Source organism: Bradyrhizobium sp. SOJA106 (assembly GCF_059448745.1).
Genome location: NZ_CM182549.1, coordinates 2,394,750 through 2,451,114 on the forward strand (window position 1 = coordinate 2,394,750; position 56,365 = coordinate 2,451,114).

Annotated in this window: 51 protein-coding genes (2 of these 51 only partly in view); 25 read left to right on the forward strand and 26 right to left on the reverse strand. The window is 65.5% G+C overall.

Going from position 1 to position 56,365, the window contains the following annotated elements; all coding sequences use genetic code 11:
• The 8 genes from AC5V87_RS10580 to AC5V87_RS10615 form a co-directional block, all read right to left on the reverse strand.
• Positions 1-425: the 5' portion of a hypothetical protein gene (locus AC5V87_RS10580; RefSeq protein ID WP_495370918.1), read on the reverse strand. Its footprint begins 244 nt before the window's first position; the window shows 425 of its 669 coding nt (coding positions 1-425); its start codon is at positions 423-425; its stop codon lies beyond the left edge, outside the window.
• A 62-nt stretch (positions 426-487) separates the two neighbouring features.
• Entirely contained in the window at positions 488-1,240 is a 753-nt protein-coding gene (locus AC5V87_RS10585) for a P-loop NTPase family protein (protein ID WP_456840169.1), read from the reverse strand.
• A 189-nt stretch (positions 1,241-1,429) separates the two neighbouring features.
• Positions 1,430-2,638: a M48 family metallopeptidase gene (locus AC5V87_RS10590; RefSeq protein WP_495370919.1), complete on the reverse strand. Its 1,209-nt coding sequence runs from the start codon at positions 2,636-2,638 to the stop codon at positions 1,430-1,432.
• Positions 2,639-2,775: 137 nt separating this feature from the next.
• Complete coding sequence (locus AC5V87_RS10595) at positions 2,776-3,336, reverse strand: LemA family protein (protein WP_456840167.1); 561 nt, start codon at positions 3,334-3,336, stop codon at positions 2,776-2,778.
• A 138-nt stretch (positions 3,337-3,474) separates the two neighbouring features.
• Positions 3,475-4,452 (reverse strand): small ribosomal subunit Rsm22 family protein, encoded by a 978-nt coding sequence (locus AC5V87_RS10600; protein WP_495370920.1) that lies wholly within the window; start codon positions 4,450-4,452, stop codon positions 3,475-3,477.
• A gap of 113 nt (positions 4,453-4,565) precedes the next feature.
• On the reverse strand, positions 4,566-8,030 hold the full coding sequence (gene smc / locus AC5V87_RS10605) for a chromosome segregation protein SMC (RefSeq protein WP_495370921.1): 3,465 nt from the start codon (positions 8,028-8,030) through the stop codon (positions 4,566-4,568).
• Between the two features lie 217 nt (positions 8,031-8,247).
• Positions 8,248-8,919, reverse strand: a complete 672-nt coding sequence (locus AC5V87_RS10610; protein WP_456840164.1) for a DsbA family protein — start codon at positions 8,917-8,919, stop codon at positions 8,248-8,250.
• A gap of 127 nt (positions 8,920-9,046) precedes the next feature.
• Complete coding sequence (locus AC5V87_RS10615) at positions 9,047-9,544, reverse strand: DUF721 domain-containing protein (protein ID WP_456840163.1); 498 nt, start codon at positions 9,542-9,544, stop codon at positions 9,047-9,049.
• A 199-nt stretch (positions 9,545-9,743) separates the two neighbouring features.
• On the opposite strand from AC5V87_RS10615, the gene mutY reads away from it, so the two are divergent.
• Together mutY and AC5V87_RS10625 are read left to right on the forward strand one after the other, a co-directional pair.
• Positions 9,744-10,844 (forward strand): A/G-specific adenine glycosylase, encoded by a 1,101-nt coding sequence (mutY, locus tag AC5V87_RS10620; RefSeq protein WP_495370922.1) that lies wholly within the window; start codon positions 9,744-9,746, stop codon positions 10,842-10,844.
• 69 nt (positions 10,845-10,913) lie between these two features.
• Positions 10,914-11,333, forward strand: coding sequence for a PaaI family thioesterase (locus AC5V87_RS10625; RefSeq protein WP_495370923.1), 420 nt, complete (start codon positions 10,914-10,916; stop codon positions 11,331-11,333).
• Between the two features lie 174 nt (positions 11,334-11,507).
• On the opposite strand, the gene AC5V87_RS10630 is transcribed toward AC5V87_RS10625, so the two are convergent.
• Positions 11,508-12,788 (reverse strand): flavin-dependent oxidoreductase, encoded by a 1,281-nt coding sequence (locus AC5V87_RS10630; RefSeq protein WP_495370924.1) that lies wholly within the window; start codon positions 12,786-12,788, stop codon positions 11,508-11,510.
• A 129-nt stretch (positions 12,789-12,917) separates the two neighbouring features.
• Here AC5V87_RS10630 and AC5V87_RS10635 point away from each other — a divergent pair, with 129 nt between their 5' ends.
• Entirely contained in the window at positions 12,918-13,538 is a 621-nt protein-coding gene (locus tag AC5V87_RS10635) for a glutathione S-transferase family protein (RefSeq protein ID WP_456840159.1), read from the forward strand.
• A 99-nt stretch (positions 13,539-13,637) separates the two neighbouring features.
• On the opposite strand, the gene AC5V87_RS10640 is transcribed toward AC5V87_RS10635, so the two are convergent.
• Entirely contained in the window at positions 13,638-14,561 is a 924-nt protein-coding gene (locus tag AC5V87_RS10640) for a LysR family transcriptional regulator (RefSeq protein ID WP_495370925.1), read from the reverse strand.
• 91 nt (positions 14,562-14,652) lie between these two features.
• On the opposite strand from AC5V87_RS10640, the gene AC5V87_RS10645 reads away from it, so the two are divergent.
• The 3 genes from AC5V87_RS10645 (at position 14,653) to AC5V87_RS10655 (ending at position 17,606) form a co-directional block, all read left to right on the forward strand.
• Entirely contained in the window at positions 14,653-15,096 is a 444-nt protein-coding gene (locus tag AC5V87_RS10645) for a nuclear transport factor 2 family protein (protein WP_495370926.1), read from the forward strand.
• 89 nt (positions 15,097-15,185) lie between these two features.
• The gene (locus tag AC5V87_RS10650; protein WP_456843408.1) at positions 15,186-15,317 is read left to right on the forward strand and encodes a YjiS-like domain-containing protein; all 132 of its coding nucleotides are present in this window, start codon (positions 15,186-15,188) and stop codon (positions 15,315-15,317) included.
• Positions 15,318-15,596: 279 nt separating this feature from the next.
• Positions 15,597-17,606 (forward strand): HAMP domain-containing methyl-accepting chemotaxis protein, encoded by a 2,010-nt coding sequence (locus tag AC5V87_RS10655; protein WP_495370927.1) that lies wholly within the window; start codon positions 15,597-15,599, stop codon positions 17,604-17,606.
• A 54-nt stretch (positions 17,607-17,660) separates the two neighbouring features.
• Here the strand turns inward: AC5V87_RS10655 and AC5V87_RS10660 are convergent, their stop codons facing one another.
• From AC5V87_RS10660 to AC5V87_RS10670, 3 genes are all read right to left on the reverse strand, one after another.
• Complete coding sequence (locus tag AC5V87_RS10660) at positions 17,661-18,341, reverse strand: glutathione S-transferase family protein (RefSeq protein ID WP_495370928.1); 681 nt, start codon at positions 18,339-18,341, stop codon at positions 17,661-17,663.
• A 115-nt stretch (positions 18,342-18,456) separates the two neighbouring features.
• Entirely contained in the window at positions 18,457-18,783 is a 327-nt protein-coding gene (locus tag AC5V87_RS10665) for a hypothetical protein (protein ID WP_495370929.1), read from the reverse strand.
• 168 nt (positions 18,784-18,951) lie between these two features.
• Positions 18,952-20,082 carry a site-specific DNA-methyltransferase gene (locus AC5V87_RS10670; protein ID WP_456840153.1) on the reverse strand — a complete coding sequence of 377 codons (1,131 nt, stop codon included), beginning with the start codon at positions 20,080-20,082 and terminating at the stop codon, positions 18,952-18,954.
• A 421-nt stretch (positions 20,083-20,503) separates the two neighbouring features.
• On the opposite strand from AC5V87_RS10670, the gene ypfJ reads away from it, so the two are divergent.
• Together ypfJ and moaB are read left to right on the forward strand one after the other, a co-directional pair.
• The gene (ypfJ, locus tag AC5V87_RS10675; RefSeq protein WP_495370930.1) at positions 20,504-21,445 is read left to right on the forward strand and encodes a KPN_02809 family neutral zinc metallopeptidase; all 942 of its coding nucleotides are present in this window, start codon (positions 20,504-20,506) and stop codon (positions 21,443-21,445) included.
• Positions 21,446-21,552: 107 nt separating this feature from the next.
• A complete protein-coding gene (gene moaB / locus AC5V87_RS10680) occupies positions 21,553-22,116 on the forward strand; it encodes a molybdenum cofactor biosynthesis protein B (protein ID WP_495370931.1) in 564 nt (187 codons plus the stop codon).
• 246 nt (positions 22,117-22,362) lie between these two features.
• Here the strand turns inward: moaB and AC5V87_RS10685 are convergent, their stop codons facing one another.
• Complete coding sequence (locus AC5V87_RS10685) at positions 22,363-23,292, reverse strand: bifunctional helix-turn-helix transcriptional regulator/GNAT family N-acetyltransferase (RefSeq protein ID WP_456840150.1); 930 nt, start codon at positions 23,290-23,292, stop codon at positions 22,363-22,365.
• A 63-nt stretch (positions 23,293-23,355) separates the two neighbouring features.
• Positions 23,356-23,931, reverse strand: a complete 576-nt coding sequence (locus AC5V87_RS10690; RefSeq protein WP_495370932.1) for a glycosyltransferase family protein — start codon at positions 23,929-23,931, stop codon at positions 23,356-23,358.
• A gap of 334 nt (positions 23,932-24,265) precedes the next feature.
• Between AC5V87_RS10690 and AC5V87_RS10695 the strand changes: the two genes are divergently transcribed.
• Positions 24,266-25,105, forward strand: a complete 840-nt coding sequence (locus AC5V87_RS10695) for an RMD1 family protein (protein ID WP_495370933.1) — start codon at positions 24,266-24,268, stop codon at positions 25,103-25,105.
• 127 nt (positions 25,106-25,232) lie between these two features.
• Here AC5V87_RS10695 and AC5V87_RS10700 read toward each other — a convergent pair whose 3' ends face one another.
• Both AC5V87_RS10700 and AC5V87_RS10705 read right to left on the reverse strand, forming a co-directional pair.
• Positions 25,233-26,417, reverse strand: coding sequence for an acetate/propionate family kinase (locus AC5V87_RS10700; protein WP_495370934.1), 1,185 nt, complete (start codon positions 26,415-26,417; stop codon positions 25,233-25,235).
• An 8-nt stretch (positions 26,418-26,425) separates the two neighbouring features.
• The gene (locus AC5V87_RS10705) at positions 26,426-28,840 is read right to left on the reverse strand and encodes a phosphoketolase family protein (protein WP_495371878.1); all 2,415 of its coding nucleotides are present in this window, start codon (positions 28,838-28,840) and stop codon (positions 26,426-26,428) included.
• Between the two features lie 208 nt (positions 28,841-29,048).
• On the opposite strand from AC5V87_RS10705, the gene AC5V87_RS10710 reads away from it, so the two are divergent.
• From AC5V87_RS10710 to AC5V87_RS10725, 4 genes are all read left to right on the forward strand, one after another.
• Positions 29,049-30,215, forward strand: a complete 1,167-nt coding sequence (locus AC5V87_RS10710; protein ID WP_495370935.1) for a PA0069 family radical SAM protein — start codon at positions 29,049-29,051, stop codon at positions 30,213-30,215.
• A 20-nt stretch (positions 30,216-30,235) separates the two neighbouring features.
• On the forward strand, positions 30,236-30,691 hold the full coding sequence (locus AC5V87_RS10715; protein ID WP_495370936.1) for a VOC family protein: 456 nt from the start codon (positions 30,236-30,238) through the stop codon (positions 30,689-30,691).
• A gap of 75 nt (positions 30,692-30,766) precedes the next feature.
• Positions 30,767-31,627 (forward strand): ribonuclease HII, encoded by an 861-nt coding sequence (rnhB, locus tag AC5V87_RS10720; protein ID WP_456840144.1) that lies wholly within the window; start codon positions 30,767-30,769, stop codon positions 31,625-31,627.
• A gap of 218 nt (positions 31,628-31,845) precedes the next feature.
• A complete protein-coding gene (locus AC5V87_RS10725; protein ID WP_495370937.1) occupies positions 31,846-33,354 on the forward strand; it encodes a glycosyltransferase family 39 protein in 1,509 nt (502 codons plus the stop codon).
• A gap of 181 nt (positions 33,355-33,535) precedes the next feature.
• On the opposite strand, the gene AC5V87_RS10730 is transcribed toward AC5V87_RS10725, so the two are convergent.
• Complete coding sequence (locus AC5V87_RS10730; RefSeq protein ID WP_495370938.1) at positions 33,536-34,342, reverse strand: uracil-DNA glycosylase; 807 nt, start codon at positions 34,340-34,342, stop codon at positions 33,536-33,538.
• A gap of 136 nt (positions 34,343-34,478) precedes the next feature.
• On the opposite strand from AC5V87_RS10730, the gene AC5V87_RS10735 reads away from it, so the two are divergent.
• The 3 genes from AC5V87_RS10735 to AC5V87_RS10745 all read left to right on the forward strand — a co-directional run bounded on the left by AC5V87_RS10735 (position 34,479) and on the right by AC5V87_RS10745 (position 39,211).
• The gene (locus AC5V87_RS10735) at positions 34,479-36,140 is read left to right on the forward strand and encodes an electron transfer flavoprotein-ubiquinone oxidoreductase (protein ID WP_456840141.1); all 1,662 of its coding nucleotides are present in this window, start codon (positions 34,479-34,481) and stop codon (positions 36,138-36,140) included.
• 305 nt (positions 36,141-36,445) lie between these two features.
• Complete coding sequence (locus AC5V87_RS10740; RefSeq protein WP_456840140.1) at positions 36,446-38,242, forward strand: tetratricopeptide repeat protein; 1,797 nt, start codon at positions 36,446-36,448, stop codon at positions 38,240-38,242.
• 84 nt (positions 38,243-38,326) lie between these two features.
• Entirely contained in the window at positions 38,327-39,211 is an 885-nt protein-coding gene (locus AC5V87_RS10745) for a 4-(cytidine 5'-diphospho)-2-C-methyl-D-erythritol kinase (RefSeq protein ID WP_495370939.1), read from the forward strand.
• A 126-nt stretch (positions 39,212-39,337) separates the two neighbouring features.
• On the opposite strand, the gene AC5V87_RS10750 is transcribed toward AC5V87_RS10745, so the two are convergent.
• The 5 genes from AC5V87_RS10750 to AC5V87_RS10770 all read right to left on the reverse strand — a co-directional run bounded on the left by AC5V87_RS10750 (position 39,338) and on the right by AC5V87_RS10770 (position 44,079).
• Positions 39,338-40,216, reverse strand: a complete 879-nt coding sequence (locus tag AC5V87_RS10750) for an alpha/beta fold hydrolase (RefSeq protein WP_495370940.1) — start codon at positions 40,214-40,216, stop codon at positions 39,338-39,340.
• Positions 40,209-40,841 (reverse strand): LysE family translocator, encoded by a 633-nt coding sequence (locus AC5V87_RS10755; protein ID WP_495370941.1) that lies wholly within the window; start codon positions 40,839-40,841, stop codon positions 40,209-40,211. The genes AC5V87_RS10750 and AC5V87_RS10755 overlap by 8 nt, the downstream gene beginning before the upstream one ends.
• 44 nt (positions 40,842-40,885) lie before the next feature.
• The gene (fabF, locus tag AC5V87_RS10760) at positions 40,886-42,148 is read right to left on the reverse strand and encodes a beta-ketoacyl-ACP synthase II (protein ID WP_495370942.1); all 1,263 of its coding nucleotides are present in this window, start codon (positions 42,146-42,148) and stop codon (positions 40,886-40,888) included.
• Between the two features lies 1 nt (position 42,149).
• Positions 42,150-42,665, reverse strand: a complete 516-nt coding sequence (locus AC5V87_RS10765) for a winged helix-turn-helix transcriptional regulator (RefSeq protein WP_456840135.1) — start codon at positions 42,663-42,665, stop codon at positions 42,150-42,152.
• Positions 42,666-43,071: 406 nt separating this feature from the next.
• Positions 43,072-44,079: a polyprenyl synthetase family protein gene (locus AC5V87_RS10770; RefSeq protein ID WP_456840134.1), complete on the reverse strand. Its 1,008-nt coding sequence runs from the start codon at positions 44,077-44,079 to the stop codon at positions 43,072-43,074.
• 133 nt (positions 44,080-44,212) lie between these two features.
• Here AC5V87_RS10770 and AC5V87_RS10775 point away from each other — a divergent pair, with 133 nt between their 5' ends.
• The 6 genes from AC5V87_RS10775 (at position 44,213) to glyS (ending at position 49,861) form a co-directional block, all read left to right on the forward strand.
• The gene (locus AC5V87_RS10775; RefSeq protein WP_456840133.1) at positions 44,213-44,440 is read left to right on the forward strand and encodes a putative signal transducing protein; all 228 of its coding nucleotides are present in this window, start codon (positions 44,213-44,215) and stop codon (positions 44,438-44,440) included.
• Positions 44,433-45,200, forward strand: coding sequence for a tRNA1(Val) (adenine(37)-N6)-methyltransferase (locus tag AC5V87_RS10780; protein WP_495370943.1), 768 nt, complete (start codon positions 44,433-44,435; stop codon positions 45,198-45,200). Before AC5V87_RS10775 ends, AC5V87_RS10780 begins: the two co-directional genes overlap by 8 nt.
• Positions 45,201-45,416: 216 nt before the next feature.
• A complete protein-coding gene (locus AC5V87_RS10785) occupies positions 45,417-46,325 on the forward strand; it encodes a S49 family peptidase (protein ID WP_456840131.1) in 909 nt (302 codons plus the stop codon).
• A 115-nt stretch (positions 46,326-46,440) separates the two neighbouring features.
• On the forward strand, positions 46,441-46,632 hold the full coding sequence (locus tag AC5V87_RS10790) for a hypothetical protein (protein ID WP_028178670.1): 192 nt from the start codon (positions 46,441-46,443) through the stop codon (positions 46,630-46,632).
• A gap of 191 nt (positions 46,633-46,823) precedes the next feature.
• Positions 46,824-47,762 carry a glycine--tRNA ligase subunit alpha gene (locus AC5V87_RS10795; protein WP_495370944.1) on the forward strand — a complete coding sequence of 313 codons (939 nt, stop codon included), beginning with the start codon at positions 46,824-46,826 and terminating at the stop codon, positions 47,760-47,762.
• Entirely contained in the window at positions 47,762-49,861 is a 2,100-nt protein-coding gene (gene glyS, locus AC5V87_RS10800; protein WP_495370945.1) for a glycine--tRNA ligase subunit beta, read from the forward strand. The genes AC5V87_RS10795 and glyS overlap by 1 nt, the downstream gene beginning before the upstream one ends.
• A gap of 274 nt (positions 49,862-50,135) precedes the next feature.
• Here glyS and AC5V87_RS10805 read toward each other — a convergent pair whose 3' ends face one another.
• A complete protein-coding gene (locus AC5V87_RS10805) occupies positions 50,136-50,489 on the reverse strand; it encodes a DUF1236 domain-containing protein (RefSeq protein ID WP_495370946.1) in 354 nt (117 codons plus the stop codon).
• Between the two features lie 225 nt (positions 50,490-50,714).
• Here AC5V87_RS10805 and AC5V87_RS10810 point away from each other — a divergent pair, with 225 nt between their 5' ends.
• Together AC5V87_RS10810 and ppdK are read left to right on the forward strand one after the other, a co-directional pair.
• Entirely contained in the window at positions 50,715-50,870 is a 156-nt protein-coding gene (locus AC5V87_RS10810; RefSeq protein WP_074077234.1) for a DUF3096 domain-containing protein, read from the forward strand.
• A 96-nt stretch (positions 50,871-50,966) separates the two neighbouring features.
• A complete protein-coding gene (gene ppdK / locus AC5V87_RS10815) occupies positions 50,967-53,921 on the forward strand; it encodes a pyruvate, phosphate dikinase (protein WP_495370947.1) in 2,955 nt (984 codons plus the stop codon).
• Positions 53,922-54,103: 182 nt separating this feature from the next.
• On the opposite strand, the gene AC5V87_RS10820 is transcribed toward ppdK, so the two are convergent.
• Positions 54,104-54,256 (reverse strand): hypothetical protein, encoded by a 153-nt coding sequence (locus tag AC5V87_RS10820; RefSeq protein WP_495370948.1) that lies wholly within the window; start codon positions 54,254-54,256, stop codon positions 54,104-54,106.
• A gap of 259 nt (positions 54,257-54,515) precedes the next feature.
• Between AC5V87_RS10820 and AC5V87_RS10825 the strand changes: the two genes are divergently transcribed.
• A complete protein-coding gene (locus AC5V87_RS10825; RefSeq protein WP_495370949.1) occupies positions 54,516-55,982 on the forward strand; it encodes a cell wall hydrolase in 1,467 nt (488 codons plus the stop codon).
• Between the two features lie 120 nt (positions 55,983-56,102).
• Here AC5V87_RS10825 and nadC read toward each other — a convergent pair whose 3' ends face one another.
• A protein-coding gene (nadC, locus tag AC5V87_RS10830; protein WP_495370950.1) for a carboxylating nicotinate-nucleotide diphosphorylase crosses the window boundary here: on the reverse strand, positions 56,103-56,365 show its end. The gene runs 613 nt beyond the window's last position; 263 of the gene's 876 nt are visible here — the last part of the coding sequence; the start codon falls outside the window, past its right edge; the stop codon is at positions 56,103-56,105.

Sequence of the window (56,365 nt, forward strand, 5' to 3'; positions counted from 1 at the left end):
AGGTTCATCCGGGGGATCTGTCCGCGCAGCATCGCGTGGGCGCGGGCCGAGACGCGGTCGGTGTCGGCCACGAACATGATCTGCGGTGCGACATGGCGGCGTGCCGCTTCCTTGAGCAGGCCGATCTCCTCCGTCATCTTGAAGAACTCGTCGAAGGCGTGGAAGCCGAGGTCGATCACCTTGGCGAGACCGTCATCGACGATGACGCGGTCCATCAGCTGCATCTTGCCGTAGGTGTCGATCACGTCGGCGGTCTCCGTGATCTTCGGCAGATAGTCGAGCAGCGACGGCTCCTTCAGGTTGACGTCGAAGGCCGCCACATTGCCGTTCTTCAGCAGCAGGAATTCGCTCAGGAGCCGCGCCAGCAGGGTCTTGCCGACCTGCGGGCGGGGCGAGCAGATGATGTAGACGGGTGTCGCGGACATTGCGGATGATTATTTGAGCGAACTTGCCGCCCAATCCAGCCGTATCCGCCCGAGGTTCGCAACTATTTTTCGCTGTTGCGGGTCACCGGCTTCGAACCGACGATGTCGGTCAGGCGGATGCGGTCGTACTCGCTCCAGACGTTGGCCAGCCAGTGCCGGACATAGCCGCGCAGCACGAACGAATAGTTCGCCGCCTCGTCGCTGATGCCCTTGTTGGCGACGAATTTCAGGAACGGAACGGAGGACACCTCGACCTGCTCATAGGCCATTTCGTTGAGCTTGGGGATGGTCAGCTCGGTGGCGTCCTTGATGCGGTGGAAGTAGGAATTGTAGGTCGCCTGGTCCCACTGGAAGAACTGGGTGTCGTTGATGAAGTTCTTCACCAGGAAGTATTTCGCGCCGGTCATGAAGCCGGCGGTCTCGGCGATCTCCTCCAGCGAGGCGATCGAGGGGCCCAGGATATGGAACACCGCGAAGGTGATCTGGCCGGCCTTGGCGGCGTCGAGGAAGCCGATGTCGCGCAGCGAGGCCAGCGCCGGCGAGAGCAGGCCGGCGCGCACGTCGATGACGGTGACCGACGGGCTGACCGCGTTGAGCGTGTCAAAGATCTTCATCTGGTCGGCCGTCGTCGTCATGTCGACGATCTCGGTGATATCAGGGTGAAAGCGCTTCAGGGTTCCGCGCGGCGACTCCGTGTCGAACGCGCGCGTCGGCACGTTGTTGGCTGAGAAATAATCGAGCAGGGTGCGCGATACCGTGGTCTTGCCGACCCCGCCCTTGTCCGCGCCCACCACAACCACTGCCGGCTTTGCCATTGCTGTCCCCTAACGCGCGCCCCCGATCGCGAGGTCGCAATCGGCCGGGCCCCAAATCGATGTCCCGAGTCTGCTGTTGGGCGCGAACATGGCAGAAACAAGGGAGAATTCAAATCCTCGGCACGCTCATGCGGCTATTCGCGGGGGTTTTTCCTGATCGTTGCGAAACCGCCGCATGCGGTGCCTGCTTCAACGGCGGCCCCAGGGACCGATGGGATTGCAAGCCGCGGTTCCGGAGGGGCTGGACGCGGGGACGGGCGGCGGACTGGCCGGATCGGCTGCATCGCCCCACGGTCCCTGCGACAGTGGCGGCGGGGTGGTCTGCGCATCAGACTGCGGCTCGGGCTGATCCGTCGCTTCAGCCGGGTCGGGCAACGGGCCGGGATCGTGGCCGCCGGCAAACTTGACCAGCGCGTCGATGCGCGACTGCACCGAGGGATGGGTCGCGAACAAATCGGCAAAGCCCTCGCGCGGATTGTCGACGCAAAGCTCCATCACCGCCGAGGTCGCGCCCGGCAGCTCGCCGCGGCCCTCGATCTTGCGCAGTGCCGAGATCATGGCATCAGGATCCTTGGTCAGTTCGACCGAACCGGCGTCGGCGAGAAATTCACGCGAGCGCGACAGCGCCAGCTTCACCACCTGCGACATCAGCCAGGCCACCACGATCAGCACGACCGCGATGATGATGACGATCACCGCGCCGCCGCCGGAGCTCTTGCTGTCGCTCGACGAGGAGGACGACCGCGACGACGAGGAGGAGCCCGACGACCACGAGCCGCCACTGGTGTTCCAGCTGAAATTCGTGAACACGCGGAAGAACAATTCGCCGAAGAAGCCGACCACGCCGGCGATGATGACGGCAACCACCATCAGCTGCACGTCGCCGTTCTTGATGTGGGTCAGCTCGTGCCCCAGCACCGCCTCGATCTCCTTGTCATTCAGCGCATCGAGGAGACCGGTGGTGACGGTGACCGAATATTGCCGCGGGTTGAGGCCGGTCGCGAACGCGTTCAGCGCCGGGCTTTCCATGATCTTCAGCTTCGGCATGGTGATGCCGCGCGAGATGCAGAGGTTTTCGAGCAGGTTATAGAGCCGCGGCTCCTCCTGCCGGGTGATGTCGTGGCCGCCGGTCACCGCGTCGATCATCGACTGGTGGAAGAAATAGGCGATCACGACCCAGGCCACTGTGACGACCGTCGCAATCGGCGCGGCGACGATCAGATCATGCAAGGCGCGGCTCAGGTAGAAGGCGGCGGTCCGGTTGCTGTCGATGAGGACTTCGGCGACCAACGCACCGGCATAGACCAGCACATAGACCAAAGCGAACAGGCCGGCGAGCAGCAGCATCGAACGAAACTTGTTCGAGGCGATATGCGTGTAGAGACCATACGCGGCCATGGCTGCTTCCGTTTAACCTTTGTCATTCCGGTGCAGGCCACAGGCCTGAACCCGGAATCCAGAGGTTGGTGATCTCGAAGAGATTCCGGGTTCGATGCTGCGCATCGCCCCGGAATGACACCGTTGGTGAGCAGCAATCAGAACTTCACCTGAGGCGTCGCTTCGACTTCGGTGCGGCTGCCGCCGAGATCGAAGAAGTCCTTTCTAGTGAAGCCGAACATGCCGGCGAACAGCGCGGCGGGCATCTGCTGGATGCCGGTGTTGTACTCCTGGACCGCGTTGTTGAAGAAGCGGCGGCTCGCCGCGATCTTGTTCTCGAGGTCGGAGAGCTCGGATGCGAGTTGCTGGAAATTGGCGTTGGCCTTGAGGTCGGGATAGGCCTCCGACAGCGCGATCAGGCGGCCGAGCGCGCCGGAGAGCTGGTTCTCGGCCGCGGACACCTGTGCCGGACCCTGCGCCGACATCGCCGAATTGCGCGCCTTGATGACGTCGTCGAGCGTGCCGCGCTCGTGCGAGGCATAGCCCTTCACGGTCTCGACGAGGTTCGGAATCAGGTCGTGACGCTGCTTGAGCTGCACGTCGATATCGGCAAAGGCCTGGCCGACGCGCTGGCTCAGCGCCACCAGGCGGTTGTAGGCGCTGAAGGCCAAGAATACGAGGACGACGATGACGCCGAGAACGATCCAGCCGGTCGACATGGAGGACTCCTGAAGGGCATTGAGGCGGGCGTTAGGGTAGACCAAACTGGCACAGGGCGAGAGCCCCGGCGCAGAGGGCAAGTAAGACTTGGTCGAACCGGGAACCATCCAAGTTCAAGGCGAAAGCCTTGAATGAGGTTAACTTTCGGCAATAACGGCATCGCCCCAGCGCCAGCGCCGGGCACCTGCATAGGCGGCTTTATCGCGGCGGGCGACCTTTGCCAGTTCGACGCCGCCCTCGGTACAGAGCTTGGCCGCGATCTCGGCCTTGCCGATATCGGGCGGTGCCAGCACGCGTGAGGCACGCGTTGTTGGCGGCGTACGGGTCAGGGCGACGTAGATGAAGCGTTCGTCCTCGAACGGGACCTCGGCGCCCTTGATCTGCCGGTGCGCCTGCGAGCGCGGCAGGCGCTGGCTGAAATGGCACCAGTCGGGTGCTGTGAGCGGGCAGGGTTTTTCGTGCGGGCAGGGCGCAACGACGTAGGCGCCAGCCGCGATCAGCTGCTGGCGCAGCGCGAGGATGCGGGCGTAGCCCGCGGGCGTGCCGGGCTCGATCACGACCAGCGCGCGGCGCGCTTTGGCCCACATTGCCTCCGCGAGTATGCGCTGGTCGCCTTCGCTGAGCTCGCCGACGATGTAGCTGGCGATGACGAGATCGGCTTGCGAGAGCTCGCCGAGGTTGCCGCCGGCATCGCCCGGCAGATAGCGGCACTCCGAAAGGCGCGAGCTGTCCCGTGCCAATTCGAGCGCAAGCCGGCTCAGCGTGGTGTTGGCGTCGAGCAGGGTGAAATCCTGCAGCGATGGAAACGCCTCAGCGGCGGCCCAGGTCGCGGTGCCTGGACCTGCGCCGACATCGAGCAGTGTCTCCGGGGCGAGATCAGGAGCGATTTCGGTCAGCGCATTCAGGCTCGCGGTCACGGCCGCGTAGGTCGCCGGCATGCGCGCCAGCGCATAAGCCAGCGCATCGGCCTCCGACTTGATCCTGCCGGAGCCGCCGCCGGCGCGATAGGTGCTCGAGATTTTCTGCGCCCGCTGGGCAGCGTCGGCGCGGGAGAAGCCCTGAAGCTTGCCGTCGAGGGCGGCTTTCAATTCGGCGGGGAGCGTGGAGGCGATCATAACAACCTCGCGTCATTCCGGGGCGCGTGAAGCGCGAACCCGGAATCTAGAGATTGTAGCGCGAGATTCCGGGTTCGATGCTGCGCATCGCCCCGGAATGACGGCCAATCCTCTCAAGCCACGTTCTGGTCGAGAATATCCACCGCCTCTTGCAGGCTCACCGAGACCAGCTGCGAGACGCCGCGCTCGGCCATGGTGACGCCGAACAGGCGGTTCATCCGCGCCATCGTGATCGGATTGTGCGTGATGATGATGAAGCGAGTGTCGGTCGAGCCGGTCATCTCGTGCAAGAGGTTGCAGTAGCGCTCGACGTTGTGGTCGTCGAGCGGCGCGTCGACTTCGTCCAGCACGCAGATCGGCGAGGGGTTGGTCAGGAACACCGCGAAGATCAGCGCCATCGCGGTCAGCGCCTGCTCGCCGCCCGAGAGCAGTGACAGCGTCTGCGGCTTCTTGCCCGGCGGTTTTGCGATGATCTCGAGACCGGCCTCGAGCGGGTCGTCGCTCTCGATCAGGTGCAGGGCGGCCTCGCCACCGCCGAACAGCTCGACGAACAGCCGCTTGAAATGGTTGTTGACGACCTCGAACGAGGTCAGCAGCCGCTCGCGCGCTTCCTTGTTGAGGCTCTGGATGCCCTGACGCAGCCGCTTGATGGCCTCGACCAGGTCGTCGCGCTCGGTGACGAGGCCCGTGTGCTGGGTCTCGACCTCGCGCAGCTCTTCCTCGGCGCGCAAATTGACTGCGCCGAGGCGCTCGCGGTCTCGGCGCATCTTTTCGAGGTCTTCCTCGATGTCGTGCAGCGGCGGCAGCTCTGCGCCGGGCTCGATCTCGGCAAGGCCCGCGACCGCCTGCGGCTCGACCTCGAGCATGTCGCGGATCTCGCGCTCGATGTCCTCGAGCCGGCGCCGCGCGCCTTCCATGCGCTCCTCGGCGCGCGCGGTGGCCTCGCGGGCGCTGGAGAGCGCCTCGAGCGTCAGCTTGGCGACGCGGTCGGTCTCGGCCATCGCGGTCTCCGCGGTCGCCAGCGCGTCGGCGGCCATGCGGCGGTCGTTCTCGGCGTATTCGATCTCGGTGATCAGTGCGCTGCGCTTCTCAGCGAACACTTGCGGCGCGTTCTCGAGCTCGCTGCGCTCGATCGTGAGCTCGGCGATGCGGGCCTGGATGGTGTCGATATGGGAGGCCGCGCTCTCCTTGCGGTTCTGCCACTCGGTGCGTTCGGCGAGGATCGCCTGCACGCGGCGGTCGGCGAGCTCGGCCTCGCGCGCCAGCGCCTGTGCTTCGGCGCGGACCTGGGCGGCCATGCGGCGATGGGCCTCGATGTCGCTGCGGACGGCGGCGAGGCGGGTCTCGGTGTCCTCGCTCGACGGCAGCTCGCTAATGCCGGCCTCGGCATATTCGTAGGCGGCTTCGGCCTCGGCGCGGTCTGCCGCGAGGCGGCTGTGCGCTTCCGACAGCGTCGCCTTGCGCGCGGCGTGGCGGCTGATCTCGCGCTCCGCGCTCGCATGGCGCTCGCGCGCGGTGTTGAGCTCGCGCTGCGCGGCGCGCCAGGCTTCGCGGCTGGCAGCTTCGGTGCTGGCGGCCATCTGCAATTCGGACTCGGCATTCTCAAGCGCCTGGCGCTTGATCTGCGCGTCGATGCGGGCCTGCTCCAGCTCGTTCTCGATGTCGACGAGGCGGGCGCGCTCGGCGAGACGCCGCGCCGCGCCGGTCGGGGCGTGCGCCGCGGCGACGAAGCCGTCCCAGCGCCAGACGTCGCCCTCCGGTGAGACCAGCCGCTGGCCGGTCTTGAGCTGCGAGACCAGCTCAGCGCCGCGCTCGCGCGGCACCACGCCGATCTGCGCCAGGCGGCGCGCCAGCTCGGCCGGCGCCTGCACGTGGTTGGCGAGCGGGGTGACGCCCTCGGGCAGCTCCGGATCGCCCTCGGTGACGCCGGCATTGGTCCAGCGCATTGGCGCCGACGGGTCGACCGGTGCGTCGAGATCGTCGCCGAGCGCGGCGCCGATCGCCTTTTCAAAACCCTTGTCGACGGTGATGCCGTCGATGATCGGCGGCCACAGGTTCTTGGTCTCGCCATTGACGATTTTAGAGATCGTACGCGCTTCGGTCTCCAGGCGCTGCACGCGCTTGTCGGCTTCGTTCAGCGGCGAGCGCGAGGATTCCAGCGTCTGGCGTGCGGCGAGGTGCGCGGCTTCGCTCGCCTGCGCTGCGGCTTCGGAGGCTGCCAGCGTCTGCTCGGCGGTCTCGACCAGAGCAGTCAGCTCGTCGAGATCGCCGAAGCCGCCGGTCTCCTGCGCAAGCTTCTGCTCTTCGGCGGTGACGTTCGCGATCTCCTGGTCGAGCCGGGCGAGCTTGTCGCGATGGGTACGGACATTGGCTTCCAGTTGATTGCGCTTGGCGGTGAGGTCGGCGAGCGCGGTGGTGAGCTCGGCGAATTGCCGCTCGGTCTCGGTCAGCACAGCCTCGGCCTCGGCGACGCGCTCGTCGACGCCGGACCGCTTCTCGACGCGCGACTTGATCTCTTCCTTCAGCTCGGCGTCTTCGGTGTCGAGCCGCTGTAGCGCGACGTCGGCATCCATGGTTTGTTGTTGAGCACGGGAAATGTCGCCCTCGAATTGCGCAAGCCGGCGCTCGAGCTCGGCGACGCGCTCCTTGGCGCGCTCTTCCTCGCGGTCGAGCTGCTCGCGGGCATTGGTGAGGCGCTGCAGCCCGGCCGCGGCGCGCGCTTCGGCATCGCGCAGCGCCGGCATTTCGGCGGCGCGGATCGCCTGGATGCGGGCGGCTTCGGCCTGGTGCTGCGTGCGCTCGGCCATCTCGCGCACGGCGAGGTCGTGGGTCTGGCCGGACTCGTTGACGTCGGCGTGGGCGCCGATCCAGCGCAGGTGGAACAGCGTGGCCTCGGCCTTGCGGACCTTGGCCGCGACCTCGCGATAGCGCACGGCCTGGCGGGCCTGCTTCTTCAGGCCTTCCATCTGGCCGGAGAGCTGGCCGATCACGTCCTCGACGCGGGTGAGGTTGGTTTCGGCGGCCTTCAGCCGCAGCTCGGCCTCGTGCCGGCGGGCGTGCAGGCCGGCGACGCCGGCGGCGTCTTCCAGCACGCGGCGGCGCTGCTCGGGCTTGGCCTGGATGATCTCGCCGATCTTGCCCTGGTGGACGAGGGCTGGCGAGCGCGCGCCGGTGGCGGCGTCGGCGAACAGGATCTGCACGTCGCGGGCGCGCACGTCGCGGCCGTTGATGCGATAGACCGAACCGGCCTCACGCTCGATGCGGCGGGAGATCTCCAGAATCTGGCTGTCGTTCATCGCCGCCGGCGCGGTGCGATCGGCATTGTCGATCGTCATCGTCACTTCGGCGTGGTTGCGCGCGGGACGGTTGCCGGAGCCGGCGAAGATCACCGCGTCCATGTCGGCGGCGCGCAAGCTCTTGTACGAGGTCTCACCCATCGCCCAGCGCAGCGCTTCGACGAGATTCGACTTGCCGCAACCGTTGGGGCCGACCACGCCGGTCAGGCCGGGCTCGATGACGAAGTCCGTGGGCTCAACGAAGGACTTGAAGCCGTGAAGGCGCAGGCGGGTGATTTTCATAAGCACGCATCTCTGTTGGCAGGCGCGAATCCCCCTGCCGGGACAGTACCATGGAAGGCAATGTCGCTGTCTGGGCGAGTCGCGCGAGGCGGCTCGTGCGGCTGGACAATGGCCGCCGGGCGCCGCGAGGGCAACCGGCGAAAGCCGCTTTTCCCAAGGGATTTATGGCGGGCATGATACGGCTTTCGAGATGAGAATCAGGATCTTGACGAGCGAATCAGCTCTTGAGCAGCGCGTTGATCTTCTTGGCGAACTCCTCGAACGAGGCCTCGCCCTTGATCTTCTCGCCGTTGATGAAGAAGGTCGGCGTCGAATCCACCTTCAAGATGTCGCTGGCGTATTTCTGGTCGGCGGCGATCTTGTCGAGCAGCGCCTGATCCTTCAGGCAGGCCTCGACCTGCTGCTGGGTCAGGCCGGCCTGCTTGCCGATCCGCGTCAGGGTCTCGGTGGTGTTCTTCATCACCCAGTCGCTCTGCTGGCGGAACAGCATGTCGGTGACCGCGAAGTATTTCGGCGCGTCGCCATTGGCGATGCAGCGCGACAGCATCGAGCCGGCCGCGGCCTTGATGTCGAGCGGGAACTCGCGGAAGATGTAACGGATCTTGCCGGTGTCGATGTATTCCGACTTGATCTTGGGGAACACCTGCTCGTTGAAGGCCGCGCAATGCGGGCAAGTCATCGAGGCGAATTCGGTGATGGTGACCGGGGCGTCCTTCGGGCCGAGCGCCATGTCGGGCAGCGACACCGGCTTGGCGACGTCGGCGGCGGTCTGCGCCTTTGCTTCAGGGATCATTGCCTCGGAGATGAACCGCAGCGGCGAGAGGCCGGCGACCGCGGCAAGCCCGGTCAGCGACAGCATCGTGGTGAAGGCGCGGCGGGTGATGATCACGGTCGGCTCCCGAATTGGCGAGGTGTTGCCCGAGGTTCCCGTTCGGGCGGCCTGTCGCTAGCTTGAAACCTCGTTCGAGGCAATGGCGAGGGACAAGGACCGGTCCAGAATAGCCAGGGAATGAGGCTCAATTTCGCTTGATGGCGGCCCCGAGCCGCGCCAGCGCCGTCTTCAACTCTTCATCTTCGATGCCCACGAGGCTTTCCGCCACCTTGGCGACGCTCTTGGGGTCCGGCGGGCCAGGTCGCTTCCGGACCTGGGGACGGGACAGGGGGGCCTGGCGGAAGGCCAGCTTGCCGACAGCGCTCCAGCCGAAGAAGCGGTTGACCCGCTCCAGGATGACGTCGGCGGAGTGCTGGATCTCCAGCGCCATCGGGCCCTCGACCCGCAGCACCAGCGTCGCCGGCTCCTGCGGCTGGCCCTCGACCGGCCGCGGCCACTGCATCTTGAGGGGTTCGGCATGGGCCGCGATCTCGGGCCCGGCAATCTGCGCCCACCGCGTCACCAGCTCGCGCGCCGCAAAACCTTGCTTGGCATAGGCCTCGGCAAAGACGTCGTTGAGCAGGATCCCGAGTGGCTTCGCGCTGATAGGACCGGGTTTGAAGATGGGGCCGGATTTGGACATGGGCGCCTTATAGCACTTCGGCGGGTGGACCACAGGCCCGCGGCTCGTCACGGCCGGGCATAGCCGTCCGAAGGACGGCGTCGCTTCGCTCGTCTATGTCCCGGCCATCCACGTTCTTCCTTCGAAGAAAGACGTGGATGCCCGCGACGAGCGCGGGCATGACGTAGAGAGGCCGGTGCATTTGCCGTTACAGTGAGGCATGAGTTCCAGATCCGTCCGCAAGCCGAAGCCGAAACCTTCCCTGCCGGAGACCACATCGCGTCCGTTCGCGCTCCTCCAATGGTATGACCGCCATCGCCGCCGGTTGCCCTGGCGCGCCGCGCCGGGCGAGGCGTCGGACCCTTATCGCGTCTGGCTGTCGGAGATCATGCTGCAGCAGACCACGGTGAAGGCGGTCGGGCCCTACTTCGAGAAATTCGTCGCGCGCTGGCCTGACGTCACGGCGCTGGGGAGCGCTTCGCAGGACGAGGTGCTGCGGATGTGGGCCGGGCTCGGTTATTATTCGCGCGCACGAAATCTCTACGCCTGTGCGGTTGCCGTGACGCAGGAACATGGCGGTGTGTTTCCGGACACGGAGGAGCGGCTGCGGACACTGCCGGGCATTGGCCCTTATACAGCAGCGGCGATTGCGGCAATCGCGTTCGGCCGCCGTACCATGCCGGTCGACGGCAATATCGAGCGCGTGGTGTCACGGCTGTTCGCGGTCGAGGAGGAGCTGCCGCAGGCGAAGCCCCTGATCCAGCAATTGGCCGCGACGCTGCTGGCGGATTCTCGCGCCGGCGACAGCGCGCAGGCGCTGATGGATCTCGGCGCCTCGATTTGCACGCCGAAGAAGCCGGCCTGCTCGCTGTGCCCGTTGAACGAGGATTGCACCGCGCGTGCGCAGGGCACGCAGGAGACCTTCCCGCGCAAGGCGCCGAAGAAGAGCGGGACGTTGCGGCGTGGCGCGGCCTTCGTCGTCACGCGCGGCGACGACCTGCTGGTTCGCTCAAGGCCCGAAAAGGGCCTGCTCGGCGGCATGACGGAAGTGCCGGGCTCGGACTGGCTCGCCGGCCAGGAGGATGCGACGGCGAAGCAGCAGGCGCCCGATTTGAATGGGCTGTCGCGCTGGCAGCGCAAGGTGGGCGTCGTCACCCACGTCTTCACGCATTTTCCGCTGGAGCTGGTGGTCTACACGGCGAAGGCCGAGGCTCGCACGCGCGCGCCTGAAGGCATGCGCTGGGTGCCGATCGCGACCCTCGCGAACGAGGCGCTGCCCAACATCATGCGCAAGGTGATCGCGCACGCATTGGACCTCTAGCCGGCTATCCTGCTGCCAGCATGGTGTCAGCAGGGCTCGGTTACCTGTCGGCAGCAACGGAGGTGCCGCATGGTCAAGACCGCGCTCGACAATTTTCCGAGGCCGCCCTGCGCCGAGCTGTTGGGATGGCGCCTGCTCGACGCCCGCCCCGAAGAGGGCTGGATCAAGCTCTCCTTCGGCGGCAAGCCGGAGTTCTGCAACCCCGCAGGCTTCATCCAGGGCGGCATGCTCTCTTCCATGCTCGACGACACCATGGGTCCGGCGGTGCTGGTGATGAGCGAGGGCCGGCTCTACACCATCACCATCAGCATGACGGTGAACTTTTTGGCGCCGGCAAAGCCCGGGCCGATCATCGGCGAAGCCAAGGTGACGCAGCTCGGGAAGACGATCGCGTTCGTCGAGGGCAAGCTGACGGCGGAGGACGGCACGGTGCTGGCGACGGCGAGTGCCAGCGAGAGGTTGTTGGAGGCGGCGAGGGTGATGAAGTAAGGCGGGCGCTTTCCGCTTCGCGTGTTAGCGTTCGCGCGCCCAAGCTTCTGCATCGTCATGGCCGGGCTTGTCCCGGCCATCCACGCCTTGCCAAGCGGAACGAAGAACGTGGATGCCCGGGAACAAGCCCGGACATGACGAACCCTGGAAAGCCGCGCTATCAGGGAATGACCCTTACACCTCTGCGCGCGCGTCCTTGCTCACGATCGGCGGCTTGGCGTTGAGCGCCTCCACCTGGAATCCCGCGACGCGCTTGTAGTTCGCAGCGATGTCTTCCAGCTCCTGCTGCGACAGCACGTCGGTGACCACCTTGTAGCCATCGGGCGCGCGCTCCTCGACCAGTTGCATCACCTGCTCGGGTCCGTTCTTGCGGTTGAGCAGGACGAGGTCGGTGGTTGCCGGCCTGCGCTCGGCCTCGTAGGCGAGCAGCGCGGCCTGCGTCGGGCCGTGCGCCAGGATCTCGCGGGTGATGACGCGGGCATCGAGGATCGCCTGCGAGGCGCCATTGGAGCCGATCGGATACATCGGATGCGCGGCATCGCCCATCAGCGTGACCTTGCCGAATGTCCATTGCGACACTGGATCGCGGTCGACCAGCGGATATTCGTAAGCGTGCGGCGGGCAGTTCCTGATGAGACCGGGCACGTCGAGCCAATCGAACTGCCAGCTCTCGAACCAGGGCAAAAACTCATCGAGCCGCGCGGTGCGGTTATAGTCCTCGCGCCGCCACTGATAGGTCGGCGGCATGTGCCGCTCGGCCACCCAGTTGATCAGATGGTTGCCTGATTCGTCCGGCTCCTTGGAGATCGGATAGCAGACGAATTTCAGGATTTCGTGGCCGGCCATGATCATGGTGCGGCCGGTGAGGAAGGCCTTCGATGGCGTGACGCCGCGCCAGAGGATGCGGCCGTTCCAGATTGGCGGTCCCTCCTGCGGATAGAGCTTTTCGCGCGCGGCGGAATGGATGCCGTCGGCGGCGATCAGGATCGCGCCATCATAACTGCCGGCGGCCTTGCCGGTCGCCCGGTCGATGAAGTCGGCGCGCACGCCGTTGGCCGTCTCAGTCCAGCCGGTCAGATGATGGCTGGTCAGGATGTTCTCGCGGCCGAGCCGCTCGACCGCGATATCGAGCAGGATTTGCTGGAGCGTGCCGCGGTGGATCGAGAATTGCGGCCATTTGTAGCCGGCTTCCAACCCGCGCGGCTCGCTCCAGATCGGCTTGCCGTGCTTTGAGAAATAGGCGAGCTCGCGGGTCCGCACACCGCTGGCATCCAACTTGTCCATCAGCCCGAGCTCGATCAGCTCGCGGACCGCATGCGGCAGCACGTTGATGCCGACGCCCAGCGGCTTCAGTTCCGCGACGCTCTCGAGCACTTTTACGGGAACGCCGATTTGATGCAGGCTGAGCGCAAGCGTCAGCCCGCCGATGCCGCCACCGGCGATGAGTACCGTCATGACAAATCCCCCTCCGATCCTCGGCGTCTTGGCACAGGCGGGCGGCGGTGGGCAACTGCGAACAGGATATCGTGCTATGGACCTGGGCTCCGGCAGCCGTTAATTTCCAATTTTCCCATGAGGTCCGACATGCTCAAGCTCTACTACGCCACCGGCACCTGTGCGCTCGCCACCTATATGACCCTGGAGGAGGCCGGCGCCGACTACACGGCCGAACGGCTGAGCTTCAAGGACAACCAGCAGAACAGCCCGGACTATCTCGCGATCAACCCGAAGGGCCGCGTGCCGGCGCTGGTGACCGATCGCGGCGTCCTCACCGAGACGCCGGCGATGCTGGCCTATATCGCGCAAATCTTCCCGAAGGCGAAGCTCGCGCCGCTCGACGACCCCTTCGACTTCGCGCAAGTGCAGTCGTTCAACTCCTATCTCTGCTCGACCGTGCACATCAACCACGCCCACAAGATGCGCGGTGCGCGCTGGGCGACCGAGGAGAGCTCGTTCGCCGACATGAAGGCGATGGTGCCGAAGACCATGGCCGCCTGCTTCAAGCTCATCGAGCAGAAGATGTTCAAAGGCCCCTGGGTGATGGGCGATCAGTTCACGATCTGCGATCCCTATCTCCACACGCTCTCGCACTGGCTCGAAGGGGACAGCGTCGACATCAACGCGACTCCGAAGATCGCGGATCACTTCAAGCGCATGTCCAATCGCCCGGCGATCCGCAAGGTTATGGACGCGCAGAAGGCGTAGGAGCACTGCTCCGCTGGGGTGGGCAAAGGCGCAACGCGCCGTGCCCACGATCTTTTCTCCGGCAGTGACAGAAGGTGGGCACGCTTCGCTTTGCCCACCCTACGAGAGCTTGCGCTTGGCTTGCTCCAGCTCCCGACCGGTCTGGAGCATCAGGCGCCGCAGCCAGATCGAGCCCGGATCCATCTGCGCGCGGGTCGGATAGAACATGAACTGCTCGTCGATCCCGGGGTCGAGCGGCGGCGTCACCGTGACGAGGCCGAGCTGCCTGGACAGCGCCGCGATCAATCGGCGCGGCACGAAGGCGACGAGGTCCGTTCGCGCCGCGACGTGCAGCGCTTCGAGATAGCCCGATACCACCAGCGCAATGTGCCGCTCGATGCCGTGGCTGTGCAGCCAGGTGTCGATCAGATCCTCAGCATTGCCGCGGATGATGACGCCGACATGGCGCGCGGCCAGGAACGTCTCACGTCGCTTCAGCTTCGCTCCAACCGGATGCCCGCGCCGCACCGCCAGCGCATCGCTATCGGTGTAGAGCAGCTGGCGGTGAAATCCTTTGAAGGCGTTGCCGATCGAGATCACGAGGTCGATGGTGCGGGCAAATTCGGCGTGGAAGATCGCGGGCCCCCGCCACGGCACGACGTCGATGCGGACGTTGGGCGCAAGGCGCGTCACCTTCTCCATCAAGGGCGGCATTAGCAGCTCGACCGCGAGATCCGGCATCATCAGGCGGAATTGCCGCTCGCTGCGCGCGGCATCGAAGTCCTCAGGCAGGAACAGCCCGCGGACCTGGTCGAGCGCCTGCGCCAGGGGCGCGCGCAGCGCCTGTGCCCGCGGCGTCAGCTCCATCCGCGCGCCGGTGCGCACCAGCAGCGGATCGCCGAAAATGTCGCGCAGGCGCTGCAGCGCGTGACTCGCCGCCGGCTGCGACAGGCCAATCCTCATCGCGGCGCGGCTGACATTGGCCTCGCGCAGCAGCGCGTCGAGCGCAGTCAGGAGATTGAGGTCAAGGGAGTTCAAATTCATGAGGTGAATAGATATCATATCTGATATCGATTTGAAGAATTTCGATCGGCAAACGATGATCTCCGTGGTTCTTACCAAAGGAGATGCCGCCATGAGCGCGAGCGCCAACAAGAAACTGATGCAGGATATTTTCGCCGCCGCCGCCAATCCCGATCCGGCCGCGCGCGATCGCGCCCTGTTCACCGCAAGCCTTGCCGACGATGCCAGATGGGTCGTGACCGGCCAGTATTCCTGGTCGCGCACCTTCAACGGCAAGGAGGCGATCCTCAACGACCTGCACGGCTATGTGCGCACCCGCCTGCGCGATCGCACACGCACCGTGGCTCACCGCTTCATCGCCGATGGCGACATCGTCGTGGTGGAAGCCAAGGGCGACAACGTCACGCCCGAGGGCGTGCGCTACGACAACGATTATTGTCTGGTGTTTCAGATCGAGGACGGCAAGATCAAGGAGATCCGGGAATACTGCGACTCCGCCCTGACCGAGAAGGCGCTTGGCCCGTTTCCGCAAACGGGTGTGAGGGCCGCGAGCTGACCGGATTGAACGACACCGCGTCGGCCGGCCGGTCCCATTCGTCACGGCCGCCGATCGTCGTGCGAGCATGGCGGACGCTGGTGGACGTCATGCGGGTTCGGCGGGAGCAGTCGCGCGCCCGTTGCCAGCTCGCTGCCATGACCGAACGGGAGCTTCAGGACTGCGGCATGACCCGGTCGGAGATTGCGTATGAGCTGAAGAATCCCATTCGGCGGAAGTAAAACGGCAGAGCGGACATCGGCGCGTCCTTCATCTTCGCAACCCGAGATGGTGAGCGCGCCGATTCATGCATAGCTGGCTATAAAATCAGCAAATTTTGCGCGCTTCGCCGCAGGTCTGCGCGAAATATTGGAAGGTTCAATTAACGAGTGTCCCCCATTGTGTCGCGGTGCAGCGTGAGTCGCCTTCACAGCGCGACGCGCGGCTGCCAGGGTGGCCGTGACGATTGCCGGATTCGTTCGGTCCGCTCGAATTCACATGCATCTGGGTGGACAGTGGGAATGCCGAAGTTTCGTTTGCGGATCAGGGGACGCCTGTACGCAGGCTTCATGGCCCTGGTGGCGGTCGGTCTCGTGATGGCGGTGGTTGCCATCTGGAATTTGAGGTCCGTGCAGGAGCAGGTCGCGAAGGCCTCGGCATTTTCGGACAGCACGGCGCGGGTCCTGGAGATCTCGACCCATCTCCAGGCGATCCAGCGGGCCAATCTGCGCTACATCTACGACGCCAATGAATCCACGATGAGGGAGGCGTCCGAGCGGGAGGCCGCGGCGACCGAGCTGCTGCAAGTCGGCGCGAAGGGGACGGCCTCCGAGGAGCGGCGGAAGCTCTACAACGATCTGATCGCCGACATCGCCAGGATGCGAAGCCTGCGCGACAATCTCGGCGATGCCGTCAACGAGGCGCGCACGGGCAAGGCGACGCTGCTGCCGAGCGGCGACGAGCTGACCGTCAAGATGGGCAAGCTGGTCGACGTCGCACGCGCGGCGGTCGACGAAGACACCGCGGCGCTGGTTGCGGATCTCGAATCGAGGCTGCTCGTCGTGCAAATCGCAAACTGGCGTTTTCTGGCTCTGCGCGACACCAAGGGGCCGGCCAACTTCAGGACCAATGTGGACAGAGCGATGCAGCGGCTATCGGCGCTCGAAAAGAGCCCGCAGGCGAGCGAGCTGCGCACCACGCTCGCGCCGGTGAAGACCTCGCTCGGAATCTATAAATCCGCGTTCGAGACCACGTCGGCGGCGATGCTCCAGGCCGACGAGATCTACCATAAGAACCTCGCGCCGCTGATCGTCGACAGCATCGCCAAGCTCAGGGCCGCGGAAACCACCCTGAAGAAGGACTACAAGGAATCCCGCACCCAGGCCGAAGCTGTCATCGACGGCACGACGACGGTGCAGGAGATTGCGGGCGGCATCGCCGTCCTGTTCGGCCTGATCGTGGCCTTCCTGACTGCCCGCAGCCTCGTCGGTCCCCTGACCTCGATGACCCGTGCGATGGGGCTATTGGCCGGCGGCAATCTCGACGTCGAGATTCCCGGACGCGGCAAGGCCGATGAGATCGGCGACATGGCCAAGGCGATCCAGGTGTTCAAGGACAACATGGTCGAAACCGAACGCCTGCGCGCCGAGCAGGTCGAGGCCGAGGCGCGGCAGGCCGAAAGCCGCAAGAAAGACATGGTCCGGCTGGCCGACCAATTCGAGCAGGCGGTCGGCGAGATCGTCGACACCGTCTCGTCGGCATCGAGCGAGCTGGAGGCCTCGGCCGGGACGCTCACCACGACCGCCTCGCGTGCCCAGGACCTGTCGACGGAAGTCGCCTCCGCCTCGCAGGAAGCCACGGCCAACGTGCAGGCCGTCGCCTCGGCGACGGAAGAGCTGTCCTCCTCGGTGAGCGAGATCGCCCGCCAGGTGCAGGAATCCGCCCGCATCGCCACCGAGGCGGTCGGCCAGGCGAGCCGGACCAATGCGCGCGTCGGCGAGCTGTCCAAGGCCGCCGCCCGCATCGGCGATGTGGTGGAGCTGATCAGCACCATCGCCGGCCAGACCAATCTGCTCGCGCTCAACGCCACCATCGAGGCGGCGCGCGCCGGCGATGCCGGCCGCGGCTTTGCCGTGGTCGCTTCCGAGGTCAAGGCGCTCGCCCAGCAGACCGCGAAGGCGACCGACGAGATCGCCCAGCAGGTCTCCGGCATCCAGTCCGCGACCGAGGAATCGGTTGACTCGATCCGCGAGATCAGCGGCACCATCGAGCGGCTGTCGGAGATCGCCTCGACTGTGGCCGCGGCCGTGGAGCAGCAGGGCGCGGCGACGCGGGAAATTTCCCGCAACGTCCAGCAGGCCGCTCATGGCACCCAGCGTGTCTCGACCAATATCGGCGACGTCCAGCGCGGCGCCTCCGAGACCGGCTCGGCCTCATCGCAGGTGCTGTCGGCGGCACGCTCGCTGTCGTCGGACAGCAGCCGCCTGAAGCAGGAAGTCGCGCGGTTCCTGAGCTCGGTCCACGCCGCCTGAAAAAGCAAAAGGCCACGCGCATGCGCGTGGCCTTCAAACGGCGGCAGGACGCGATCAGGCCACCTTGGTCGCCATGTGCCTGAACATGTTGCGGCGCGCCTCGTCGTCCATCTCGGCCTTGAAGGTGAACTTGTCCTTCAGCGCGATCGCGCGCGCCGCCGCCGGCCGCGCCGAGATCTCGTCGACGAGCCGCTTCACGTTCGGGTAGCGCGCGAAGGCGCCATCGCCGAGCTTGAACGGCACCATCCGCGCCCAGCCCCACAGCGCCATGTCGACGATCGAATAGGCATCGCCGACCATGTAGCTGCGGCCCTTGAGGTGACCGTCCAGGATCGTGTAGTGGCGATCGGTCTCGTACTGGTAGCGGTTATGGGCGTAGTCGTGGTTCTGGTCCTTCGGCGCGAAATGCTTGAAGTGCACCGCCTGACCCGAATACGGTCCGACGCCGGTCGCCACGAACATCAGCCACGACAGCAATTCGGCGCGATTGGCGGGCAGAAACTTTCCGGTCTTCTCGGCCAGATAGAGCAGGATGGCGTTGGAATCGAACACGATCGTGCCATTGTCGTCGATCGCCGGCACCTTGGCGTTCGGATTGATCTTCAGATAGTCCGGCGTGAACTGCTCGCCCTTGCGGGTGTCGACCGCGACGGGCTCGAAAGGCAGTCCGGATTCCTCGAGGAAGAGCGCGACCTTGGTCGGGTTCGGCGATCCGTTGAAATAGAATTTGAGCATTGAGCATCTCCCCAGTGTGTTGCCGAGAGCGAACGCGTGGCGACCTCTCTTGCCAAACCCGGGGCCGGACGCGCAACCGGCGAGTTTGCCGGGCGGTATCTGCGCGCCACGCAGATCAGCCGGCATAACAAAGCCCGATCGCCGCAGTAACGACCATCGCCGCGCCGATCGCCTCCAGGCGCAGTCCAAGCTTGGCGGCCAGATGCATGTCGGACGCCCGCGCCGCGCGCTCCGTTTGCCGGGCATAGCCGTGCACGATGACGTCGTGGTTGAAATTGTCGTGCGCCTCGTTGCTGCTGGCGAGGCCGACGCAGACCACGAGCACGCCGAACAGCGCGAGGCCGAAGAAGCCGAGCAGTGCGATCAGGAACATCGGAAACATGCCGAGCAGGAAGATCGGCAGCAGCGGCACCAGCAGCAAAGTCTCGGACTGTCGTCGCATGAGGGCCAACCGTCAGGACGGGGCTGATCCCGCAAGTTTAGTCCTGGCTGTTGCCTCATTCAAGGCGCCGTAGGGTGGGCAAAGCGAAGCGTGCCCACGTTCTGCATCTACGGAGAAGGATTCGTAGGCACGGCGCTTCGCAAGCCCCGGAATGACGATGGAGGGACCTTACTCCGCCGCCATCCCCGCACGGATCTCCGCCCGCAGCTCGTCGATCAGCTTCAGGCCCTTCTTGGTCTCGACGTGCCAGAAGGTCCAGCCGTTGCAGGCCTGCGCGCCTTGCGCGACCGCGCCGATGCGGTGGATCGAGCCGACCTTGTCGCCGAGCATGATGGCGCCGTCGGCGCGCACCAGGGCGCCGAGCTTCTTCTTGGCGTCGAACAGTTTCGTGCCGGGCATGATCATGCCGCGCTCGATCAACTCGGCGAACGCGACGCGCGGGGCTTCGCGCGCGGTCATGAACGGGGCGAGGCTCTCTTCCGGCAGCGGCTCGACCTTGGCGATGCGCGCTTCCGCGGCCTTCGCATAGGTCTTGTCGCGCTCGAAGCCGATATAGGAGCGGCCGAGGCGCTTGGCGACGGCGCCGGTGGTGCCGGTGCCGTTGAAGGGATCGATCACGAGATCGCCGGGCTTCGACGACGACAGCAGCACGCGCGCGAGCAGGCCTTCCGGCTTCTGCGTCGGATGCACCTTCTTGCCGTCGGCGCCCTTGAGGCGCTCTTCGCCGGTGCAGAGCGGGATCAGCCAGTCCGAGCGTGCCTGCACGTCCTCGTTGGCGGCCTTCAGCGCTTCGTAGTTGAACGTGTAGCCCTTGGCTTTTTCGTCGCGCGCGGCCCAGATCATCGTTTCGTGCGCATTGGTGAAGCGGCGGCCGCGGAAATTCGGCATCGGGTTGGTCTTGCGCCAGACGATGTCGTTCAGGAGCCAGAAGCCGAGGTCCTGCATGATCGCGCCGACGCGGAAGATGTTGTGATAGGAGCCGATCACCCAAATCGTCGCCGACGGCTTCATCGCGCGGCGCGCGGCCAAGAGCCAGGCGCGGGTGAAATCGTCATAGGCGGAAAACGAATCGAACTTGTCCCACGCGTCGTTGACGGCATCGACATGGGATTCGTCGGGACGCTTGAGATCGCCCTTGAGCTGAAGATTGTACGGCGGATCTGCGAACACCAGATCGACGCTGCCGGCCTGAAGCTTCGACATCTCGGCGACGCAGTCGCCGACGATGATGCGATGCGAGGCGGACTCAAAATTTGTGCGGGGCGCCCTTGCAGACGCCCCGCGACGCGACTCTACCATGACTCAAGAACTCTGACTCAGGCGACGCTGTCGGCGACGCGGGACCAAACAACCGACTGGTCGTTACATTGCAGCGGCAAAGTAAAAAACGACTTAACCCGCTGCTTTTCTGAGCAGGCCTCGCATTAGTGGCCTCATGCGTTGTGGTGCGCGCAATCGCTGTGTTTTACAGTATATTTCGCATTCATCTGCGGCGCAGCGGCCGCCGCGGCTGCAAATTTCTCTCGGAAAAAATTGCACGCGGACAGGAAAAAATTGCTGGTGCGGACGTGCTGTCGCACTAGGCAATTTTTGCCGACCGGGATATTGATTAACGCACTGGAAATTTTACCTGTGTGGCGCGTTGAGCTTTTGCGTTTCTGTGCGCCGACGAAACTGAATCAGGGACCCCCAAATCAGGGACCGCCAAGGGACAGCCGCCATGCGTTACGATGACTTCCGCCGCAGCGACGACATCGAGGATCGTCGCGACGAAGGTGGTGGCTTTGGCGGCGGTGGAGGCGGCGGGTTCGGCCTGCCGATGGGCGGCGGCGGTCTCGGCATCGGCACCATCATCGTGCTCGGCCTGATCGGCTATGCCTTCGGCATCGATCCGCGCATCCTGATCGGCGGCGCCGAGATCCTCTCCGGCGGCGGCCAGGCGCCGAGCTACCAGACCGATCGGCAGTCGACCTCCGCCAAGCGCGGCGCGCCGACCGACGAGGTCGGCAGCATGATATCCGGCATCCTCGGCGAGATCGACGATCGTTGGAGCGAGATTTTCCAGGCCAGCGGCCAGTCCTATACCGGTCCGAAGGTCGTGCTGTTCCGCAACGCCACCAATGGCGGCCGCTGCGGCATGGCGCAGTCGGCGATGGGGCCGTTCTACTGCCCGCCGGACCGCACCATCTTCCTCGACACCAGCTTCTTCCGCGAGGTCGAGACGCGCTTCCGCGGCTGCTCCGGCAAGTCGGCGTGCAATTTCACCACGGCCTACATCATCGCGCATGAAGCCGGCCATCACATCCAGAACCTGCTCGGCATCATCCCGCGCGTGACGCGGCTGCAGCAGCAGGCCGGCAGCAAGGCCGAGGCCAACGCGCTCCAGGTCAAGGTCGAGTTGCAGGCGGATTGCCTCTCCGGCGTCTGGGTCAATCGCGAGGCCAAGAAGCGTCCGAACTTCCTCGAGCCCGGCGACATCGACGCCGCGCTGACCACGGCGAGCGCGATCGGCGACGACACGCTGCAGCGCCAGGCCACTGGCCGCGTCGTGCCCGACTCCTTCACTCACGGCTCTGCGGCGCAACGCAAGCAGTGGTTCATGACCGGCTATCAGCAGGGCACGGTCCAGGCCTGCAACACGTTCGGCAGCGGGGCGTTGTAGTTCGTCATTCCGGGGCGCGCGCAGCGCGAACCCGGAATCCAGAAGTTGCGGCGCGAGGTTCCGGGTTCTCGCTTTGCGAGCCCCGGAACGACGAGTGAGGGTGAAGAATGGCCTCGATCGATGAATCCAAACAGTTCATCCCGCTCAACATCGCGGTGCTCACCGTCTCCGATACGCGCGCGCTGGCCGACGACAAATCCGGCCAGACGCTCGCCGACCGCCTGACCGCAGCCGGTCACCATCTCGCCGCGCGCGAGATCGTCACCGACGACGTCGAGGCGATCCGCGCCGTCGTCCGCCGCTGGATCGCGGACGCCGGCATCGACGTCGTCATCACCACCGGCGGCACCGGCTTTACCGGACGCGACGTCACGCCGGAGGCGATCGAGCCGCTGTTCGAGAAGCGCATGGACGGCTTCTCGATCGCCTTCCACATGCTGAGCCACGCCAAGATCGGCACGTCGACGATTCAGAGCCGTGCCACCGCGGGCGTTGCGGGCGCGACCTACATCTTCTGCCTGCCGGGCTCGCCCGGCGCCTGCCGCGACGGCTGGGACGGCATCCTCGCAAGCCAGCTCGACTACCGCACGCGCCCCTGCAATTTCGTCGAGATCATGCCGCGGCTGGACGAGCATCTGCGCAGGCCAAAGGCGCAGGGCGCGACAGTGTAGTCTGTTCTTTCTTCCCTTCCCCCCTTGTGGGGAAGGTGGCACAGGCGGCCTGCGGCTGCCGTTCTTAAGAACGCCGAAGCGAAGCTTCGGCTATGGCGCCGGATGAGGGGTATCTATCAGCACGGAATGCGAGGAGACATGCCCCTCACCCTAGTGAGGTTGTGTCTACTTGCGTCGCTGCCCTCTCCCGCAAGGGGAGAGGGCACCACAATGCGCATCGCTCCATAATCTACGCAGCATCGCGCTTTACAGATCCATCTCCCAGGTCTCGCCAATCAAATCCTGCCCGAAGCTGTGATGCGGCTCCGTGGCGACGAGCTTGAAACCGGCACTCTGATAGATGCCGCGCGCGGCGACCAGGATGCTTTGCGTCCACAGCGTCATCCTGCTGTAGCCGCGCTCGCGTGCGCCCTGGATACATTGCTCGACCAGCGCGCGGCCGACGCCGAGGCCGCGCGCCTTCTTCTCCACCTGCAACAGGCGCAGCTTGGCGATCTCGTTGGTGGCCTTGACCAGGAAGACCGAGCCGACCGGCTCGCCGCCGACCTCGGCGATCCAGCAGTGCTCGCGCGCGGCGTCGTAATTCCTGATGAACTGGGCGCAGATCTCGGCGACCAGCGCCTCATAGCTGATGTCCCAGCCGTAGTCCGCGGCATAGGCGGCGCCTTGGCTGGAGATGACCCAGCCCATGTCGCCGACGCGATGGCTGCGCAGCATGAACGAAGCGGGCTGGCTTCGGCGTTGCTCCAGCACGGCCTCGATGGTCGCCATGGCCTGCGTGAGCCGCGTTGCATCGCTGGCCGACAGCTGAGCCAGCATGGCGGCGACCTCGTTTTGCGAGCCGAGGTTCAACTGGGCAAAGGCCTGGCGGCCCTTGGCGGTGAGGCTAAGCTGATATTGCCTGCGATCTGCGGGCAGGGGCGTTCGCGTGATCAGTCCCTTCTCGTCAAAGCTCTGCACGATGCGGCTGAGATAGCCGGGATCGAGACCGAGCTCGTTGCCGATCTCCTTTGCCGAAAGATCGTCGCGATGTGCGAGCTCGTAGAGCACGCGCGCCTCGCTGAGGGAGAACGGGCTCTTTCCAAGATGCTGGTCGAGCACGCCGAGCTTGCGGGTGTAAAAGCGGTTGAAGGCGCGGACTGCCGCGATCTGGTGGTCGGTACCGTTGAATGACATCGGGACACCTCAATAATTGCCATTGTCAAATAATTATTTGACTTTGGCAAGTATTGGGCGGCCTCAGCCGACCATGACGATCCGGCTGCGCAGCATGGTCCGGGACGAGCGCCCGAGCCGGCGGAGCAGCCGCGCCTCGGAACGGCGGGCTTGGGGCGGATAGCCGCCGACCCGATCGTAATGGTCACGCGCGATCAAAAGTCCCTGATCGCCCAGCGGGCCGACGAGCTTGCGCGCGACGGCGCGGAGCAGGTCGCGCACACCGGTATCTGCGTAAGGTGAGCGGGTATAGCGGAACACCGCTGCGCGATCCCGTCCGCTGGTCGAGACGGCCTGGATGAACTGGGTGGTCTCCTCGATCCAGCCGGTTTCCAGCACGGCGCCGGCGGGCAGGAACATCAGCCAAGGCGAACGGGCCTGATGCGCGCCGGCGGCGAGCGCGGCGCCATGAGAAGATCCCTCGAAGGCAATGAAACGGCAGCCCGCGACGTCGGCAACCCGCTCAATGACGCCGTTGCGGGTGCCGTCGACCAGCAGGACTTCGCGGATGATGCCGGCGGCGGCACCGGGCACCAGCGCGGCCAGAGTTGCGACCGCCGTCTGTTCGACGCCTTCGGTCGGAATGATGACGCTCAGCATGATTGTGGCTTCGATGTCCGCAATTCGGGAGAAGCGTAGCTTGTTATGACTTTGTCATAAACATGCGGCGTTACCGAGTGCAACTTTTTGGCGGTGCTCCGGGATGCGATGGTAAACCGCGCCCGCCCATCGCAGCCAAATGTGTCGCGCGCAGGGGGACAATATTGCCGAATGTTTCGGCGAATTTCGGGCTTCGTGAGCTTCAAACGGGGCTGTCTTCGCCGATATGATCGAGGTGAAGACGCTACTGGTCCGCAAGCCTGCATCGGCGGTCTGACATGGACCTTACGACCGGAAAACTCGCAACCGCCGGTGCCGAGAGTGAGATAGTCGAGTGACCGCCGATCAACTTCCCATTGGCACCACGCCAGCACCGCCGAAACCGGACGCCGCGCCGACCTTGCGGATCCGCGCCGTGATGCTCGGCGAACGCATCAATGCCTCCGGCCTCGAGATCGGCACGCTCGTCTCCTCGACGCCGGCCGCGTTCCGCGTCCATGGCGGCCTTGCCGTGATCTTCCGCTACGGCGTCGTCGTGCTGATCGGGCTGCTTCCCTCGGAAGAGAAGGTGCTGATCGACGGCCTCAAGTCCCGCGTGATCGGCGAGTTCAGCCCCTATGAGGAAGAGACCGCGCAGGCCCAGCTCTGCAAGGACGAAAACGCCGAGGTGATCCAGCCGGGCGGGCCGATCTGCCTTGCCAGGTTCTCCGACGACCGGCTGCTCCTGATTGCGGATGCGCTCGCCAAGAGCACCTCGCTGGCGCGTGATGAGCGGCGCGTGGCCGCCGTCTTCGATGTGATCGAGCCCTTCGCGCGCAAGCTCGCCGAGCAGGGCCGCACGCCGCCGCGCCGCAAGGGCATGCTGCAACTGATCGGCAATGCGCTCCTGGTCCAGCAGCGCGTCGCCGGCCGTGTCGCTGTGGCCGAAAAGCCGGACGTGCTCTGGGAAAAGCCCGAGCTCGACCGGCTCTATGCCCGTCTCGAGGACGAGTATGAATTGAAGGAGCGCCTCGACACGCTCGAGCGCAAGCTCACCGCGGTGTCGGAAACCGCCAACGCGCTGACCGACATCATCGACACCCAGCGCTCCCTCCGCCTCGAGGTCGCGGTGGTGGTGCTGATCGTGATCGAGGTCGCGATCGGGTGCTTTCAGATTCTTGCGGGTATTCACTGAGCTTTGTTGTGCCCCCCTGTCTCCGCGCGTCCAGTATCGTAGGGTGGACAAAGGCGCACTTGCGCCGTCCCACAACCTCGAATTGGTGGGGCACGCTTCGCTTTGCCCACCCTATGATACTACGATGCTAAGCCTTCGCTCGCAGCACCGCCGCGCAGTGCCGCGCGATCGTCAGTTCCTCATTCGTCGGAATGACGAACACATCGACGGCGCTGTCGCCGCTGCTGATCCGCTCGCGTCTCGCGTCATTCGCCGCCGCATCAATGCGCACGCCAAGCCACGCAAGGCGCTCGCCGATCGCGCTGCGGATCTCGCTCGCATGCTCGCCGATGCCGCCGGTGAAAACCAGACACTCCAGCCCGCCGAGCGTGGCCGCCATCATTGCGACCTGCTGCGCCGCGCGAAGCGTGAAGAGATCGACCGCCTCCCGCGCAGCGGCCTCGCCGCTTGCGAGCAGCGTGCGCATATCGGCGGAGAGGCCGGAGACGCCGAGCAGGCCGGACTGGCGATAGAGCAGATGCTGGACGTCTTCGGCGGACATCTTCTCGTGCTGGTGCAGATAGAGCAGCATGCCGGGATCGATCGTGCCGCAGCGCGTGCCCATCACGAGGCCGTCGAGCGGCGTCAGCCCCATCGTGGTGTCGACACTGCGACCGTCGCGCAATGCGCAGAGGCTGGCACCATTGCCGAGATGCGCGATGACCGTGCGCTTCGCCGTGAGCTCTGGTGCGATCCCGGCGAGGCGGCCGGCGACATATTCGAACGAGAGACCGTGAAACCCGTAGCGGCGGATGCCGCGTGCCTCGAAGCGCCGTGGGATCGCGAAACGGCTCGCCGGCGGCGCCATGCTGTGATGGAAGGCGGTGTCGAAACAGGCGATCTGCGTGAGGGCAGGCTTGATTGCCGCGATGGTTCGGATCGGCTCCAGGCATCGCGGCTGATGCAGCGGCGCCAGCGGGGTCAACGCCTCCAGCCTTGCTTGGACATCATCGGTCAGTTCGACTGGGCCTGAATAATCCGGCCCGCCATGAACGATGCGATGACCGACGGCGCGCAGGCGATGGTCGCCAATACGATCTTCGACGAAGCCGATTACGTCGGCGAACAGACGGCCGCTGTCCGCATCCGCCACGTCCCTTTGCGTCTCGAACAGATCTTCGCCGGCAGGGTTCTTCACGACGAGCCGGGGCTTTGCCTCATGCTCGTCGAGCAGGCCCTTGCAGAGCAGGGTGGGCTCGGCCGCGGAAATATCGAACAGGCCGAACTTGATGCTCGACGAGCCCGAGTTGAGGACGAGGACCGCATCGGACATGGCGGGCATCAATCGCCGGCTTCCGCCGGCGTGTTGCCGCCGGCGCTGTTGGGCCAGACCCAGTCGCGCACCTCAGGCATGTCCTCGCCGTGCTCGCGCACGTAACGCGAATGCTCGATCAGCCTGTCGCGGAACTGCTGCTTCACCTGCGCGGCCTTGGTCGCCAGGCCCGGCACGCGTTCGATCGCCTCGATCGCGAGGTGATAGCGGTCGAGCCCGTTGAGCACGACCATGTCGAAGGGCGTGGTCGTGGTGCCTTCCTCGGCAAAGCCGCGCACATGCATGCCGGCATGGTTGGTGCGGTTATAGGTCAGGCGATGGATCAGGTAGGGATAGCCGTGATAGGCGAAGATCACGGGCTTGTCGCGCGTGAACAGGCTGTCGAAGTCGCGGCCGGAGAGGCCGTGCGGGTGCTGCTCGCTCGGTTGCAGCGTCATCAGGTCGACGACGTTGACGACGCGGATCTTCAGGTCAGGCAACGCCTTGCGCAGCAGGTCGACGGCGGCGAGCGTCTCCAGCGTCGGCACGTCGCCGGCGCAGGCCATCACCACGTCGGGCTCGCTGTCGGCATCCTCGTTGCCGGCCCAGGTCCAGATGCCGATGCCGGCATCGCAATGCGTCGCCGCCTCCTGCACCGATAGCCATTGCGGCGCCGGCTGCTTGCCGGCGACGATCACGTTGATGCGATTGTAAGTGCGCAGGCAGTGATCGGCGATCCACAGCAGCGTGTTGGCGTCGGGCGGGAGATAGATGCGGACGATATCGGCCTTCTTGTTGGCGACGAGATCGACGAAACCGGGGTCCTGATGGCTGAAGCCGTTGTGGTCCTGGCGCCAGACATGCGAGGTCAGGAGATAATTGAGCGAGGCGATCGGGCGCCGCCATGGCAGATGCCGCGTCACCTTCAGCCATTTGGCGTGCTGGTTGAACATGGAATCCACGATGTGGATGAACGCCTCGTAGCAGGAGAAGAAGCCGTGGCGGCCGGTGAGCAGATAGCCTTCGAGCCAGCCCTGGCAGAGATGCTCGCTCAGCACCTCCATCACGCGTCCGTCTTGCGCCAGATGCACGTCGTAATGTTCGGTCGGCTCCATCCAGACGCGCTCGGTGGCCTCGAACACGGCGTCCAGCCGGTTGGACGCGGTCTCGTCCGGCCCCATGATGCGAAAGTTACGAGTCTCGGTGTTGAGCTTGATGACGTCGCGCAGGAATTTGCCCAGCTCGCGCGTCGCTTCGGCGATGACGCCGCCGGGCTGCGGCACATCCAGCGCATAACTGCGGAAGTCCGGCAGCTTCAGCTCCTTCTTGAGCAGCCCACCATTGGCATGCGGATTGGCGCCCATGCGCCTGTTCCCATCGGGTGCCAGCGCCTGAAGCTCGGGCATGAGCGTACCGTTCGCGTCGAACAGCTTGTCCGGCTCGTAGCTGCGCATCCAGTCTTCGAGCAGTTTCAGATGCGCCGGGTTCTCGCGGCAGCTCGCAACCGGCACCTGATGCGCGCGCCAGAAATCCTCGACCTTCTTGCCATCGACCTCCTTCGGGCCGGTCCAGCCCTTCGGACTGCGCAGCACGATCATCGGCCAGCGCGGCCGCTCGATGGTCTTGCGTCCGTCGCGGGCGTGCTGCTGGATCGAGCGGATGCTGGCGAGCGCGACGTCGAGGGCGTCCGCCATGGCCTGGTGCATCAATTTGGGATCGTCGCCCTCGACGAACAGCGGCTCGTGACCAAGCCCGCGGAAGAGGTCACGGATCTCGCTGTCGGGCATCCGCCCGAGCACGGTCGGACCCGCGATCTTGTAGCCGTTGAGGTGCAGGATCGGCAGCACCGCGCCGTCATGGGCCGGGTTCAGGAACTTGTTGGAATGCCAGGACGCCGCGAGCGGGCCGGTCTCGGCCTCGCCGTCGCCGACCACGCAGGCGACGATCAGATCGGGATTGTCGAATGCCGCGCCATAGGCATGCACCAGCGCATAGCCAAGCTCGCCGCCTTCGTGGATGGAGCCGGGCGTCTCCGGCGCCGCATGGCTCGGAATGCCGCCGGGGAAGGAGAACTGTCTGAAAAGTTTTCGCAATCCGTCCGCATCGCGGGCGATGTCGGGGTAGATCTCGCTGTAGCTCCCTTCGAGATAGGTGTTGGCGACCATGCCCGGGCCGCCATGGCCGGGCCCGCAGACATAGATCACGCTGAGGTCAAGCGTGCGGATGACGCGGTTGAGATGGGCGTAGATGAAGTTCAGCCCGGGCGTCGTGCCCCAATGGCCGAGCAAACGCGGCTTGATGTGTTCGGGCCGCAGCGGCTCACGCAGCAGCGGATTGTCCAGCAGGTAGATTTGCCCGACGGAGAGATAGTTGGCGGCGCGCCAATAGCGATCGAGCAGACCGAGGTCGCTGCTCGCCGCACGCGATTGTTGTTGATTTGTCATGTTCATGCCGACCTTCACCGGGGATGGTCACCAACATTGTTCCGCGACGATCGATCCCTTGCCGAAATCAAACGGGATCGCCCCGCAAGCGTGTTGCGTGAGGTCAAAGCCGCGCGCGAGAAATTTGGGCGGCTACTGTGCATGGGGTTGTTTTCGAGTCTTTTGTCTTGGTTCTTGATTTGTTCCTATGTCATGCTATCTTGTCCGCATGAGTCCAGCAGCATCCTCTCATGCTCTCAAGCACCCGCCGGTCACGGCGCCCTCCGAGCCGGCGGGTGCGGGCTCTGATTTTCCCGAGCTTGGCGTCGCCATTGATCGCGCGCGCAGGCGAGGGCGGGGCGCACAATCCAACGCCAGCGGCCGTTATGAGGCCGAGGCCCGCGTCGCTTTCGACGATGGCTGGCAGAGCCTGGAAGATCTGCCGCCGTTCAAGACCACCGTCGGGGTCGACACCTCGCGCAAGGTGATCACCCGTAACGATTCGCCCGACATCGGCTTCGATCGCTCCATCAATCCCTATCGCGGCTGTGAGCATGGCTGCGTCTATTGTTTCGCTCGGCCGACGCATGCCTATCTCGGCCTGTCGCCGGGGCTCGACTTCGAGTCAAAGTTGTTCGTGAAGCCCGAAGCGCCCTTGCTACTCGAGAAGGAGCTCGCCGCACCCGGCTACGAGCCGCGGATGATCGCGATCGGCACCAACACCGATCCCTATCAGCCGATCGAGCGCGAGCGCAAGATCATGCGCGGGATTCTCGAGGTGCTGGAGCGCACCGGCCACCCCGTCGGCATTGTCACCAAGTCGGCGCTGGTGGTTCGCGACATCGACATTCTCGCGCGGATGGCCAAGCGTAACCTCGCCAAGGTCGCGATCTCGGTGACCTCGCTCGATCCGAAGCTGGCGCGCACCATGGAGCCGCGGGCCTCGACGCCGCCGAAGCGGCTGGAGGCGCTGAAGCAGCTCTCCGAGGCCGGCATTCCCACCACAGTGATGGTCGCGCCCGTGATCCCCGCGCTGAACGATTCCGAGATCGAGCGCATTTTGGATGCCGCCGCCCATGCCGGCGTCAAGGAAGCCTCCTACGTATTGCTGCGGCTGCCGCTCGAGGTGCGCGATCTCTTCCGCGAATGGTTGATGGCCAATTTTCCCGACCGCTATCGCCACGTCTTCACGCTGATCCGCGACATGCGCGGCGGCCGCGACTACGACGCGAAATGGGGCGAGCGGATGAAGGGCACGGGGCCGATGGCCTGGACCATCGGCCGGCGCTTCGAGATCGCCTGCGAGAGGCTTGGTCTCAACAAGCGGCGGTCGAAGTTGACGACGGATCACTTTGCCAAGCCGAAGCAGAACGGCGAGCAGCTCAGCCTGTTCTGATCGAAACGAAGGGGCGTCGCATGAGCAAGGAACTCCCGGCTCCGGTGCCGCGGCTCACCGTCGTCACGCTCGGCGTCAGCGACATCCGTGCCAGCATCGCCTTTTACGACGCGCTCGGCTTTGCGCGCCGGCTGAAAGGAACCGGCGAGGCCGTCGCGTTCTACGACACCGGCGGTCCGGTGCTCGCGCTCTATCCCTGGGATCAGCTCGCAGCCGACGCCAAGCTGCCCGACGATCCGAGGCCATCAACCTTCCGCGGCATCACGCTCGCCTGGAACTGCCGGACACGCGAGGAGGTCGACGCCGTGCTGTCCTTCGCCCTCGGCAAGGGCGCGGCTATGCTGAAAGCGGCGCATGAGACTGATTACGGCGGCTATTCCGGCTATTTCGCCGATCCCGACGGCCATCCCTGGGAAGTGGTGGTTGCGCCTGGCATCGAGGTCGGCGAGGACCGGCGGGTCCATCTGGCGGAGTAGGGGACGGTCTGAATAACGGGAATTGCGCGGGGTTCCCGGTTGCGCTGGCCGGATCGCTTGCGCACGATCCCGGCCATGATTCGGGACAAGTCCGCCAAGAAGCCGGCCAAAGACGCGCCCAAGGCGAGCGCCGCTGCGAAGAAGGCCACACCTGCCAAATCGGGCAAGGCGTCTGCCGTCGAGGCCGCGCCGGCCCTGCCCGGCAAGAAAGGCATCATCGCGATCGCGCCGCCGAGCTTTCGCCGCGAGCGGGCGCTGATCAAGCGCGGCATCTGGCCGGTCGCGGGCTGCGACGAGGCCGGCCGCGGGCCGCTGGCTGGTCCCGTGGTGGCAGCCGCCGTGATTCTCGATCCCGACCGCATCCCGCGCGGCATCGACGATTCCAAGCGCCTGACCGCGGAAGAGCGCGAAAAGCTGTTCGACAAGATCTGCGCCACCGCGCAGGTGTCGGTCGCCGTCGCTTCGCCGTCGCGAATCGACCGCGACAACATTTTGCGCGCCTCGCTGTGGGCCTTGAAGCGCGCCGTGGTGGCGCTGCCGGAAGCGCCCCGCCACGTCTTCGTCGACGGCCGCGACCGGCTCGATACGGCTTGCGACTGCGAGGCCGTGATCGGCGGCGACGGCATCGTGCTGTCGATCGCCGCCGCCTCGATCGTCGCCAAGGTGACGCGCGACCGCCTGATGTGCGCGCTGGCGCAGGACTGCCCCGGCTACGGTTTCGAGCAGCACAAGGGCTATGCCGTCCCCGAGCATCTCGAGGCGCTCGATCGCCTTGGTCCCAGCGTCCACCACCGCAGCTTCTTCGCCCCCGTCGCCGCCGCCCGCGCCAAGCACATGCCCTGGACCGTCGAGCCGGTGCAGGATTTGTTCTCGGTGAGCGAGGTCGAGGTGCAGGTGGAAGCGAGCGTCGAGGTCGATATTTCAGCAAATCTCTAGGGCCTAGCCCCGCAGCTTCCGAATTGTCATGACCGGGCTTGACCCGGTCATCCACGTCTTTCTTGCGGCTTGAAGAACGGGGATGCCCGGGACAAGCCTGGACAAGCCCGGGCATGACGAGCAGACGGTCGTTGCCACAACGCGCAGCGCCCATTATCAAAACAGGTGTGAGCGAATAGGGCCGGCTGGACGGGTTGGCTGCATCTTTCGGACGTTGCATGCGGTTTACCTCCCTGGTCATCGAGCTCATTCGCGCCCGGCCGCGGCTGATCGTGTGGATCGCCGTGCTGCTCCAGGCTTTGATGTGGCTGTTCGTGGCGCTGGCGTTCTATCGCAGCCCGCCCGGCAGCCTTGCGACGCTGCTGGCGTTCGGCCGCGAATACCAGGTCGGTACGGATCTGGGCCCGCCGCTGCCGATCTGGCTCGCTGATATCGCCTACCGCGCCGCCGGCGGCCACGTGTTCGGCGTCTATGTGCTGGCCCAGCTCTGCGAGATCGCGACCTTCATCGCGCTCTACCATCTCTCGCGTGCCGTGGTCGGCTCGCAGCAGGCGGTGCTCGCCGTGCTCCTGACCATGACGGTGCTGGCCTTCTCCTCGCCCGCGCTCGACTTCGGCCCGCTGGTCCTGGCGCGGCCGCTCTGGGCGCTGCTGCTGCTGCATTCCTGGCAGATCATCGGCCAGCGCCGCGGCAACGCCTGGTTCGCCTGGTCGATCGAGGCCGGCCTGCTGCTGCTGACCACGCCTGCCGCGATCTTCCTCCTGCTGCTGATCGTCGTCTTCGCGCTCGCGACCGCCGGTGGCCGTCGCACGCTGCGCTCGCTCGACCCGCTGTTTGCGCTGATCGTCGTCGCGGTGCTGGCGCTGCCCTATGCGGTCTGGCTGATGCGCGCCGAGACGTTTGTAATGCCGGCCTTGCCGCAAGTCACGGAGCTCAGCGCCCGCGCGATCCATGCGGCCTGGTTGCTCGGCGGGCTCGTGCTCGGCGCGGCGGCGATCCCGGCGCTGACCTTCCTCAACACCGGCCTGTTCGTCGCCAAGGGCGAGGAGGCGCCGATCATTTTCCGCCCGCCGGTCGAGCCGCTCGGGCGCAACTTCGTTTACTTCTTCGCCCTGGCGCCGGCGCTCGGCGCGGTGCTGATCTCGGGCCTGCTCGGGCTCGACTCCGTCGTCGGCGGCCCCGGCGTCGTGCTGGTGATGTCCGGGCTTGCCGTGGTGGTCGCGGCCGGCGACCTCATTGCGATGCGCCGCGCGCGGATGCTGCGGACGGTGTGGGCTGCCGCCGTCGCCGCGCCGGCCGCCGGCGTCGTGCTCGCCGTGCTGTTCCTGCCCTGGACCGGCACCAATGAGATCGCAACCTCGATGCCGGCGCGTGCGATTTCGGATTTCTTCGACGAGAGCTTCGCCCGCCGCACCAACCATCGCCTGCGCGCGGTCGCCGGCGAGACCCAGCTTGCCAGCCTGATCACGCTGCATTCCGGCCGGCCGCATCTGTTCATCGATGCCCAGCCTTCGCGGACGCCGTGGATGAGCCAGGCCAAATTCAGCGAGACCGGCGGCGTCGTGGTCTGGCGCGCCTCCGACACCGCCGGCACCCCGCCGCCGGAGATCCTCGCGCGCTTTCCCGGCATCGTGCCGGAAGTGCCGCGTGCGTTCGAATGGCTGGTCAATGGTCGACAGGGATTGCTGCGCATCGGCTGGGCGATCGTGCGGCCGAAGGGGTCGTGAGACGGGTCTCTCGTGCCCCGGACGCAGCGCAGCGCTGTCCTGGCGATGCGAAGCATCGTCCAGTTCGGCGGTGCGCCGCCGAGCCGGGGCCCATCTCACCGCATTGGACTGTATCGCGATCTGGGTCCCGGCCCTGCGAAGCAGCACCATGGCGCTGCATCGCGTCCGGGACACGAGAGTGTCATCCCGCCAGCACCTTCGCGATCGCGCGCAGATCCTGCCAGGCCAGCCGCTTGTACGCCGGCGAGCGCAAGAGGTAGGCCGGGTGAAACGTCGGCAGCGCGCGGATGGTGCGCTGGCCGGTCTCGTACTCGAACCAGCGGCCGCGCGTGCGCATGATACCCTCGCGCGTCGACAGCAGCGTCTGCGTCGAGGGATTGCCGAGCGTCACCAGCACGTCGGGATTCACCAGCTCGATCTGGCGCTGGATGAAGGGCAGGCAGATCTGCGTCTCCTGCGGCGTCGGCGTGCGGTTGCCGGGCGGCCGCCAGGGAATAACGTTGGCGATGTAGGCGGTGGTGCGGTTGAGGCCTATGGCGCCGATCATCAGGTCGAGCAGCTTGCCGCTGCGCCCGACGAACGGCAGTCCCTCGATGTCCTCGTCGCGGCCTGGCGCCTCGCCGACGAACATGATGCGCGCCTGCGGATTGCCGTCGGCGAACACCAGCCGCGTCGCCGTGTGCTTCAGTGCGCAGCCCTCGAAGTTTTGCATCAGCTCGCGCAAGGCATCGAGCGTCGGCGCGGTGCGCGCGGCCTCGCGTGCGGACGCGATGGCGACATCGGGCGCAGGTGCGGCCTCGCCGCGCATCACCGCAGGCGCGGCGACCGGCCGCGGTGCCTCGACCGGCGGTGCCGCGCGCGGGGCCGGAGGCGGAGCGTCCAATTCCGCCAGGCGGTCGATCGGCTCCTCCGCGAGCGCGCAGTCGACCCCGGCCTCCAGATAGAAGGCGAGAAGCTCTCGAACGGTGGGTGCGGGCTCGGGGACCATTTGGAAAGTCAGACTATTAGTTCATCTTAAGGCGCCTTGCATCCCAGCGGAACGCATTTCCGTGGTTGTCCTACCCGGAAAAATCGGAAACAAGGGAGCGCAAATGACAAGGAACCGTCTCAAGGGCTGAGATCAGATGAGCACCGAAGAACTTCCCCCGCGCGAATCCATGGAATTCGACGTCGTCATCGTCGGCGCCGGCCCCTCGGGCCTGGCCGCGGCGATCCGGCTGAAGCAGCTCAACGCCGATCTCAGCGTCGTCGTCGTCGAAAAGGGATCCGAGGTCGGCGCACACATCCTTTCGGGTGCGGTGATCGATCCGATCGCGCTCGACAAGCTGATCCCCGACTGGCGCGAGGATCCCGACTGTCCTTTGAAGACGCAGGTCAAGGACGACCACTTCTACTGGATGTTCGGCGACAACCGCATCAAGCTGCCGAACTTCGCGATGCCGTCGCTGATGGACAATCATCACTGCTACATCGGCTCGCTCGGCAATGTCTGCCGCTGGCTCGCGCCCAAGGCGGAAGCACTCGGCGTCGAGATCTATCCCGGCTTTGCCGCGACCGAGGTGCTCTATGACGAGAAGGGCGCGGTGCGGGGCATCGCGACCGGCGACATGGGCATCGCCAAGGACGGCACGCACAAGGATTCCTACACCCGCGGCATGGAGCTGCTCGGCAAGTACACGCTGTTTGCCGAAGGCGCCCGCGGCTCGCTGTCGAAGCAATTGATCGCGAAGTTCGCACTGGACGCCAAGAGCGAGCCGCCGAAGTTCGGCATCGGCCTGAAGGAAGTCTGGCAGATCGATCCGGCCAAGCACAAGAAGGGCCTGATCCAGCACTCGTTCGGCTGGCCGCTCAACAATTCCACCGGCGGCGGCTCGTTCCTCTATCACTACGACGACAACCGCGTCGCGGTCGGCTTCGTCGTGCATCTCAACTACGACGATCCGTATCTGTCGCCGTTCGATGAATTCCAGCGCTTCAAGACCCATCCCTCGATCCGCGACGTGTTCGAGGGTGGCAAGCGTCTCGCCTACGGTGCGCGCGCCATCACCGAAGGCGGCTACCAGTCGGTGCCGCGCCTGACCTTCCCGGGCGGTGCGCTGGTCGGCTGCGCCGCGGGCTTCGTCAACGTTCCCCGGATCAAGGGCGTCCACAACGCGATGGGCACCGGCATGCTCGCCGCCGAGCATGTCGCCGCCGCGCTCGCCGAAGGCCGCGCCAATGACGAGGTCGTCGCCTACGAGAACGCCTGGCGCGACTCGGCTGTCGGCAAGGACCTGTTCAGGATCCGCAACGTCAAGCCGCTGTGGTCGAAGTTCGGCACGCTTCTCGGCGTCCCCCTTGGCGCGCTCGACATGTGGACCAACCAGCTGTTCGGCATCTCGCTGTTCGGCACCCTGCCGCACGGCAAGCCCGATCGCGCCACGCTTGATCCGGCCAAGAACCACGCACCGAAGAACTATCCGAAGCCGGACGGAAAAATCTCTTTCGACAAGCTGTCCTCGGTGTTCCTGTCGAACACCAATCACGAGGAGGACCAGCCGGTCCATCTGAAGGTCACGGACATGAACCTGCAGAAGACCTCGGAGCACGACGTGTTCGCCGGTCCCTCGAGCCGCTATTGCCCGGCCGGCGTCTATGAGTGGATCGAGGAGAGTTCCGGCCCGCGCTTCCAGATCAACGCTCAGAACTGCGTTCACTGTAAAACCTGCGATGTGAAGGACCCCAACGGCAACATCACCTGGGTTCCTCCGGAGGGCGGCGGCGGGCCGAACTACGAGGCGATGTAATCCGGGGGTAGCCACGGCCGATGTGACCGAGGTTACGCGTCCCGCCATTGTGACGCACGTTCGCGTGAGAACCGGGCTGCCACGGCGGTCCGTGGTCACGATAAGGCCATACTGGCAGCGTCTTGGGGCGTTGTCGGCCGATTTGGGACCTGCGGAGGGGATCGCGTGCCCGAATCCTTGCGGTGAAGCGCCAAAAGCGGCATTGTCGGCCCGACGGTTCCGGGTCCCGATGCCACCGGCCGCGTTCGCATGCGAGACGGCCTTCTGCTGCAAACCCAGGCACTACCAACTCAAGGCGAGCCCTGATGTTTTCATATCGTTTCAACCGCTGGACTGTTGCCGCCATCGCCCTCATGGGCACCGCGATCGCGACGGTCCCCGGCGCGGTCCTGGCGCAGACGCCGGACCATCCGTCCGACACGGCGGCGCAGTTTCCGACCCGGAACGATCTGAAGTCGCTCACCACTGCCGGCAGCTATCTCGCCGCCCGCCACGCCAGCGTCGAGCGCGATGCGGCCTCGGCGGCTGCGTTTTACCGCTCGGCCTTGCGCGCCGATCCGAAGAACAACGAGCTGCTCGACCGCGCCTTCATCTCGTCGGTCGCCGACGGCGACATCGACGAAGCGGTCAAGCTCGCCGAGCGCATCCTCACCATCGACAAGACCAACCGCGTCGCGCGCCTCGTCGTCGGCGTGCATGATCTCAAGCTGAAGAAGTACGCGACCGCGCAGAGCAACATCAATCAGTCGATCCGCGGTCCGATCACCGATCTCGTCGCCACGCTGCTGTCGGGCTGGGCCGCCTATGGCGCCGGCGATGCCAAGGGCGGTGTTGCCGCCATCGACAAGCTCGCCGGTCCGGAATGGTATCCGCTGTTCAAGGATCTCCACGCTGGCATGATCCTCGAGCTCTCGGGCAAGGAGAAGGACGCCGGCACCCGCTTCGAGCGCGCCTACAAGCTCGACGATTCCATGCTGCGCGTGACCGAGGCCTATGCGCGCTGGCTGTCGCGCAACAAGGATTCGGCTGCAGCGACCAATGTCTACCAGGCGTTCGACAAGAAGCTCGCCCGCCATCCGCTGATCGTGGAGGGGTTGCGCGACACGAAGGCCGGCAAGAAGCTGCCGCCGCTGGTCGATTCCGCACAGGCCGGCGCGGCCGAAGCGCTGTACGGCATTGGCGCCACACTGACCCGCCGCGGCGGCGAGGATCTGGCGCTTGTCTATCTCCAGCTCTCGCTCTACCTGCAGCCCAGCCATCCGCTGGCGCTGCTCTCGCTCGCCGATCTCTACGAATCGGTGAAGCGGCCGCAGATGGCGATCAAGGTCTATGAGCGCGTGCCGGCGTCCTCGCCGCTCAAGCGCAACGCGCAGATCCAGCTCGCCATTGACCTCGATTCCGCCGACCGCACCGACGAGGCGATCAAGATCCTCAAGGGCGTCACCACTGAGGATTCCAAGGATCTTGAAGCCATCATGGCGCTCGGCAATATCGAGCGCGGCCGCAAGCGGTTCGGCGATTGCGGCGCGACCTATTCGCAAGGGATCGACGTGCTGCCGGCCGGCAACGACAAGGCCAACAGCGTCTGGTATTACTATCGCGGCATCTGCGAGGAGCGCTCCAAGCAGTGGGCCAAGGCCGAAGCCGACATGAAGAAGGCGCTGGAGCTGCAGCCCGACCAGCCGCACGTCCTCAACTATCTCGGCTATTCCTGGATCGACCAGGGAGTGAATCTCGACGAGGGCATGAAGATGATCAAGCGCGCCGTCGAGCAGCGTCCCGACGACGGCTACATCGTCGACTCCCTCGGCTGGGCCTATTACCGCATCGGCAATTACGAGGAGGCGGTGAAGAACCTCGAGCGCGCGATCGACCTCAAGCCCGAGGATCCCACCATCAACGACCATCTCGGCGACGCCTATTGGCGCGTCGGCCGCACGCTGGAGGCCAAATTCCAGTGGTCGCATGCGCGCGATCTCAAGCCCGAGCCGGAAGAGCTGCCGAAGATCGAGGCCAAGATCGCCAATGGTCTCACCGACGACAATTCGAATTCTTCTGCGGCGCAGGCCGAGAAGAAGAAGGACGACGGCAAGGGCGGTTGAGCCGGGCGCATGATCCGGAAAAGTGTGTGGCGGTTTTCCGCAAAGATCATGCGCAAAGGAATTTGTTCTGGGGGCTGATCGCCAATGCCGGCGTTGATTGAAGAAGGGCGCGCGAAGGTCAATTTGAGCCTTCGCGTCGTTGGCCGTCGTGCCGACGGCTATCATGATCTCGAAAGCGTGGTCGCTTTTGCCGACTGCGTCGACCGGCTCACGCTGGAGCCGGGCGATGAGCTGAAGCTCACTACCACGGGGCCGCTGGCTGCCGCCTGCGGCGATACCGCTGACAATCTCGTGCTCAAGGCGGCCAAGCTGTTGGCCGAAGCCGTGCCGGACCTGAAGCTCGGCGCCTTCGCGCTCGACAAGGTGCTGCCGGTTGCAGCCGGCATCGGCGGCGGCTCGGCCGATGCCGCTGCGGCGCTGCGGCTCTTGGCGCGTCTCAACAATCTCTCGCTCGACGATCCCCGCTTGCAGAAGGTCGCGCTCGCGACCGGCGCGGACGTGCCGGTGTGCCTGCTCTCGCGCGCCTGCGACATGACCGGCGTCGGCGAGCAGCTGCTGCCGCTCGCGCTGCCGAGCATGCCCTGCGTGATGGTCAATCCGCGCCTGCCTGTTGCGACCAAGGACGTGTTTCAGGCGCTGGGCCTGCGCAACGGCGAGCTTCTGGTCGGCGCCACCTCCGTCCTCGAAGCGCCGGCCTGGCCGGACGAGGGCGCCTCGATCGCCGATTGGGTCGACGTTCTCGAAACCGTCGCCAACGATCTCGAAGCGCCCGCGATGCGCATCGAGCCCGTGATCGGCGAGGTGCTGGAAGCGCTGCGCTCTTCCGCCGGCGTCAAGCTCGCCCGCATGTCCGGCTCCGGCGCGACGTGCTTTGCGGTCTACGGTGCGGCGACTGATGCCCATGCCGCCGCTGAACGGATTCGCCGTGACCACCCCGGCTGGTGGGTGCATGCGGGGACGTTGAGCTAGGTAATTTCCGCGGCGACGGTGCCGTAGGGTGGTCAAAGGCGCGACGCGCGGTGCCCACCGTCAACCGAGATTTGAACGGGTAGATTGGTGGGCACGCTTCGCTTTTGCCCACCTACGGCAGCGGGCCTAACCGCCGCTGTCCGCGGCCAAACCCAAAAACCGCCGGATCTCGCCCAGCACTTCCTGCGGTTTGTCATGCTGCAGCCAGTGCCCGGCGCCCGCTATCGTCTCAATGCGCGCCTGCGCGAAATAGCGCTCCAGACCTGCTCCCCTGGTGCCGGCGAGAAAGCTTTCGCCGGCATTGAGCAGCAGTGTCGGGCAGTTGATCCGCGACCACAGCGCGACGTGATCGTTCGGCCAGAGCCGGTGCGGCGCACTGGCGCGCTGATAGGGATCGAACTTCCAGCTGTAGGTGCCGTCCTCGTTCTGCCGCGCGCCGTGGGTGGCGAGATGCAGTGCGAGCTCGCGCGACAGCCGCTTGTTGTGCAGCACCATCTGCGCGGCCGCGTCTTCCAGGGTCGCATAGCGGCGCGGCGTGCGGTCGTGCAGTCGGTCGAGCTGGCTCACCCATTTGCCGATGCGCTCATGCACCGGTGGCTTCGGTGAATCCGGCAGCATGGTGATGCCGTCGAGCACGACGAGCTTGGTGACCAGCTCGGGAAACGATCCTGAAAAGATCAGGCTCACCATGCCGCCCATGGAATGGCCGACGAGAGTGACTTGAGGTGCGGCGATCGTCCGAACCAGCTGCGCGAGATCGTAGACATACTCCGTCAGCGCATAGCTGCCGCCACGCGTCCAGTCGGAATCGCCGTGGCCGCGCAGATCGGGCGCGATCACGTGAAAATGCGGCTGGAGCGATCGCGCGATGACGTCCCAACTGCGGCAATGATCGCGGCCGCCATGGACCAGGATGAGAGGCGGCGCGCCCGCGTTGCCCCAATCGGCATAATGCAGCCGCAGGCCGTGCGATTCATAGAAGCGGCTTTGCGGCGCGCTAGCCATTTGCCGGCCGCCGCGCCAGCGCGAGCGAGAGGCCGAGGCCGGCGATGAAAACGCCGGAGCCCTGTGTAAGGCGCCGCATCAGATGCGGCTGTCCGATCAGCTGCGTGCGCGTCGCCGAGGCCATCAGCACCACGACGACGTCGGCGAGCGTGTTCAGCGCCACTGAGATCGTACCCAGCATGATGAATTGCAGCGTCGGGCTCGATCCCGCGGGGTCGAGGAATTGCGGAATGAAGGCGAGGAAGAACGCGGCGGTCTTGGGGTTCAGCGCCTCGACCAGCACGCCGTCGCGAAACGCGCGCTTGTCGCCGACGGCTTCGCTCTCCAGCGACATCGCGCGGCCAGCGCTGCGGAACGTCTTGATGCCGAGCCAGACCAGATAGAGCGCGCCGACGAATTTCACCGCGCCGAACAGCTCCGCGCTGGCGAGGATGATCGCGGAGATGCCGAGGCTGCCGGCGAGGACATGGACCATGCCGCCGAGCGCCGTGCCCGCGGTCGAGGCAAAGCCGCTGGCGCGCCCTTCCGACAAGGTGCGCGCCGCGACATAGAAAATGCCGGGGCCGGGAATTGCCGCAATGAGGAATGCTGCGGCCAGGAACAGCCAGAAATTGGTGTCGATCATCCTGTTTTCGTAGCGCAGCGCGCCACGATTGCAAGGCCTCTCGTTCAGCCCATCCGGCGGAAGATCGCGCTGGCATTGACCCCGCCGAAGCCAAATCCGTTCGAGATGGCGTGCCGCATCGGCATCGGCCGCGCGTTGCCTGAGACGATGTCGATGCCGTCGGCGCTCGCGTCGGGGTTTTCGAGATTGAGCGTCGGCGGCGCGATCTGGTCGCGCAATGCGAGGATGGTGAAGATCGCTTCCAGGCCGCCGGCCGCGCCGAGCAGATGACCGGTGGCCGATTTGGTCGCGCTGACGGCGATGTTTCGGTTGCGGCCGAACAGCGCGCCGATGGCGCCGAGTTCGCTCTCGTCGCCGGCGGGCGTCGAGGTCGCATGCGCGTTGAGGTGCTGCAGATCGCCGGGCTCCAGCCGCGCCTGCCGCAGCGCCAGCTCCATGGCGCGGCGGGCGCCGTCGCCGTCGGGCGGACCCGATGTCATGTGATAGGCATCCGCCGTCGTGCCGTAGCCGACGATCTCCGCGATCGGCGTCGCCCCGCGCGCCAGCGCATGCTCGAGATCCTCGATCACGAGGATGCCGGCGCCTTCGCCCATGACAAAGCCGTCGCGTTCGCGGTCGAACGGGCGCGAAGCGCGTGCGGGCTCGTCGTTGAAGCCGCTTGAGAGCGCGCGTGCGGCGGCAAAGCCGCCGAGGCTGACGATATCGATGCAGGCCTCCGCGCCGCCGCAGATCGCGACATCGGCTTCACCCGCGCGGATCATGCGCGCGGCATCGCCGATCGCCTGCACGCCCGCGGCGCACGCGGTGACAGGCGTGCCCAGCGCACCCTTGTAGCCGTATTTGATCGAGACATGGCCGGCGGCGAGATTGGCGAGGAAGGAGGGGATCGTGAACGGCGACAGCCGCCGCGCGCCGCGCTGCTCGGTGATGCGCACGGCTTCCGCCATCGCTGGAAAGCCGCCGACGCCGGAGGCGATGATCGTCGCGGTCCGCTCCAGCGCGCTTGCATCCTGCGGCGTCCATTTGGCCTGCGTCACCGCTTCAGCGGTGGCGAGCAGCGCGAACAGGATGAAACGGTCCATCTTGCGCTGGTCTTTTGGCGCAGCGGCCTCTCCCGGATCGAATCCGCCGTCGGCATCATCGGCCTTGTCGGGCACGAGGCCGGCGATGCGTGCGGGCAATGATTGCGCCCATTCGGGCAGCGGTCGCAGTCCGCTCTGGCCGGCAAGCAGCCGGCGCCACGACAATTCGACACCGCAGCCGAGCGGCGACACCGCGCCCATGCCTGTCACGACGATACGACGCATGTCAGTCTCCAGCCGGCGCGACGGCCGGGTTCATGGCTTTGAGCGAAGCGAGCCGTGCGCGCATGCCGCGGCTGGCGCGGGGCCCCGGAATGGCGACCGTATTGGCGAGCGTGATCGGACGCATGTCGCTCGCATTGACGACGACCGGGTCGAGTGGACGGATGCCGTCCCGGCTCGCCAGCAGGATGGATTCGCCTTTCGGCGCGAGGTGCTTGTTGCCCCAGGCGAGCAGCGCGGCGACCACGGGAAAGAAGTCGCGCGCCTTGTCGGTCAGCACATATTCGTAGCGCGGCGGGCGTTCGTGATAGCGGCGGCGCGCGAACATGCCGCTCCTGGTGAGATGCGCAAGCCGCCGCGACAAGATGTTCGGCGCAATCCCGAGGCTCTGTTGGAATTCGTCGAACTTCGTCGCGCCCTGAAACGCATCCCGCAGGATCAGGATGCTCCACCACTCGCCAACCGTCTCCACGGCACGGCCGACCGGGCATTCCAGGATGGATGGGGATTTGGGTTGCATGGGCGAAAGGTAGGGAATTGACTTGCAAAATGCAAGTGACTGGGAAGCAACTGTCGTGCGGGTGGAGGGACGATGAAGAATTTGGAGTTAGTTCGCTGGTGAGATGGGATAGGAGAGCGATGCGTGTGTTGCCGCGGGCCCAAATGGTGAGATGTGCTGGACAACCGCTCTCGTGCCCCGGACGCAGCGCAGCGCTTCTTCAGCGGTGCTCTGCAGAGAGCCGGGCCTATGTTGCTGATCGCTCGGTGCTACGTGGGTCCCGGCTCAGCGCAGCAGCGTTTCACGCTGCAGCGCGTCCGGGACACGAGAGATGTGCTGTTGCGCCAAACTCCGTGCAGCTGTCGGTCGCCGTCCCCTGAGGTTGCAACACGAGCGACGCGGTCGCCGCGCTTGTCGAGCCTCGCGCCTAATGCGACCTTGCCAGACAGAACGCCACCACCTGCTCCAGCGCGCTCTTCATCGGCGAGGGCGGGAACAGCGCCAGGGCGTCCACGGCCATGGCGCCGTAATGCTGGGCGCGGCTCAGCGTGTCCTCGAGCGCGCGGTGCTTGTTCATCAGGCCGATGGCGTGGTCGAGATCGGCATCGCCGATCTCGCCGCGCTCGAGCGCGCGGATCCAGAAGCCGCGCTCGGTGTCGTTGCCGCGCCGGAAGGCGAGCACCACGGGCAGGGTGATCTTGCCCTCGCGGAAATCATCGCCGGTGTTCTTGCCGAGCTTCGCGCTCTTGCCGCCATAGTCGAGCACGTCGTCGACGAGCTGGAAGGCGATGCCAAGATTCATGCCGACGGAGCGGCAGGCGGTCTGCTCCGCCTTTGGGCGGTTGGCGATGACGGGCCCGACCTCGCAAGCGGCTGCGAACAATTCGGCGGTCTTGCCGCGGATCACGGCGAGATATTCATCCTCGGTGGTCGCGGTGTTCTTGGCGGCGGCAAGCTGCATCACCTCGCCTTCGGCGATGGTGGCGGCAGCCGCGGACAGGATGTCGAGCGCGCGGAGCGAGCCGACCTCGACCATCATGCGGAACGCCTGTCCGAGCAGGAAGTCGCCGACCAAGACGCTCGCCTCGTTGCCCCAGAGCATGCGCGCTGACAATTTGCCGCGGCGCATCTCGCTCTCGTCGACGACGTCGTCGTGGAGCAGGGTTGCGGTATGCATGAACTCGACGGACGCGGCGAGCTTGATATGGCCGTCGCCGGTGTAGCCGGCGAGGTTGGCCATGGCGAGCGTCAGCATCGGCCGCAGGCGCTTGCCGCCGGAGGAGATCAGGTGGTTGGCGACCTCGGGGATCATGGTTACGTCTGAGCCGGTCCGCGACAGGATCGTGGCGTTGACGCGTTCCATGTCGGGAGCGACAAGGGCAACCAGCTCTTCGATCGACGCGCCGGGAGTTTCGAAAGGTACGATGACGGCCACGCCGGTCTCCAATATTTGCCCCGGAGGGGCTATTCTGATGGAAAGACAATAGAAACTGGCAGCGGATGCGGCAAGGCCCGCGGAACCATTGACATTTGCCGCTTAAGCCCCTTTCAGGCAGGAGACCTGCGTTTTGCGTGAACTGGTTCGGACCAACGACATGGTGCTGGTGTCGGCGATCGGCGCGCTGCTCGACGGCGCCAATATCCATCATCTGGTGCTGGACCAGAACATGAGCATCATCGAGGGCTCGCTCGGCATTTTGCCGCGGCGGATCCTGGTCCATGAGGACGACGCCCAGGAGGCCCGGCAGATCCTGACCGAGGCGGGTCTCAGCCACGAACTGCGCGGCGATGAGTGAGGTTTTGGCAGACATCACCGAGGACGCCTTTCTCGGCGGGCAGTTGCTCCTGAAGCAGAAGCGCAGCGGACATCGCGCCGGCCATGACGCCATTTTGCTGGCGGCGGCGACCGAGCCGAAGGCGGGCGACCGCGTCGTCGATCTCGGCGCCGGCATCGGCGCGGCTGGGCTCGCGCTGGCGCGCCGCGTCGAGGGGATCAGGCTCAGCCTGGTCGAGATCGATCCGGAACTGGCGGAGCTGGCGCGCGCCAATGCGGCGGCAAACGTGATCGCTGCCGAGGCTATCGTGCTCGACGTCACCGCGGATGCGCAGACCTTCGCGGCAAATGACCTGCCGCCCGACAGTGTCGACGTGGTGCTGATGAATCCGCCCTTCAACGATCCTGCACGGCACCGCGTCTCGCCCGATCAGGCGCGCCAGATCGCGCATGTCGCGACCGACGAGACGCTGCATGCCTGGGTGCATGCAGCACGGCGCATCCTCCGATCGAATGGCGCGCTCACCTTGATCTGGCGTGCAGATGGAATCGGCGATGTCTTGGCAGCGCTGTCACGCGGCTTCGGGGGCCTCGCGATCCTGCCGATTCATGGCGAAGCGGGACGGCCCGCGATCCGCGTGCTGGTCCGCGCCGTCAAGGGCGGTCGGGCGCCGACGCGATTGCTGCCGGGCCTCGTGCTCAACGATGCGTCACGCGTGCCTAAAAAAGAGGTCAGCGATATTCTGGAGGGGAGGGCGGCCTTGCCGCTGGCGGAGCCGTGATCGCTTACTGGGGAAGCGACTCCGACTGCTGTTCTTGCGGGGACGTAAAGCGAATCGCCGTGAAAAGCGCACCGATCAGCATCAACAGCAGATAGATCTTCATGGCGTTTCCTCCGCTGCTTCATTGCAGCTTCCCTACGCGGATTCTGCAAAACACGTTCCAGGCACCTTCAATGACAGTCGCGTGATAAGAAATGGTTAAACAGAGGTAACGGCATGGCCGAACAATTGAACGATCGAGACAGTTCCGGCCTGGCCGACAAGCTCATGGAATATCTGCCGGCGCGCTTTCGCCCCGGCACGGCTGTGGTGCCGGTGGTGCGGCTCTCGGGCGTGATCGGCGCGGTGACGCCGTTGCGGCCGGGCATGACGCTCGCCGGGGTAGCGCGAATCCTGGAGCGGGCGTTTTCTTATCGGAACGCCAAGGCGGTGGCGCTGGTGATCAATTCGCCCGGCGGCTCGCCGGTGCAGTCGCGCCAGATCTACTTGCGCATCAAGCAGCTCGCGGCGGAGAAGAAGCTTAAGGTCCTGGTGTTCGTCGAGGACGTCGCGGCCTCCGGCGGCTACATGATCGCCTGCGCAGGCGACGAGATCATTTGCGATCCATCCTCCATCCTCGGCTCGATCGGCGTGGTCGGCGGCAGCTTCGGTTTCCAGGACGCGATCAAGCGACTCGGTATCGAGCGGCGGCTCTATACCGCCGGCGCGCACAAGGCGATGCTCGATCCCTTTCTGCCCGAGAATCCGGATGACGTCGCCAAGCTGAAGGCGATCCAGCGCGAGATCCACCAGATATTCATTTCGCTAGTGAAGGACAGCCGCGGCGTAAGGCTGAAGGGCAATGACGACACGCTCTTCACGGGAGAGTACTGGGCTGGCGAGAGCGCGATCGCGCTGGGGCTCGCCGATGGCATCGGTGATCTCCGCTCAACTCTTCGTGCCCGCTACGGCGACAAGGTTCTCACCCCCGTGATTGCCCAGCCGACCGGACTTCTCTCCGGCCTTTTTGGGCGGAAAGCGCCCGGCGCGGGGCAGCTTTTGGCCATGGAATCAATGGCCGGGCTGCCGGACGAGCTGATCTCGGCGGTCGAGACGCGAGCGATTTGGGCGAAATTCGGGTTCTAAGACGCGCCCTCCCGCGCCATTTGGTCCAAGGGGAATCGAAGCCGAGCCAATTGCGGCGTAGCCCCGACTGCGCGACAATGCATGTGGGGGCTGAGCACTAGACAAGGATCGACCGATGCCGCCGTTCGTCGCTTTCGCAGGCGTCCTGGGCGGGCTTGCCGTGGTCCGCTGGGCCTACAAGACCGCCGTCCGCATCAACCAGGAGCTGGAGGAAATGCGCCTGTCGCGCGTTGCTGAAGCCGCCCGCATGGGGGACATCCAGACGTTGAAGCGTGACCCCGTGACCGGAGCTTATAGGCCGGGTTAACCGCACTTTTCCATACGCACCGTCATTCCGGGGCGCCCGAAGGGCGAACCCGGAATCTCGAGATTCCGGGCTCGATGCTCTCGCATCGCCCCGGAATGACAGCCATTTCCGCCCCCTTCGCCTTGATTCCCATCCCCGCCGTCGATACGGTCCCGCGCGATTCAAACCCCCCGCGAGAGCCCGATCTGACGATGGACGCCTCATTGCCCGCCCATATGCGCCCGGAACGTTCGTTCCAGGGCTTCATCCTCGCGCTCCAGCGGTTCTGGGCTGAGCAGGGTTGCGTGATCCTGCAGCCCTACGACATGGAGATGGGCGCAGGCACCTTCCATCCGGCGACCACGCTCCGCGCGCTCGGGCCAAAGCCCTGGAACGCAGCCTATGTGCAGCCCTCGCGCCGCCCCAAGGACGGGCGTTACGGCGAGAATCCGAACCGGCTGCAGCACTACTACCAGTTCCAGGTGATCATGAAGCCGTCGCCGCCGAACCTTCAGGAGCTGTATCTGAAGTCGCTTGCCGCGATCGGCATCGATTCCGCCGTGCACGACATCCGCTTCGTCGAGGACGATTGGGAGAGCCCGACGCTCGGCGCCTGGGGCCTCGGCTGGGAGTGCTGGTGCGACGGCATGGAGGTGAGCCAGTTCACTTACTTCCAGCAGGTCGCCGGCTTCGAATGCGCCCCTGTCGCGGGCGAACTGACCTACGGGCTCGAGCGCCTCGCGATGTATGTGCAGGGCGTCGACCGCGTCTACGACCTCAACTTCAACGGTCGCGAGGGCGATCAGAAGGTCACCTATGGCGACGTCTTCCTGCAGGCCGAGCAGGAATATTCGTGGCACAATTTTGAAGTCGCCGACACCGCGATGCTGTTCGAGCAGTTCAAGATGGCCGAGGCGGCTTGCCGGAAATATCTCGACGCTGGCTGGCGCGAAGGAAGTAACAGCAAGCAGCACCTGATGGCACTGCCGGCCTATGACCAGTGCATCAAGGCAAGCCATGTCTTCAACCTGCTCGACGCGCGCGGCGTGATCTCGGTGACGGAGCGGCAGAGCTACATCTTGCGTGTGCGCGAATTGGCAAAAGCCTGCGGCGAGGCCTGGATCCACACTGAAGCGGGCGGAGTGGCCTGATGCCCGAACTTTTGCTTGAACTGTTCTCGGAAGAAATCCCCGCGCGCATGCAGGCCAAGGCGGCCGACGATCTGCGCCGCATGGTCACCGACAAGCTCGTCGCCGAGGGTCTCGTCTACGAAGGCGCGAAAGCCTTCGCGACGCCACGCCGCCTCGCGCTGACCGTGCACGGCATCCCCGCGCGCCAGCCTGATCTGAAGACCGAGCGTCGCGGCCCGAAGGTCGGCGCGCCCGATGCGGCCGTGCAGGGTTTTTTGAAAGCGACGGGTCTCAAATCGCTCGATGAAGCCAAGATCCAGCGCGACCCGAAGGGTGATTTCTACATCGGCTTGATCGAGAAGCCCGGACGCGATGCGATCGACGTGCTCGCGGAAATCCTGCCCGTGATCATCCGCACCTTCCCCTGGCCGAAATCGATGCGTTGGGGCGCGCGCTCGGGCAAGCCGGGCTCGCTGAGCTGGGTACGTCCGCTGCACGCGATCACCGCGATCTTCGGGCTCGAGACCGAAGAGCCCGATGTCGTGAAGTTCGAGGTGGATGGCATCGAGGCCGGCCAGACGACTTACGGCCACCGCTTCATGGCCCCTGGCGCGATCTCCGTGCGCCGCTTCGAGGACTACGAGGCCAAGCTGAAGGCGGCCAAAGTCATCCTCGACCCGCAGGCGCGCAAGGACATCATCTTCGCCGACGCCAAGGAGCTGACCTTCGCGCAGGGCTTCGAGCTGGTCGAGGATCAGGTGCTGCTCGACGAGGTCTCGGGCCTCGTCGAGTGGCCCGTCGTCATGATGGGATCGTTCGAGGAAGAATATCTCGCGATCCCGGACGAAGTGATCCGCGCCACCATCCGCAACAACCAGAAGTGCTTCGTCGTCAAGGATCCCAAGACGGGCAAGCTGACCAACAAGTTCGTCCTCACCGCCAATATCGAGGCGGCCGACGGCGGCAAGGTCATCGTATCAGGCAATGAGCGCGTGATCCGTCCGCGCCTGTCGGATGCGAAGTTCTTCTATGAGACCGACCTGAAGACGAGGCTCGAGGACCGACTGCCGAAGTTCGAGCAGATCGTGTTCCACGAGAAGCTGGGAACGCAGGCCGCGCGCATCAAGCGCATCGAGCGGCTAGCGACCGAGATCGCGCCGCTGGTCGGCGCGGATGTTGCGAAGGCCAAGCGCGCCGCGCATTTGGCGAAGGCCGACTTGCTCACCGAGGTCGTCGGCGAATTCCCGGAAGTTCAGGGCTTGATGGGCAAGTACTATGCGCTGGCCCAGGGCGAGGACGCGTCTGTCGCTGCGGCTTGCGAGGAGCACTACAAGCCGCAAGGGCCGGCGGATCGCGTCCCGATTGATCCGGTCAGTGTTGCGGTGGCGCTTGCCGACAAGCTCGATACGCTTGTTGGCTTCTGGGCCATCGACGAAAAGCCGACGGGATCGAAGGACCCCTATGCGCTGCGTCGTGCGGCGCTGGGTGTGATCCGATTGATCGCCGAGAATGCGCTACGTTTGTCGCTGATGAAGGTGGCGGCGTCCGCGCTCGCCGGCTTGTCGGTGCAGCCCGCGGACGCGCAGACGCTCCCGAGCGATCTGCTCGCCTTCTTCGCCGACCGCCTCAAAGTCCAGCTTCGCGAGCAGGGCGCCCGTTACGATCTTGTCGATGCTGTGTTCGCGCTTGGCGGCCAGGACGATCTGTTGATGATCGTCCGCCGCGTCGAGGCGCTCGGACAATTCCTCGACAGCGACGACGGCAGGAACCTGCTCGCCGGCACCAAGCGCGCCAGCAACATTCTCACGATCGAGGAGAAGAAGGACAAGCGCACCTTTGATGGCACACCCGATGCTGCGCTCTACAGCCTCGCCGAGGAGAAGGCGCTGGCGAAAGCGATCGGCGAGGTGAAGGGGGAGGCAAGCGCCGCCGTCGCCAAGGAAGACTTTGCCGCCGCGATGAGCGCGATGGCGAAGCTGCGTCCGCCGGTCGATGCGTTCTTCGACAAGGTGCGCGTCAATGACGACGATGCGAAGGTGCGCGAGAACCGCCTGAAACTGCTCAACGAGATCCGCAGCGCCACGCGTGCGGTGGCGGATTTCTCGAAGATCCAGGATTGAGGCGCGGTCGCGCGGCAAATACCACTGTCATTCCGGGGCGGTGCGCAGTACCGAACCCGGAATCTCGAGATTCCGGGTTCACGCTTCGCGCGCGCCCGAATGACGTCGCAAAAAAGCCCCGCCCGGCGGGGGGAGGACCGGGCAGGGCCTGATGTCCGATTTAATACTGCTCGCGCCAGCCTGATGTGACGCGCCGGACATCGAGTTGATCGACAGCGCTTTCGCGCGAAGCGGAGACCGGTTCGCGTGAAGAACAACGCGTCCAGACACCAGCCTAGTCCAGCACCTCGACGATGCGGCGCGAACGCGGCTCGACCAACACGGTCTCGCCGTTCACGACGGTGTAGCGATAGGTGGTGGCGCCGAAACGTTGCGGCACGTCATAATAGGTGATGCCGGTCTCCGGTAAGGTGGCGCCGACCACCACGCGATCCGGGATACGGAAGGCCGGCACACGTTGTTCGACGACGTATTCGCGGAAGGCCGGTCGCTGTTCGATTGCGATGGTTGGGCCAGAATCGACTACGACAGGCGCGCGTCCGATTGTGACCCCGCTTTGCGCTTGCGCCGCCAAGGGCGAGCCGATCGCGGCCGCAAGCGCTGCAAGAGCAAGAATCCTGTTCCGCATGGGAAACTCCTTCGACGTGATCCTTCGGGAAGCGCGAGTAGCGCAACCGGTTGCCAATGCGTGCCTCTTCGCAATGTTCCGGGGAAAGCCCTGCCGCATCAGCGGCAATTTCGGGCAGTTTTCGTGAGTGGCGGGAACCGGCCTGGCGCTTGCGCGTCTCTACTCGCGGAACCGGGGCCGCTATGATCCGGCCGCGATTCGCCTCACCTCAGGGAAAGATAGTTCATGCACATCACCGTCGCCCACATTTCGCCGATCCTGTCGTTGATTGCGGGCGTGCTCATCCTCATCATGCCGCGGCTGCTCAACCTGATCGTCGCGATCTTCCTCATCATCAATGGCGCGATCGGGCTTGGGCTCCTGAAGTGGCTTCACCTCTAGGGGTTCACTTTCCGGAACAGTCCGACTTGCGCGGGCCCGCCCAAAATGGTGTAAGGCCCGCGATTTCCCCTCCCTCTCGCAGGTTGTGTGCAAGCCATGGCCAAAGCCGCCTCGAAGCCCAATAAAACTTCAGCGAAATCAAAGTCTTCCGCTGCCGCGAAAGCCGCGCCGCCAGCCCGCAAGGCACTGGCCAAGAGCGCCCCGAAGTCGGTTGCTAAGCCTGCAGCCAAGCCCGCAGCCAAGTCGGCTGCGAAACCCGCTGCCAAAGCTGCAAAGGCTGCGACCAAGCCGGCTGCGCCGAAGACGGCTGCCCCGGCCAAGGCTGCCCCCGCCAAGGCTGCCCCCGCCAAGGCTGCGCCGGCTGCGGTCAAGGCCGGCAAATGGGTGTTCACCTTCGGTGACGGCAAGGCCGAGGGCCGCTCGGAGATGCGCGACCTGCTCGGCGGCAAGGGCGCCAACCTCGCCGAGATGGCCAATCTCGGCCTGCCGGTGCCTCCCGGCTTCACCATTCCGACCTCGGTCTGCACCTATTTCTACGAGCACGGCAAGACGTACCCGAAGGAGCTGAGGCCGCAGGTTGAGAAGGCGCTGGACTATGTCGGCAAGTTGACTGGCAAGGTGTTCGGCGACACCAAGAACCCGCTGCTCGTCTCCGTGCGCTCCGGCGCGCGCGCCTCGATGCCGGGCATGATGGACACCGTGCTCAATCTCGGCCTCAACGACGAGACCGTCGAAGCTCTGGCCGCGCTCTCGGGCGACCGCCGCTTCGCCTATGACAGCTATCGCCGCTTCATCACCATGTATTCCGACGTGGTGCTCGGCTTCGAGCATCATCACTTCGAGGAGATCCTCGACACCTTCAAGGACAGCCAGGGCTATTCGCTCGACACAGACCTGTCGGCCGAGGACTGGGTCGAGCTGGTCGGCAAGTACAAGGACGCCGTTGCGCGCGAGACCGGCAAGGAGTTTCCGCAGGATCCGCACGATCAGCTCTGGGGCGCGATCGGCGCGGTGTTCTCATCCTGGATGAACGCGCGCGCGGTGACCTACCGCAAGCTGCACGACATTCCGGAATCCTGGGGCACCGCGGTCAACGTGCAGGCCATGGTGTTCGGCAACATGGGCGAGACCTCGGCGACCGGCGTTGCGTTCACGCGCAATCCCTCGACCGGCGAGAGCAAGCTCTACGGCGAGTTCCTGATCAACGCGCAAGGCGAGGACGTGGTGGCGGGCATCCGCACGCCGCAGGACATCACCGAGGACGCTCGGAAAGAGTCGGGCTCCGACAAGGCGTCGATGGAATCGGCGATGCCGGAAGCCTTCAAGGAGCTGACGCGGATCTACACGCTGCTCGAGAAGCATTACCGCGACATGCAGGACATGGAGTTCACGGTCGAGCAGGGCAAGCTGTGGATGCTGCAAACCCGCGGCGGCAAGCGCACCGCGAAGGCGGCGCTGCGCATCGCGGTCGAGCTCGCCAATGAAGGCCTGATCTCGAAGAAGGAAGCGGTGACGCGGATCGATCCCGCCTCGCTCGACCAGCTCCTGCATCCGACGATCGATCCCAACGCCAAGCGCGACGTGATCGCGACCGGCCTGCCGGCTTCGCCAGGCGCGGCCTCAGGCGAGATCGTGTTCTCCTCGGACGAAGCCGCCAAGCTGCAGGGCGACGGACGCAAGGTGATCCTGGTCCGCATCGAGACCAGCCCCGAAGACATCCACGGCATGCACGCGGCCGAAGGCATCCTGACCACCCGCGGCGGCATGACCTCGCACGCGGCGGTGGTCGCGCGCGGCATGGGCAAGCCCTGCGTCTCCGGCTGCGGCACCATCCGGGTCGACTACGGCCGCGGCACCATGAGCATCGGCTCGCGCACCTTCAAGACCGGGGACGTCATCACCATCGACGGCTCGCTCGGCCAGGTGCTGGCCGGCCGCATGCCGATGATCGAACCGGAGCTGTCCGGCGAGTTCGGCACGCTGATGAACTGGGCCGACCAGGTCCGCAAGATCGGCGTGCGCGTCAATGCCGACACGCCGGAGGATGCGCGCACCGCGATCAAGTTCGGCGCCGAAGGCATCGGCCTCTGCCGCACCGAGCACATGTTCTTCGAGGAGACGCGCATCCGCACCGTGCGCGAGATGATCCTCGCCGAGGACGAGCAGGCGCGCCGCGCGGCTCTCGCAAAGCTGCTGCCGATGCAGCGCGCCGACTTTGTCGAGCTGTTCGAGATCATGAAGGGCCTGCCCGTCACGATCCGGCTGCTCGATCCGCCGCTGCACGAGTTCCTGCCGCACACCCATGCCGAGGTCGAGGAAGTGGCGCGAGCCATGAACACCGATCCGCGGCGCCTCGCCGATCGCGCACGCGAGCTCTCGGAGTTCAATCCGATGCTCGGCTTCCGCGGCTGCCGCATCGCGATCGCCTATCCTGAAATCGCCGAGATGCAGGCGCGCGCGATCTTCGAGGCGGCGGTCGAGGCGCAGAAGCGCACCGGCAAGGCCGTCGGCCTCGAGGTGATGGTGCCGCTGATCGCAACCAAGGCCGAGCTCGATCTGGTCAAGGCGCGCATCGATGCTACCGCGCAGTCGGTGATGCGCGACGCCAACACCAAGCTCGCCTATCAGGTCGGCACCATGATCGAGCTGCCGCGCGCCTGCCTGCTCGCGGCCGAGATCGCTCAGTCGGCCGAGTTCTTCTCGTTCGGCACCAACGATCTCACGCAGACGACCTACGGCATCAGCCGCGACGACGCGGCGAGCTTCCTTGGTCCCTACGTGGCGAAGGGTATCCTCTCGGTCGATCCCTTCATCGCGCTCGACCAGGAAGGCGTCGGCGAGCTCGTCAAGATCGGCGTCGCGCGCGGCCGCAAGACGCGTGCCTCGCTCAAGGTCGGCATCTGCGGCGAGCACGGCGGCGATCCCGCCTCGGTCGCCTTCTGCCACAATATCGGCCTCGACTACGTCTCCTGCTCGCCCTATCGCGTGCCGATCGCACGGCTTGCCGCAGCGCAGGCCGCGCTCGGCAAGGCGATCGCGAGCCAGGCGTAAGCGCGAAGCGCACGATTGGATTGAGAGAGGCGGGGTTTGGCTCCGCCTCTTTTCATTTTGCGCGCCGCTGCATCCATACTGTCATTGCGAGCGCAGCGAAGCAATCCAGACTGTCTCTGCGGCAAGACTCTGGATTGCTTCGCTGCGCTCGCAATGACCAGTTTGTGGGATGCACTTGCCGCTCACTCGCTGTCATCGCCCGGCTTGACCGGGCGATCCAGTACGCCGAGATAGCAGTGATAGAAGCAATAGGCCGCGGCGTACTGGATGCCCCGCCTTCGCGGAGCATGACACTCGTTGCGGAGAAGCATCTCGTGCTTATGCCGGGAACTCATCACGCGTCCCGAAATGAGACGCGCGCGCAAGAGTTCCTTCACCATTCGCATTGACCGATTGTTTACCGCTTCAAAATGAGGCGGCATTTACCACGCAGGCAATCGCTCCGTGAAAACACCTGTGTTCGCTTGAGTGTGCCGCGCGCGCAACGCCGATTAACGCCCCGGCAACCTAAATTAGATACTTACGAAAAAGATCGAATTGCACGGACGTACTGAGTTCGATCGAAACGGGCGTAAGCGTTGCGTGAGCGTATCGATGTCAGTGTTGCGTAACCATCCGAAGGGCGCGCGGTTCGCGTCCTTCGGCATCGGTCTCTGCATCTTCGCATTTATGCCGAGAGAGACCGGGTATCAGGACATTGCCTCTCTGCTGGCCCGCCAGCCCGGCGTCGCCGAGCGTTGGCAGAAGCAGGTGTTTTCCGCGGCGTCCTCGATCCAGCTCGCGACCTACAGCTTCTCCCGCCCGATTGGTACGTCGGCGCCGCAGAGCGCGATGGTTCGGCTCGCGAGCCTCGATGCTCGCGACGTCACCGGCGCGATCAGCCGCAATCCGGTGCTGCAGGCGCCGCCGCGCTACCAGGCCGCCGATTTTCCCAAGGTCGATCGCTCGCTGAAGGGTGATCGTCTCGCAACCGTTGCGCCAACGCAGGCGCCTGAGACGACGGCTCCGGCCGCGGCACCCGCGCAGGAAGATCCTGCGACCTCGAACAGCTCGGTGTTCGGCGCGAAGACCGCTACCTTGCCGCAAGCGATGTCGCAACCAATGTCGCCCGAGTCCGCAGCCGCGCTCGATCCCGAGCTCGCCGAAGCGCTGCGCGCGCCGCCGCTGCCGCAATATGCCAATCCGCCAAAGGCCAGCGACCTCGCCCGCTCGTTCCCGGTGCAGCCGCTGGAAGCGCTGAAGCAGGAGACGCTTCCGACGGCACCGCCGCGCGATCCGTTCAGTGTCAAGACCGCGAACCTGTTCTTCGGCAGCTCCTCCCTCGGCGGCAATCTCGAGAGCATCGAGAGTTGGCAGCCCGGTGCCGAGCCGATGATCGTGATGCCCGATCCCGACATGAAGGTGACGGCCTCGCTGACGCCGCCGACCCAAGAGATCGCCAGGGATATCGAGAGCGGCGAGAGCGTCGCGGCGAAAGGCGAGGTCAACGTCGACAACCAGCGCGCCAGGTCTCCGGCGGAGCGGCTCGCGCTCGACGACAAGTCGCGCGCGAAATCAGAAAAATGTCTCGCCGAAGCGATCTACTTCGAATCCCGCGGCGAAGCCGTGCGCGGCCAGATGGCGGTCGCGCAGGTGGTGATGAACCGCGTGTTCTCCGGCAAATATCCCGATACCGTGTGCGGCGTGGTCTACCAGAACAAGTATCGCCACTTCGCCTGTCAGTTCACCTTCGCCTGCGACAACAATCCCGACGTGATCCGCGAGCCCGAGATGTGGGAGCGCGCCAAGAAGATCTCGAAGGCGATGCTCGACGGCCAGATCTGGCTGCCCGAGGTCGGCAAATCCACCCATTACCACGCCTATTGGGTGCGCCCGTCCTGGGTCGCTGAGATGAAGAAGATGTACAGGACCGGCGTGCACACCTTCTACCGCCCCCGCGCCTGGGGCGATGGCAGCGAGGAACCGAGCTGGGGCACGCCGGCGCAGACAGCCGCGCTGTCGGCCGAGCTCGCGCAGGAAGCCAAGAGCTCTGCCGAGATGGGCGCGAGCGAGCGGAGGTAGCATCTCGACTGCGTCATGGCCGGGGCTTGTCCCGGCCATCCACGTTCTTGGACTAGCGCAAGAAGCGCGTGGATGCCCGGGACAAGCCCGGGCATGACGATCTCGTGCAAGCCGCGCCCCTCACGCCTCGATATCAAGCGCGCAGTCGAAATTCGGCGCCGAATGCGTCAGCGCGCCGGCTGAGGCGTAATCGACGCCGGTCGCGGCAATCGCGGCGATCGAGTCCAGCGTGACGCCGCCGGAGGCCTCCAACTCGAGGCGGCCCTCCGTCATCCGCACCGCCTCGCGCAAGGTTGCAAGGTCCATGTTGTCGAGCAGCACGGCGTCGGCAAGGCCCGTATCGAGCACCTCGCGCAGCTGCGCCAGCGTATCGACCTCGATCT

Bases quoted from the DNA above. Each gene is read 5' to 3' on its own strand.
- AC5V87_RS10585 (WP_456840169.1), bottom strand. From the start codon at position 1,240: ATGGCAAAGCCGGCAGTGGTTGTGGTGGGCGCGGACAAGGGCGGGGTC.
- AC5V87_RS10590 (WP_495370919.1), bottom strand. From the start codon at position 2,638: ATGGCCGCGTATGGTCTCTACACGCATATCGCCTCGAACAAGTTTCGT.
- AC5V87_RS10595 (WP_456840167.1), bottom strand. From the start codon at position 3,336: ATGTCGACCGGCTGGATCGTTCTCGGCGTCATCGTCGTCCTCGTATTC.
- AC5V87_RS10600 (WP_495370920.1), bottom strand. From the start codon at position 4,452: ATGATCGCCTCCACGCTCCCCGCCGAATTGAAAGCCGCCCTCGACGGC.
- smc (WP_495370921.1), bottom strand. From the start codon at position 8,030: ATGAAAATCACCCGCCTGCGCCTTCACGGCTTCAAGTCCTTCGTTGAG.
- AC5V87_RS10615 (WP_456840163.1), bottom strand. From the start codon at position 9,544: ATGTCCAAATCCGGCCCCATCTTCAAACCCGGTCCTATCAGCGCGAAG.
- mutY (WP_495370922.1), top strand. From the start codon at position 9,744: ATGAGTTCCAGATCCGTCCGCAAGCCGAAGCCGAAACCTTCCCTGCCG.
- AC5V87_RS10625 (WP_495370923.1), top strand. From the start codon at position 10,914: ATGGTCAAGACCGCGCTCGACAATTTTCCGAGGCCGCCCTGCGCCGAG.
- AC5V87_RS10630 (WP_495370924.1), bottom strand. From the start codon at position 12,788: ATGACGGTACTCATCGCCGGTGGCGGCATCGGCGGGCTGACGCTTGCG.
- AC5V87_RS10635 (WP_456840159.1), top strand. From the start codon at position 12,918: ATGCTCAAGCTCTACTACGCCACCGGCACCTGTGCGCTCGCCACCTAT.
- AC5V87_RS10640 (WP_495370925.1), bottom strand. From the start codon at position 14,561: ATGAATTTGAACTCCCTTGACCTCAATCTCCTGACTGCGCTCGACGCG.
- AC5V87_RS10645 (WP_495370926.1), top strand. From the start codon at position 14,653: ATGAGCGCGAGCGCCAACAAGAAACTGATGCAGGATATTTTCGCCGCC.
- AC5V87_RS10650 (WP_456843408.1), top strand. From the start codon at position 15,186: ATGCGGGTTCGGCGGGAGCAGTCGCGCGCCCGTTGCCAGCTCGCTGCC.
- AC5V87_RS10655 (WP_495370927.1), top strand. From the start codon at position 15,597: ATGCCGAAGTTTCGTTTGCGGATCAGGGGACGCCTGTACGCAGGCTTC.
- AC5V87_RS10660 (WP_495370928.1), bottom strand. From the start codon at position 18,341: ATGCTCAAATTCTATTTCAACGGATCGCCGAACCCGACCAAGGTCGCG.
- AC5V87_RS10665 (WP_495370929.1), bottom strand. From the start codon at position 18,783: ATGCGACGACAGTCCGAGACTTTGCTGCTGGTGCCGCTGCTGCCGATC.
- AC5V87_RS10670 (WP_456840153.1), bottom strand. From the start codon at position 20,082: ATGGTAGAGTCGCGTCGCGGGGCGTCTGCAAGGGCGCCCCGCACAAAT.
- ypfJ (WP_495370930.1), top strand. From the start codon at position 20,504: ATGCGTTACGATGACTTCCGCCGCAGCGACGACATCGAGGATCGTCGC.
- moaB (WP_495370931.1), top strand. From the start codon at position 21,553: ATGGCCTCGATCGATGAATCCAAACAGTTCATCCCGCTCAACATCGCG.
- AC5V87_RS10685 (WP_456840150.1), bottom strand. From the start codon at position 23,292: ATGTCATTCAACGGTACCGACCACCAGATCGCGGCAGTCCGCGCCTTC.
- AC5V87_RS10690 (WP_495370932.1), bottom strand. From the start codon at position 23,931: ATGCTGAGCGTCATCATTCCGACCGAAGGCGTCGAACAGACGGCGGTC.
- AC5V87_RS10700 (WP_495370934.1), bottom strand. From the start codon at position 26,417: ATGTCCGATGCGGTCCTCGTCCTCAACTCGGGCTCGTCGAGCATCAAG.
- AC5V87_RS10705 (WP_495371878.1), bottom strand. From the start codon at position 28,840: ATGACAAATCAACAACAATCGCGTGCGGCGAGCAGCGACCTCGGTCTG.
- AC5V87_RS10710 (WP_495370935.1), top strand. From the start codon at position 29,049: ATGAGTCCAGCAGCATCCTCTCATGCTCTCAAGCACCCGCCGGTCACG.
- AC5V87_RS10715 (WP_495370936.1), top strand. From the start codon at position 30,236: ATGAGCAAGGAACTCCCGGCTCCGGTGCCGCGGCTCACCGTCGTCACG.
- rnhB (WP_456840144.1), top strand. From the start codon at position 30,767: ATGATTCGGGACAAGTCCGCCAAGAAGCCGGCCAAAGACGCGCCCAAG.
- AC5V87_RS10725 (WP_495370937.1), top strand. From the start codon at position 31,846: ATGCGGTTTACCTCCCTGGTCATCGAGCTCATTCGCGCCCGGCCGCGG.
- AC5V87_RS10730 (WP_495370938.1), bottom strand. From the start codon at position 34,342: ATGGTCCCCGAGCCCGCACCCACCGTTCGAGAGCTTCTCGCCTTCTAT.
- AC5V87_RS10735 (WP_456840141.1), top strand. From the start codon at position 34,479: ATGAGCACCGAAGAACTTCCCCCGCGCGAATCCATGGAATTCGACGTC.
- AC5V87_RS10740 (WP_456840140.1), top strand. From the start codon at position 36,446: ATGTTTTCATATCGTTTCAACCGCTGGACTGTTGCCGCCATCGCCCTC.
- AC5V87_RS10745 (WP_495370939.1), top strand. From the start codon at position 38,327: ATGCCGGCGTTGATTGAAGAAGGGCGCGCGAAGGTCAATTTGAGCCTT.
- AC5V87_RS10750 (WP_495370940.1), bottom strand. From the start codon at position 40,216: ATGGCTAGCGCGCCGCAAAGCCGCTTCTATGAATCGCACGGCCTGCGG.
- AC5V87_RS10755 (WP_495370941.1), bottom strand. From the start codon at position 40,841: ATGATCGACACCAATTTCTGGCTGTTCCTGGCCGCAGCATTCCTCATT.
- fabF (WP_495370942.1), bottom strand. From the start codon at position 42,148: ATGCGTCGTATCGTCGTGACAGGCATGGGCGCGGTGTCGCCGCTCGGC.
- AC5V87_RS10765 (WP_456840135.1), bottom strand. From the start codon at position 42,665: ATGCAACCCAAATCCCCATCCATCCTGGAATGCCCGGTCGGCCGTGCC.
- AC5V87_RS10780 (WP_495370943.1), top strand. From the start codon at position 44,433: ATGAGTGAGGTTTTGGCAGACATCACCGAGGACGCCTTTCTCGGCGGG.
- AC5V87_RS10785 (WP_456840131.1), top strand. From the start codon at position 45,417: ATGGCCGAACAATTGAACGATCGAGACAGTTCCGGCCTGGCCGACAAG.
- AC5V87_RS10790 (WP_028178670.1), top strand. From the start codon at position 46,441: ATGCCGCCGTTCGTCGCTTTCGCAGGCGTCCTGGGCGGGCTTGCCGTG.
- AC5V87_RS10795 (WP_495370944.1), top strand. From the start codon at position 46,824: ATGGACGCCTCATTGCCCGCCCATATGCGCCCGGAACGTTCGTTCCAG.
- glyS (WP_495370945.1), top strand. From the start codon at position 47,762: ATGCCCGAACTTTTGCTTGAACTGTTCTCGGAAGAAATCCCCGCGCGC.
- AC5V87_RS10805 (WP_495370946.1), bottom strand. From the start codon at position 50,489: ATGCGGAACAGGATTCTTGCTCTTGCAGCGCTTGCGGCCGCGATCGGC.
- AC5V87_RS10810 (WP_074077234.1), top strand. From the start codon at position 50,715: ATGCACATCACCGTCGCCCACATTTCGCCGATCCTGTCGTTGATTGCG.
- ppdK (WP_495370947.1), top strand. From the start codon at position 50,967: ATGGCCAAAGCCGCCTCGAAGCCCAATAAAACTTCAGCGAAATCAAAG.
- AC5V87_RS10820 (WP_495370948.1), bottom strand. From the start codon at position 54,256: ATGAGTTCCCGGCATAAGCACGAGATGCTTCTCCGCAACGAGTGTCAT.
- AC5V87_RS10825 (WP_495370949.1), top strand. From the start codon at position 54,516: ATGTCAGTGTTGCGTAACCATCCGAAGGGCGCGCGGTTCGCGTCCTTC.